Annotated in this window: 50 protein-coding genes (1 of these 50 running past the window's edge); 21 read left to right on the forward strand and 29 right to left on the reverse strand. The window is 65.6% G+C overall.

Going from position 1 to position 57,335, the window contains the following annotated elements:
* Positions 1-1,518, forward strand: partial view of a penicillin acylase family protein gene (locus K8U54_RS08975; protein WP_249909802.1) — the 3' portion only. The gene continues 861 nt to the left of window position 1, outside the view; only the last 1,518 of its 2,379 coding nucleotides appear in the window; its start codon lies off the left edge, out of view; it ends in the stop codon at positions 1,516-1,518.
* 74 nt (positions 1,519-1,592) lie between these two features.
* On the opposite strand, the gene rpmG is transcribed toward K8U54_RS08975, so the two are convergent.
* Positions 1,593-1,748, reverse strand: coding sequence for a 50S ribosomal protein L33 (gene rpmG, locus K8U54_RS08980; RefSeq protein WP_013793373.1), 156 nt, complete (start codon positions 1,746-1,748; stop codon positions 1,593-1,595).
* Between the two features lie 10 nt (positions 1,749-1,758).
* Positions 1,759-1,995: a 50S ribosomal protein L28 gene (gene rpmB, locus K8U54_RS08985; protein WP_013793374.1), complete on the reverse strand. Its 237-nt coding sequence runs from the start codon at positions 1,993-1,995 to the stop codon at positions 1,759-1,761.
* Between the two features lie 383 nt (positions 1,996-2,378).
* Between rpmB and K8U54_RS08990 the strand changes: the two genes are divergently transcribed.
* Both K8U54_RS08990 and K8U54_RS08995 read left to right on the forward strand, forming a co-directional pair.
* Complete coding sequence (locus tag K8U54_RS08990) at positions 2,379-3,956, forward strand: ABC transporter substrate-binding protein (protein ID WP_249909803.1); 1,578 nt, start codon at positions 2,379-2,381, stop codon at positions 3,954-3,956.
* Positions 3,957-4,083: 127 nt separating this feature from the next.
* A complete protein-coding gene (locus K8U54_RS08995; RefSeq protein WP_249909804.1) occupies positions 4,084-5,445 on the forward strand; it encodes an esterase-like activity of phytase family protein in 1,362 nt (453 codons plus the stop codon).
* A gap of 18 nt (positions 5,446-5,463) precedes the next feature.
* Here K8U54_RS08995 and radC read toward each other — a convergent pair whose 3' ends face one another.
* Entirely contained in the window at positions 5,464-6,138 is a 675-nt protein-coding gene (gene radC / locus K8U54_RS09000) for a RadC family protein (protein ID WP_070885004.1), read from the reverse strand.
* 165 nt (positions 6,139-6,303) lie between these two features.
* Here radC and coaBC point away from each other — a divergent pair, with 165 nt between their 5' ends.
* From coaBC to argB, 4 genes are all read left to right on the forward strand, one after another.
* The gene (coaBC, locus tag K8U54_RS09005) at positions 6,304-7,512 is read left to right on the forward strand and encodes a bifunctional phosphopantothenoylcysteine decarboxylase/phosphopantothenate--cysteine ligase CoaBC (protein ID WP_249909805.1); all 1,209 of its coding nucleotides are present in this window, start codon (positions 6,304-6,306) and stop codon (positions 7,510-7,512) included.
* 31 nt (positions 7,513-7,543) lie between these two features.
* Positions 7,544-7,999, forward strand: a complete 456-nt coding sequence (dut, locus tag K8U54_RS09010; protein WP_249909806.1) for a dUTP diphosphatase — start codon at positions 7,544-7,546, stop codon at positions 7,997-7,999.
* 1,211 nt (positions 8,000-9,210) lie between these two features.
* Entirely contained in the window at positions 9,211-10,602 is a 1,392-nt protein-coding gene (algC, locus tag K8U54_RS09015) for a phosphomannomutase/phosphoglucomutase (RefSeq protein ID WP_205881593.1), read from the forward strand.
* Between the two features lie 23 nt (positions 10,603-10,625).
* Positions 10,626-11,531, forward strand: a complete 906-nt coding sequence (gene argB / locus K8U54_RS09020; RefSeq protein WP_249909807.1) for an acetylglutamate kinase — start codon at positions 10,626-10,628, stop codon at positions 11,529-11,531.
* A gap of 345 nt (positions 11,532-11,876) precedes the next feature.
* Here argB and K8U54_RS09025 read toward each other — a convergent pair whose 3' ends face one another.
* Positions 11,877-12,974 (reverse strand): TRAP transporter substrate-binding protein, encoded by a 1,098-nt coding sequence (locus tag K8U54_RS09025; RefSeq protein WP_249909808.1) that lies wholly within the window; start codon positions 12,972-12,974, stop codon positions 11,877-11,879.
* A 313-nt stretch (positions 12,975-13,287) separates the two neighbouring features.
* Between K8U54_RS09025 and K8U54_RS09030 the strand changes: the two genes are divergently transcribed.
* The 4 genes from K8U54_RS09030 to yihA all read left to right on the forward strand — a co-directional run bounded on the left by K8U54_RS09030 (position 13,288) and on the right by yihA (position 17,107).
* Positions 13,288-13,833, forward strand: coding sequence for a TRAP transporter small permease subunit (locus K8U54_RS09030; protein WP_249909809.1), 546 nt, complete (start codon positions 13,288-13,290; stop codon positions 13,831-13,833).
* Entirely contained in the window at positions 13,826-15,202 is a 1,377-nt protein-coding gene (locus K8U54_RS09035; RefSeq protein ID WP_249909810.1) for a TRAP transporter large permease, read from the forward strand. The genes K8U54_RS09030 and K8U54_RS09035 overlap by 8 nt, the downstream gene beginning before the upstream one ends.
* A 110-nt stretch (positions 15,203-15,312) precedes the next feature.
* Positions 15,313-16,209 carry a D-hexose-6-phosphate mutarotase gene (locus tag K8U54_RS09040; protein ID WP_249909811.1) on the forward strand — a complete coding sequence of 299 codons (897 nt, stop codon included), beginning with the start codon at positions 15,313-15,315 and terminating at the stop codon, positions 16,207-16,209.
* Positions 16,210-16,459: 250 nt separating this feature from the next.
* Entirely contained in the window at positions 16,460-17,107 is a 648-nt protein-coding gene (yihA, locus tag K8U54_RS09045; RefSeq protein ID WP_249909812.1) for a ribosome biogenesis GTP-binding protein YihA/YsxC, read from the forward strand.
* Between the two features lie 406 nt (positions 17,108-17,513).
* On the opposite strand, the gene polA is transcribed toward yihA, so the two are convergent.
* Positions 17,514-20,366 (reverse strand): DNA polymerase I, encoded by a 2,853-nt coding sequence (gene polA, locus K8U54_RS09050; RefSeq protein ID WP_249909813.1) that lies wholly within the window; start codon positions 20,364-20,366, stop codon positions 17,514-17,516.
* Between the two features lie 74 nt (positions 20,367-20,440).
* Between polA and K8U54_RS09055 the strand changes: the two genes are divergently transcribed.
* From K8U54_RS09055 to K8U54_RS09065, 3 genes are all read left to right on the forward strand, one after another.
* Entirely contained in the window at positions 20,441-20,725 is a 285-nt protein-coding gene (locus K8U54_RS09055) for a DUF2782 domain-containing protein (RefSeq protein ID WP_013793388.1), read from the forward strand.
* A 12-nt stretch (positions 20,726-20,737) separates the two neighbouring features.
* The gene (locus tag K8U54_RS09060) at positions 20,738-21,688 is read left to right on the forward strand and encodes a homoserine kinase (RefSeq protein WP_249909814.1); all 951 of its coding nucleotides are present in this window, start codon (positions 20,738-20,740) and stop codon (positions 21,686-21,688) included.
* A gap of 176 nt (positions 21,689-21,864) precedes the next feature.
* On the forward strand, positions 21,865-22,533 hold the full coding sequence (locus K8U54_RS09065; RefSeq protein WP_249909815.1) for a TVP38/TMEM64 family protein: 669 nt from the start codon (positions 21,865-21,867) through the stop codon (positions 22,531-22,533).
* A gap of 70 nt (positions 22,534-22,603) precedes the next feature.
* Here the strand turns inward: K8U54_RS09065 and znuA are convergent, their stop codons facing one another.
* Complete coding sequence (gene znuA, locus K8U54_RS09070) at positions 22,604-23,623, reverse strand: zinc ABC transporter substrate-binding protein ZnuA (protein ID WP_249909816.1); 1,020 nt, start codon at positions 23,621-23,623, stop codon at positions 22,604-22,606.
* Positions 23,624-23,775: 152 nt separating this feature from the next.
* Between znuA and K8U54_RS09075 the strand changes: the two genes are divergently transcribed.
* The 7 genes from K8U54_RS09075 to K8U54_RS09105 all read left to right on the forward strand — a co-directional run bounded on the left by K8U54_RS09075 (position 23,776) and on the right by K8U54_RS09105 (position 29,415).
* Positions 23,776-24,276, forward strand: a complete 501-nt coding sequence (locus tag K8U54_RS09075) for a Fur family transcriptional regulator (protein ID WP_249909817.1) — start codon at positions 23,776-23,778, stop codon at positions 24,274-24,276.
* Positions 24,273-25,076 (forward strand): zinc ABC transporter ATP-binding protein ZnuC, encoded by an 804-nt coding sequence (znuC, locus tag K8U54_RS09080; protein ID WP_249909818.1) that lies wholly within the window; start codon positions 24,273-24,275, stop codon positions 25,074-25,076. Before K8U54_RS09075 ends, znuC begins: the two co-directional genes overlap by 4 nt.
* Positions 25,069-25,857, forward strand: coding sequence for a zinc ABC transporter permease subunit ZnuB (gene znuB / locus K8U54_RS09085; protein ID WP_249909819.1), 789 nt, complete (start codon positions 25,069-25,071; stop codon positions 25,855-25,857). Before znuC ends, znuB begins: the two co-directional genes overlap by 8 nt.
* Positions 25,858-25,940: 83 nt before the next feature.
* Entirely contained in the window at positions 25,941-26,762 is an 822-nt protein-coding gene (locus K8U54_RS09090) for a hypothetical protein (RefSeq protein ID WP_249909820.1), read from the forward strand.
* A 146-nt stretch (positions 26,763-26,908) separates the two neighbouring features.
* A complete protein-coding gene (locus tag K8U54_RS09095) occupies positions 26,909-27,913 on the forward strand; it encodes a methionine ABC transporter ATP-binding protein (RefSeq protein WP_249909821.1) in 1,005 nt (334 codons plus the stop codon).
* Complete coding sequence (locus K8U54_RS09100) at positions 27,913-28,578, forward strand: methionine ABC transporter permease (RefSeq protein ID WP_249909822.1); 666 nt, start codon at positions 27,913-27,915, stop codon at positions 28,576-28,578. The genes K8U54_RS09095 and K8U54_RS09100 overlap by 1 nt, the downstream gene beginning before the upstream one ends.
* Positions 28,579-28,638: 60 nt before the next feature.
* Positions 28,639-29,415 (forward strand): MetQ/NlpA family ABC transporter substrate-binding protein, encoded by a 777-nt coding sequence (locus tag K8U54_RS09105; protein ID WP_249909823.1) that lies wholly within the window; start codon positions 28,639-28,641, stop codon positions 29,413-29,415.
* A 78-nt stretch (positions 29,416-29,493) separates the two neighbouring features.
* Here the strand turns inward: K8U54_RS09105 and K8U54_RS09110 are convergent, their stop codons facing one another.
* From K8U54_RS09110 to K8U54_RS09220, 23 genes are all read right to left on the reverse strand, one after another.
* A complete protein-coding gene (locus tag K8U54_RS09110; RefSeq protein ID WP_249909824.1) occupies positions 29,494-29,925 on the reverse strand; it encodes a GFA family protein in 432 nt (143 codons plus the stop codon).
* A 140-nt stretch (positions 29,926-30,065) separates the two neighbouring features.
* On the reverse strand, positions 30,066-30,479 hold the full coding sequence (locus K8U54_RS09115) for a YbaN family protein (protein ID WP_249909825.1): 414 nt from the start codon (positions 30,477-30,479) through the stop codon (positions 30,066-30,068).
* Complete coding sequence (locus K8U54_RS09120; protein WP_249909826.1) at positions 30,472-31,065, reverse strand: biliverdin-producing heme oxygenase; 594 nt, start codon at positions 31,063-31,065, stop codon at positions 30,472-30,474. The genes K8U54_RS09115 and K8U54_RS09120 overlap by 8 nt, the downstream gene beginning before the upstream one ends.
* 100 nt (positions 31,066-31,165) lie before the next feature.
* Positions 31,166-32,503 carry a TolC family outer membrane protein gene (locus tag K8U54_RS09125; protein WP_249909827.1) on the reverse strand — a complete coding sequence of 446 codons (1,338 nt, stop codon included), beginning with the start codon at positions 32,501-32,503 and terminating at the stop codon, positions 31,166-31,168.
* Positions 32,500-33,828 (reverse strand): HlyD family type I secretion periplasmic adaptor subunit, encoded by a 1,329-nt coding sequence (locus K8U54_RS09130; protein WP_283939405.1) that lies wholly within the window; start codon positions 33,826-33,828, stop codon positions 32,500-32,502. Before K8U54_RS09130 ends, K8U54_RS09125 begins: the two co-directional genes overlap by 4 nt.
* Complete coding sequence (locus tag K8U54_RS09135) at positions 33,825-35,585, reverse strand: type I secretion system permease/ATPase (RefSeq protein WP_249909829.1); 1,761 nt, start codon at positions 35,583-35,585, stop codon at positions 33,825-33,827. Before K8U54_RS09135 ends, K8U54_RS09130 begins: the two co-directional genes overlap by 4 nt.
* Positions 35,586-35,773: 188 nt before the next feature.
* Entirely contained in the window at positions 35,774-36,337 is a 564-nt protein-coding gene (locus tag K8U54_RS09140; protein WP_249909830.1) for a heme acquisition protein HasA, read from the reverse strand.
* A 118-nt stretch (positions 36,338-36,455) separates the two neighbouring features.
* Positions 36,456-39,452, reverse strand: coding sequence for a TonB-dependent receptor (locus K8U54_RS09145; protein ID WP_249909831.1), 2,997 nt, complete (start codon positions 39,450-39,452; stop codon positions 36,456-36,458).
* 192 nt (positions 39,453-39,644) lie between these two features.
* Entirely contained in the window at positions 39,645-40,622 is a 978-nt protein-coding gene (locus tag K8U54_RS09150) for a FecR family protein (protein WP_249909832.1), read from the reverse strand.
* Positions 40,623-40,711: 89 nt separating this feature from the next.
* Positions 40,712-41,215, reverse strand: a complete 504-nt coding sequence (locus K8U54_RS09155; RefSeq protein ID WP_249909833.1) for an RNA polymerase sigma factor — start codon at positions 41,213-41,215, stop codon at positions 40,712-40,714.
* A 207-nt stretch (positions 41,216-41,422) separates the two neighbouring features.
* Complete coding sequence (locus K8U54_RS09160; protein WP_249909834.1) at positions 41,423-42,052, reverse strand: SCO family protein; 630 nt, start codon at positions 42,050-42,052, stop codon at positions 41,423-41,425.
* Between the two features lie 198 nt (positions 42,053-42,250).
* On the reverse strand, positions 42,251-43,780 hold the full coding sequence (locus tag K8U54_RS09165; RefSeq protein ID WP_249909835.1) for a SulP family inorganic anion transporter: 1,530 nt from the start codon (positions 43,778-43,780) through the stop codon (positions 42,251-42,253).
* Positions 43,781-43,982: 202 nt separating this feature from the next.
* Positions 43,983-44,714 (reverse strand): carbonic anhydrase, encoded by a 732-nt coding sequence (locus tag K8U54_RS09170; RefSeq protein ID WP_249909836.1) that lies wholly within the window; start codon positions 44,712-44,714, stop codon positions 43,983-43,985.
* 361 nt (positions 44,715-45,075) lie between these two features.
* The gene (gene pgi, locus K8U54_RS09175; protein ID WP_249909837.1) at positions 45,076-46,740 is read right to left on the reverse strand and encodes a glucose-6-phosphate isomerase; all 1,665 of its coding nucleotides are present in this window, start codon (positions 46,738-46,740) and stop codon (positions 45,076-45,078) included.
* 123 nt (positions 46,741-46,863) lie between these two features.
* On the reverse strand, positions 46,864-47,799 hold the full coding sequence (locus K8U54_RS09180; protein ID WP_249909838.1) for a carbohydrate kinase family protein: 936 nt from the start codon (positions 47,797-47,799) through the stop codon (positions 46,864-46,866).
* 70 nt (positions 47,800-47,869) lie between these two features.
* Positions 47,870-49,354, reverse strand: coding sequence for a xylulokinase (gene xylB / locus K8U54_RS09185; RefSeq protein WP_249909839.1), 1,485 nt, complete (start codon positions 49,352-49,354; stop codon positions 47,870-47,872).
* Between the two features lie 3 nt (positions 49,355-49,357).
* Positions 49,358-50,833, reverse strand: coding sequence for a mannitol dehydrogenase family protein (locus K8U54_RS09190; RefSeq protein WP_249909840.1), 1,476 nt, complete (start codon positions 50,831-50,833; stop codon positions 49,358-49,360).
* A gap of 17 nt (positions 50,834-50,850) precedes the next feature.
* Positions 50,851-51,957 (reverse strand): ABC transporter ATP-binding protein, encoded by a 1,107-nt coding sequence (locus tag K8U54_RS09195; RefSeq protein ID WP_249909841.1) that lies wholly within the window; start codon positions 51,955-51,957, stop codon positions 50,851-50,853.
* 18 nt (positions 51,958-51,975) lie between these two features.
* Positions 51,976-52,809, reverse strand: coding sequence for a carbohydrate ABC transporter permease (locus K8U54_RS09200; RefSeq protein WP_027904257.1), 834 nt, complete (start codon positions 52,807-52,809; stop codon positions 51,976-51,978).
* 10 nt (positions 52,810-52,819) lie between these two features.
* Complete coding sequence (locus K8U54_RS09205; protein ID WP_027908523.1) at positions 52,820-53,752, reverse strand: carbohydrate ABC transporter permease; 933 nt, start codon at positions 53,750-53,752, stop codon at positions 52,820-52,822.
* Between the two features lie 106 nt (positions 53,753-53,858).
* Positions 53,859-55,169 (reverse strand): ABC transporter substrate-binding protein, encoded by a 1,311-nt coding sequence (locus K8U54_RS09210; RefSeq protein WP_249909842.1) that lies wholly within the window; start codon positions 55,167-55,169, stop codon positions 53,859-53,861.
* 221 nt (positions 55,170-55,390) lie between these two features.
* A complete protein-coding gene (locus K8U54_RS09215) occupies positions 55,391-56,296 on the reverse strand; it encodes a helix-turn-helix domain-containing protein (RefSeq protein WP_249909843.1) in 906 nt (301 codons plus the stop codon).
* Positions 56,297-56,571: 275 nt separating this feature from the next.
* Positions 56,572-57,294, reverse strand: coding sequence for a carbonic anhydrase (locus K8U54_RS09220; protein ID WP_075928864.1), 723 nt, complete (start codon positions 57,292-57,294; stop codon positions 56,572-56,574).
* Positions 57,295-57,335 lie beyond the last annotated feature (41 nt).

Here is a 57,335-nt window from a genome sequence, read left to right on the forward strand (position 1 = left end):
GAACTCTACGGCCATCACCAGCCAGCGACCCCGGTGGCCTTTCTCGGTCACAACCGGGATTTCGCCTGGACCCTGACCATGTTCCAGAACGACGACATGGACCTGATCGCCGAACGCAGCAACCCGGACAACCCCGAGCAGGTCTGGTATCAGGGCGGCTGGGTCGATCTGCAGCAGCGCGAGGAGGTCATCCGGGTCAAGGACGGCGCACCGGTGACCCTGCAGCTGCGCCGCTCGCCCCACGGTCCGATCATCAACGATGCCCTGGGTGACAGCGCCGGCACCACGCCCATCGCCATGTGGTGGACCTTTCTGGAAAGCGAGAACCCGCTGCTCGAGGCCTTTTACCGCCTGAACCGTGCCGACACCCTGGAAAAGGGCCGCGCCGCCGCCGAGCGCATCCATGCACCGGGCCTCAACCTGGTGTGGGCCAACGCCCGCGGCGACATCGCCTGGTGGGCCGCGGCCAGGCTGCCGATACGCCCGGTCGGGGTGAATCCCGCGTTTATCCTCGATGGCGGCACGAGCGCTGCCGACAAACCGGGCTTCCATCCCTTCAGCGCCAACCCGCAGGAAGAGAACCCAACCCGCGGCTACATCGTCTCGGCCAACTTCCAGCCGCTGCCGGCCAGCGGCATCGAGATTCCCGGCTACTACAACCCGCCGGAGCGCGGCCAACGCCTCAATCAGCACCTGGCTGACCCGGACGTGCGCTGGGACCTGCACAACAGTCAGGCCCTGCAGCTGGAAACCGCCACCGCCTACGGCCCCAAGCTGCTGGCGCCGATTCTCGATGATCTGCGTGCCGCAGCAGCAGACGAGCAGGAGCGGCAACTGGTCGAATCGCTGGCGACCTGGAGCGGCGATCACCCGCTGCAATCGCTGCCGGCGACCCTGTTCAACCAGCTCACCTATGAACTGGGCCGCGCCACCCTGGCGCCACGCCTGGGCGCCGAGGCCTTCGAGCAATTGCTGTCGACCCGGATGATCGACAGCGCACTGCCGCGCCTGAGCGCCGATGCGAACTCGCCCTGGTGGGCGCGCGCCGATGGCAGGCCACTCAGCCGCGCCGAAGCGGTGGCCGAGGCCTGGCGCGCCACCCTGCAGCACCTGCGCGCTACCCTGGGCGACGACCCGGCGCAATGGCGCTGGGGCCAGGCCCACACCCTCACCCACCAGCACCCGTTGGGCGTGCAGCGGCCCCTGGATGCGCTGCTCAACGTCGGCCCGCTGCCAGCGCCGGGTGGCCACGAGACGCCCAACAACCTGTCGCACCGCATTGGCGCCGCGCCCTGGTCGGTGGGCTACGGGCCCTCGACGCGCCGGCTGATCGACCTGGCCGATGCCGACCACAGCCTGGGCATCAACCCGCTGGGCCAGAGCGGCGTGCCGTTCGACCGCCACTACAGCGACCAGGCCCAGCGCTTCATAAACGGCGAGTACGTGCCGCAACACCTGAGTGCCGACGACGTAACTGCCAACACGCGCAGCACGCTGACACTGCGACCGGCGCCCTGAACGATCAGCGGCGCCGCAAATCGCGGGCATGAAAAAGCCCGCCATGGGGCGGGCTTTTCGAGTCAGCCGATCAATTACTTGATCTTGGCTTCCTTGTACGCAACGTGCTTGCGGACGACCGGATCGTATTTCTTGATCTCGATCTTGTCCGGAGTGGTGCGCTTGTTCTTGTCGGTGGTGTAGAAGTGGCCGGTACCGGCGCTGGACACCAAACGGATCAGTTCACGCATGACAGTCTCCTTAAACCTTTTCGCCGCGAGCACGAAGCTCGGCCAGCACTACGTCAATACCACGCTTGTCGATGATGCGCATGCCTTTGGTGGACAGACGCAGACGGACGAAGCGGTTTTCAGACTCGACCCAGAAGCGGTGATGCTGCAGGTTCGGCAGGAAACGACGACGGGTTTTGTTGTTCGCGTGGGAAATGTTATTCCCGGTTACCGGACCCTTACCGGTAACTTGACAGACTCTCGACATACCTCAGCCCTCTAAAACCACATGCCCAACCCGGCATGGGTTGGCCGCTTAATCTCTGTTTTTCGGCGCTGGGCGCCGCGTTTCTTCAGGGTCTTACCGGTGATAGATCGCGATCAAGCAACCGGGCCCCTAGAAAAGAGCGCTGCTTTATACCAGAAAGCCCCCACAGCAACAAGCGCGAACGCACTTAAAAATACCGGCCGTTCGGGCGCTGAGCCCCAGGCGGCGGGCATGGGCGCGAACGACCGCTCGTCGCCGTATTGCGTTGTTAGCCTGCATCTTATCGTTTAGGGTCTGTCCACGCGTTAACGCGACCCTCTCTCCCCCTCAGCCTTGTCACCAGCGGCCCGCCGGATGCGCGCCGTTTCGTTCAGGAGATCACCATGCGCCTTGCCCTGTTGCCGCTGCTCGTCGCCCCGCTGTTCGCCCAGGCCGCGACCCTGAGCGTCTGTACCGAAGCCAGCCCCGATGGTTTCGATGTGGTGCAGTACAACTCCCTGACCACCACCAACGCCTCGGCCGACGTGCTGATGAACCGCCTGGTCGAATTCGACGCCGCCAACGGCAAGCTGGTGCCCAGCCTGGCCAGCAGCTGGACGATCTCCGACGACGGCCTGACCTATACCTTCACCCTGCGCCCTGACGTCTTGTTCCACCGCACCGACTACTTCAAGCCCAGCCGCCCGACGCTGGAAGCCGATGACGTGCTGTTCAGCTTCCAGCGCATGCTCGATGCCAACCACCCCTGGCACAAGACGGCCACCAGTGGCTATCCCCATGCCCAGTCCATGCAGTGGCCCGCGCTGATCAAGGCGGTGGAGAAGGTCGACGCCCATACCGTGCGTGTCACCCTGAACAAACCGGACGCGACCTTTCTCGCCACCCTGAGCATGGGCTTCGCCTCCATCTATTCCGCCGAGTACGCCGACCAGCTGCTCAAGGCCGGCACGCCGGAAAAGCTCAACAGCCAGCCGATCGGTACCGGCCCCTTCGTGTTCCGGCGCTTCCAGAAGGATGCCGCGGTGCGCTACACGGCCAACGCCGACTACTTCGCTGGCAAGCCAGAGGTCGACAACCTGGTCTTCGCCATCACCCCGGATGCCAATGTGCGCCTGCAGCGCCTGCGCCGCGGCGAATGCCAGATCGCCCTGTCGCCCAAACCGGTCGACGTCGAAGCGGCGAGCCAGGATGCGGGCCTCGGCACCGTGAAGACCGCCGCCTTCATGACCGCCTTCGTGGCCCTCAACAGCCAGCACCCGCCGCTGGACAAACCCGCCGTGCGCCAGGCGATCAACCTGGCGTTCGACAAGCGCAGCTACCTCAAGGCCGTGTTCGAAAACAGCGCCGAGCCGGCCGACGGCCCCTATCCGCCCAACACCTGGAGCTACGCCAGCGACCTGCCGGGCTACGCCCATGACCCGCAGAAGGCCCGCGAGCTGCTCAAGGAGGCCGGGCTGGCCGATGGTTTCAGCACCACCATCTGGACGCGCCCCTCGGGCAGCCTGCTCAACCCCAACCCCAGCCTCGGTGCACAGCTGCTGCAGGCCGACCTGGCCGAGGTCGGCATCAAGGCGCAGATCCGGGTGATCGAGTGGGGCGAGCTGATCCGCCGCGCCAAGGCCGGTGAGCATGACCTGCTGTTCATGGGCTGGGCCGGCGACAACGGCGACCCGGACAACTTCCTGACCCCACAATTTTCCTGCGCCTCGGTGGAGTCCGGGCTGAACTTCGCGCGTTTCTGCGATGCCAAGCTCGACAAGCTGATCGCCGACGGCAAGGCCGTCAGCGACCAGGCCAAGCGCAGCGCGCTGTATCAGGACGCCCAGGCGATCATCCAGCAACAGGCGCTGTGGCTGCCGCTGGCCCACCCGACCGCCTACGCACTGACCCGCAAGGGCGTCGAGGGCTACAGCGTGAGCCCCTTCGGCCGGCAGGATTTCTCCCGGGTCAGCGTGCCGTGACCGCTGCGGGCTGCCCCTCCCTGGCGCAGGGCAGTCCGCTGTCGATAAAGCATGCCGGTGGCTGTCACCGGCATGACATACGGCTGCCGCACCCTGTTGGCTTTTCAACCGCAGGGAATCATCCGGCATGCGTCGCACTCTTCGTCTTCACACCCTTCTCGCCGGTACGGCCTGCTGGGCCTCGTTCGCCATCGCCCAGGACAGCGTCACCGCCTATCCCGCCACACTGGCCGGCCATGCAGTGATGCCGGCGGCGAGCTTCATTCAGCCGCCCGCCGATGCGCCGGCGGATTTTGCCATCAGCGGCAAATTCTCCAACGGCCAGCGCAACGAGCAGGTCGGCAGCGTGCAAGGCCTGTCGGCCAACCGTCCTACCGGTATGTCGCTGCCTTTCCACGGCCAGCCGCTGCAGGGCCACTCCGGCATCAAGCACATGCCGGACGGCAGTTTCTGGGTGCTCACCGACAACGGCTTCGGCACCCAGGCCAACTCCGCCGATGCCATGCTCCACCTCAGCCATTACGCCATCGACTTCAAGCGCGGCGAGTTCAAACGCTTGGCCACGGTGTTTCTCAGCGACCCCGACAAGAAGGTGCCGTTTCGCATCGTTCACGAGGGCACGCCGGCGCGCTACCTGAGCGGCGCGGATTTCGACCCGGAAAGCTTCCAGCTGATCGGCGACTCCATCTGGATCGGCGACGAATTCGGCCCCTACCTGATCAAGACCGATCTGCAGGGCCGCGTGCAGGCGGTGTTCGACGTCGAGGCCGACGGCAAGCCGGTGCGCTCGCCCGACAATCCCGCCGTCACCACCCCAGCCTGGCCAGCCGACGCGATGAACTTCCAGGTGCGCCGCTCCAAGGGCCTGGAAGGCATGGCCGCCGCCAAGGACGGCAGCAAGCTCTATGCGCTACTGGAAGGCCCGCTGTGGGAGGCGGCCAGCCAGGGTGCCGAGCAGCGCGACGGCAAGAACGTGCTGCGGGTGCTCGAGTTCGACGTTGCCAGCGAAGCCTGGACGGGGCGCCACTGGTTCTACCCGCTGGAGCAACCCGGCCACGCCATCGGCGACTTCAACATGATCGATGTGGCGAGCGGCCTGGTGATCGAGCGCGACAACGGCGAAGGCACGGCGGACAAGGCCTGCCCGCCGGGCGAAAAGGGCACCACCTGCTTCTCGGATATCGCCCGCTTCAAGCGCGTCTACAAGGTCGCCTTCGACGACAGCAACGTCGGCCAGGCCGTGCGCAAGGTCGGTTACATCGATCTGCTCGCCATCCAGGACCCGCACGGTATCGCCCGCAAGCCGCTGAACGGTGGCGTGCTGACCTTTCCGTTCTTCACCATCGAGAACGTCGACATCGTCGATGAGCGCCATATCGTGGTCGGCAACGACAACAACCTGCCGTTCTCCAGCAGCCGCGAACCGAACAGGGCTGACGACAACGAACTGGTGCTGCTGGAAGTCGGCGAATTGCTGCAAGCCCGCTGACGGCTTCCGAGCTGCCGTCTACATCCAGCCATGCTCGACCATCGACAGCGGCTCGCCGTCACCGACGATGAAATGATCGAGGATGCGCACTTCGACCAGCGCCAGCGCCTCCTTCAGGCGCTGGGTCAGCACCTTGTCGGCCTGGCTCGGCTCGGCGACGCCCGATGGATGGTTGTGGGTGAGAATCAGCGCCGCAGCGTTATGGGCCAGGGCGCGCTTGACCACCTGCCGCGGGTAGACGCTGGCGCTGTCGATGGAGCCGTGGAACAGCGCCTCGAAGGCCAGCACGCGGTGCTTGGCATCGAGAAACAGGCAAGCGAACACCTCGTGGGGCTCGTGGCGCAGTTGTGCCTTGAGGTAGTCACGCACCGCCTGGGGGCTTTCCAGGGCCGAGTCGCGGCGCAGTTGCTCGGCCAGGTGGCGACGGCCCATTTCCAGTACCGCCTGCAGCTGGGCGAACTTGGCCGGGCCGAGCCCCAGGTGTTGGCTGAAGGACGGCAGGTCGGCCTGCAACAGGGCGCGCAGGCTGCCGAAATCGGCGAGCAGGTGGCGCGCCAGGTCCACCGCACTCTGCCCGGCCACGCCGGTACGCAGGAAGATCGCCAGCAGCTCGGCGTCGGTCAGGCTGGCCGCCCCCTGGGCCAGCAGCTTTTCCCGCGGGCGCTCTGCCGCGGGCCACTCACGAATGCTCATCAGACATGCCCTGCCCAGCCAATTCCCACCGCCGTTGCGCTCGCCCGGCGTGCCGCTGCTCCCCTGCTGCCGCTGTGCTATCGTAGCCCGGTTTTTCGCAGAGCGCCGGGCCTGGGGAGGTCTCGGGCATCTGCGTCTGTAACTACACACGACAAAGGCGGAGTTATGCAGCGGCTGTATCGCAAACGCATCATCCTCGGCGTGGGTGGCGGCATCGCGGCGTACAAGAGCGCCGAGCTGGTCCGCCGCCTCAAGGATCAGGGTGCCGAAGTGCGCGTGGTCATGACCCAGGGTGGTCGCGAATTCATCACCCCGCTGACCCTGCAGGCGCTGTCCGGCCACCCGGTGCATCTGGACCTGCTCGACCCGGCGGCCGAAGCCGCCATGGGCCATATCGAGCTGGCACGCTGGGCCGACCTGGTGCTGATCGCCCCGGCCACCGCCGACCTGATGGCGCGCCTGGCCCAGGGCGTGGCCGATGACCTGCTGACCACCCTGGTGCTGGCCACCGATGCCCCGGTGGCCCTGGCGCCGGCGATGAACCAGGCGATGTGGCGCGACCCGGCGACCCTGGCCAACGTCGAGCTGCTGCGCAGCCGCGGCCTGAAACTGTTCGGCCCGGCCTCCGGCAGCCAGGCCTGTGGCGACGTCGGCCTGGGCCGCATGCTCGAAGCCGATGACCTGGCGCAGCTGGCCGCCGACTGCTTCGAACACCGGGCACTGAGCGGCAAGCACGTGCTGATCACCGCCGGCCCGACCCAGGAAAACATCGACCCGGTGCGTTACATCACCAACCACAGCTCCGGCAAGATGGGCTTCGCCCTCGCCGAAGCGGCCGTGGAAGCCGGCGCCAAGGTCACCCTGATCAGCGGCCCGGTGCACCTGGCCACACCGGATCGGGTCAATCGCATCGACGTGGTCAGCGCCCGCGACATGCTCGCCGCCTGCGAAGCGGCGATGCCCTGCGACATCCTCATCGCCGCCGCCGCCGTGGCCGACTACCGCCCGGAAGTTGTCGCCCAGCACAAATTGAAGAAAGACCCCAACAGCGGTGATGGTCTGCTGTTGCAGATGGTGCGCAACCCGGACATCCTCGCCACCCTGGCGCACCGTGACGACCGGCCGTTCAGCGTCGGCTTCGCCGCCGAGACCGAGAATTTGCTCGAATACGCCTCGCGCAAGCTCAAGGACAAGAACCTCGACCTGATCGTCGCCAACGACGTGGCCAACCCGAGCATCGGTTTCAACAGCGAGGACAACGCGATCACCATCATCGATCGCGGGCTGCAGCAGACCAGCTTCGCGCAGACCAGCAAGGGCAAGATCGCCCGCCAGCTGGTGAGCTTCATCGCCGCGCAGCAACCCAAACACTGACCTTCATTCCCACGGAAGCCCTGATCGCCCCATGCACGCCCTACAAGCCAAGATCCTCGACCCCCGCCTCGGCAGCGAATTCCCCATGCCCGCCTACGCCACGCCCGGTTCGGCCGGCCTGGACCTGCGCGCCATGCTCAAGGAAGACCTGACCCTGGAGCCGGGCCAGACCGTGCTGATCCCCACCGGCCTGGCCATCCACGTCGCCGACCCGGGCCTGGCCGCACTGATCCTGCCGCGCTCGGGCCTGGGCCACAAACACGGCATCGTGCTCGGCAACCTGGTCGGCCTGATCGATTCGGATTACCAGGGCGAGCTGATGGTGTCGTGCTGGAACCGCGGCAATACCGTGTTCAAGATGGCCATCGGCGAGCGCATCGCCCAACTGGTGCTGGTGCCGGTCATCCAGGCACGCTTCGAGGTGGTCGAGGAATTCGGCGACAGCGAACGCGGTGCCGGCGGATTCGGCCACTCGGGTACCAAGTGATCCCCTTCTAGTTCGCCAGGAGACGTCGGATGAAAGGCTTCAAACGCGCGCCCAAGGAAGAACGCCCCGGCGATTCGCACTCCAGCACCCGCGGCCGGTCCATGGCTGCTGCCGACCTGCTGCCCGGCGCACTAGTCGCCACCCTTGGCGTGGCCCTGGCCGGCGCCATCCTCTGGTTCGCCGCGGTGAGCCCGGCGCAGCAGCTGCAGCAGCAACAGCTCAGCCAGGCCTGGGGCAGCAGCCAGGCGGCCAGCCTGCAGCAGGCCCTCAGGCAACTCAGCGCCGACACCCTGGCCGCCGCGGGTAACCCGGTGCTCTCGCAAGCGCTGCAGAGTGGCGACGACGCCCAGGTGCGCAATGCCGAGAACGGCCTGCGCTACTGGAACGGCGTGGTCGATGCCCAGCTCAACCTGCCCGGCCAGGCGGTACCGGACAGCTCACGCAGCGCGCCGATGAACTTCGCCGCGCTGGACCTGCTGCGCCGCCTGGAGGCCGGTCAGGCGCCAGCCGTGGAAGCCTATCGGGTCGGTGAGCGCTGGCTGGCCTACAGCGTGGCGCCGGTGCGCCAGGACGACAAGCAGCCCATGGTCGGCACCCTGCTGCTGGCCGTCGACCTCAACCGCCTGCTCGGCAACCTGCCGCCGCTGCCGGCCGATGTCGGGCAGATCCAGCTGGTGCAGCGCTTCGATGCCGGCGCCGCCCAGGTGCTGGCCCAGCGCGGCCAGGCCGACGGCACCGCCCAGCCGTTCGCCACCGGCAATCCGCACTGGACGCTGAACTTCACGCCGGCTGCCGGGCTTGGCGCCACGAGCCTGTCACCCGCACTGCTGGGGCTTGCCCTGCTGGTCGCACTGATCGGCGCACTGGCCGGGCTCTATCTGGCCAACCGCCGCCTGCAGCAGCGCCTGGCAGGTGATGTCGCGCAACTGACCGAATTGGTAAAAGAACTCTCCGCGGGCAAAGCCGTCAAAGCCTTCAGCTTGAGCCTGCCCGCCCTTAACGACCTGGCGCAGAACCTGAGCCGACTGCCCCGTCGCGCCCAGGAACCCGTGGCGACCCGCCCGGATCTCGTGGCCAGTGAAACACCCAGTAGTCGCGTCGCAGCCAAGCCGGCGGATTTCGTGAATCCGCTGTTTCAAGACACCGATATTCTCGATATCGACATCCTCGACGACGACCAGGATCTCCTGGGACTGGAGCAGACACCGATCATGACCGCGCCGCAAGCCCCGAAACTCCCAGCAGACATCTTCCGAGCCTATGACATCCGCGGTGTGGTGGGCGCCGGCCTGACCCCGGAAACCGCCTACTGGATCGGCCGCGCCATCGGCTCCCAGAGCCTGGCCGAGGGCGAGCCCAACGTTGCCGTGGGCCGCGACGGCCGGCTGTCCGGCCCGAGCCTGGTCGAGCAGCTGATTCAGGGCGTGGCCGACAGCGGCTGCCAGGTCAGCGACGTCGGCATGGTGCCGACCCCGGTGGTCTACTTCGCTGCCCACGTGCTGGCCGGCAAGACCGCGGTGATGCTCACCGGCAGCCACAACCCGCCGGACTACAACGGCTTCAAGATCGTCATCGCCGGTGACACCCTGGCCAACGAGCAGATTCAGGCGCTGAAAACCCGCATCGACACCAACGACCTGAGCAGCGGTGAAGGCAGCGTCGAACGCGTCGACCTGCTGCCGCGCTACCTGGAGCAGATCCGCAGCGACATCGCCATGGCCAAGCCGCTGCGCGTGGTGGTCGATTGCGGCAACGGCGCCGCCGGGGTGATTGCCCCGCAGCTGATCGAAGCCCTGGGCTGCAAGGTGATTCCGTTGTACTGCGAGGTCGACGGCAACTTCCCCAACCACCACCCGGATCCGGGCAAGCCCGAGAACCTGGTCGACCTGATCGCCAAGGTCAAGGAAGAGAACGCCGACGTCGGCCTGGCCTTCGACGGCGATGGCGACCGCGTGGGCGTGGTCACCAACACCGGCACCATCGTCTACCCGGACCGCCTGCTGATGCTGTTCGCCAAGGACGTGGTTTCCCGCAACCCGGGCGCCGACATCATCTTCGACGTCAAATGCACCCGTCGCCTGACCCCGCTGATCAGCGGCTACGGCGGCCGCCCGGTGATGTGGAAGACCGGTCACTCGCTGATCAAGAAGAAGATGAAGGAAACCGGCGCGCTGCTGGCCGGCGAGATGAGCGGCCACGTGTTCTTCAAGGAACGCTGGTTCGGCTTCGACGACGGCATCTACGCCGCCGCACGCCTGCTGGAGATTCTCAGCCAGGACAAGCGCACCGCCGAGCAGGTGTTCGCCGCCTTCCCCAACGACGTGTCGACCCCGGAAATCAACGTGCAGGTCACCGAGCAGACCAAGTTCCCGATCATCGAGCGCCTGCAGCGTGAAGGTCAGTGGGGCGAAGGCAGTGTGACCAACCTCGACGGTGTGCGCGTCGATTACCCGAAAGGCTGGGGCCTGGTGCGCGCCTCCAACACCACGCCGGTGCTGGTGCTGCGCTTCGAAGCGGAAAGCCAGGCCGAGCTGGAGCGGATCCAGGAACTGTTCCGCTCGCAGATGCACCGCGTCGCCCCTGACGTCCAACTACCGTTCTGACCCGTCCAGCACTGGAGCCCCGCATGACCCTAGAGCGTGAAGCCGCCACCAACGTCGCCAAGGTGCTGTCCGAAGCACTGCCGTACATCCGTCGCTTCGTTGGCAAGACCCTGGTGATCAAGTACGGCGGCAACGCCATGGAAAGTGATGACCTGAAGGAAGGCTTCGCCCGCGACATCGTGTTGATGAAGGCGGTGGGCATCAACCCGGTGGTGGTTCACGGCGGCGGCCCGCAGATCGGTGATCTGCTCAAGCGCCTCTCCATCGAAAGCCACTTCATTGATGGCATGCGGGTGACCGACGCGGCGACCATGGATGTGGTGGAAATGGTGCTCGGCGGCCAGGTCAACAAGGACATCGTCAACCTGATCAACCGTCATGGCGGCAGCGCCATCGGCCTGACCGGCAAGGATGCCGAGCTGATCCGTGCGCGCAAGCTCACCGTCAGCCGGCAGACGCCGGAAATGACCCAGCCGGAAATCATCGACATCGGCCATGTCGGCGAGGTCACCGGGGTCAATACCGACCTGCTGAACATGCTGGCCAAGGGCGACTTCATCCCGGTGATCGCGCCGATCGGCGTGGGCCCGAAAGGTGAGTCCTACAACATCAACGCCGACCTGGTGGCTGGCAAGGTCGCCGAAGCGCTGAAAGCCGAGAAGCTGATGCTGCTGACCAACATCGCCGGCCTGATGGACAAGCAGGGCGAAGTACTCACCGGCCTGAGCACCGAACAGGTCAACGAACTGATCGCCGACGGCACCATCTACGGCGGCATGCTGCCGAAGATCAAGTGCGCCCTGGAAGCGGTACAGGGTGGCGTGACCAGCTCGCACATCATCGACGGCCGCGTGCCGAACGCGGTGCTGCTGGAGATCTTCACCGACGTGGGTAACGGCACCATGATCAGCAACCGCAAGCGTGCTTAAAAAAGCGACCAGCTGAGCGTCGGCCCTGCTGCGTTAAAAACAGACTCGAAATGCTCATGTACAAAAGTACACTCCGCTTTCTCGGCTGTTTTTGCCTTGCATGGCTCTAGCTCGCTTGGTCTGGATCTGCTGAAAACAACAACGCCGGCTATCGCCGGCGTTGTTGTTTTTGCAGCATCAGCTTCGCAGCGGTTTTATTGACTCTGACTGCTAGGTGGCGCAAGTGGCCTTTCGTAGGGTGGACGACGCTTTACCCGTCCACCGCTCTGCGATCGCAATGGTGGACAAAAAGAGCGTTGTCCACCCTACGCTGGGAGCGGCCGCTTCCGCCTTCAATCAGCCCCATCAACGAATCGCGTAGATATCCTTCTCGTTCGCTTCGGCGTACTCGTACAGCCGCGCCAGGTAGGCCTTCTGCTGCTCCCAGACCTTCTGTGCGGCCGGGTCGGCGGCGGCGGTAGCGTCGACCACCTCGGCCGAGACTTCCTTGAGCCTGGCGAGCACGTCGTCCGGCAGGCGGCGTACGTCCACACCGTCCTTTTTCAGCTGTTCCATGGCTTCCATGTTCTTGGCGTTGTAGTCGTCGAGCATGTCGCCGTTGACATCGCGGGCCGCGGCGCGAACGATGGCCTGCAGGTCGGCCGGCAGGGTTTCCCAGGCCTTGAGGTTGACGTCCAGCTCGAAGGTGACGTTCGGCTCCTGCCAGCCCGGCGTGTAGTAGTACTTGGCCGCCTTGTGCAGACCCAGCGCCTGGTCGTTGTAGGGGCCGATCCATTCGGTGGCGTCGATGGCGCCGGTCTGCAGGGCGGTGAAGATCTCCCCGGCAGGCATGTTCACCACGGTGCCGCCGACCTTGCTCAGCACTTCACCGCCCAGGCCCGGGGTGCGCATCTTCAGGCCCTTGAGGTCGTCGACCGAATTGATTTCCTTGTTGAACCAGCCGGCGGTCTGCACGCCGGTGGCGCCGCAGGCCATCGGCAATACGCCATAGGGCTTGTAAACCTCTTCCCAGAGCTGGATGCCGCCGCCGTAGTGCAACCAGGCGTTCATTTCCTGGGCGTTGGGGCCGAACGGCAGGGCGCAGAAGAACTGTGCGGCGGGCACCTTGCCCTTCCAGTAGTAGGGCGCACCGTGGCCCATTTCCGCGGTGCCGCGCGATACCGCATCGAACACTTCCAGGGCCGGCACCAGCTCACCGGCGGCATAGACCTTGATCTTCAGGCGACCGTTGCTCATCTGCTCGACCAGCTTGGCGAAGCGCTCGGCACCGACGCCGACTCCGGGGAAGTTCTTAGGCCAGGAGGTGACCATTTTCCAGTTGAAGGTCCTGGCTTCGGCTGCCGGCTTGGAAGCATCGGCGGCGCCGGCTTCCTCCTTGCATCCGACCAATGCGCCTGCGGCGATGCCGACGCCTGCAGCAGCCAGTATTTGGCGACGTTTCATAGGGAGCTCCTTGTTATTGTAATAATGACCTCTGGGCCGTATCGGCCTCGGTGCAACAATGGCGATCCGCCACTGCCCCAGCGCCTTATCCTATTCCCCACCGCCGAGCGACCAGGATCGGCAAATGTTTCAGCCCATGTCTGGCCCATGGCCAGCACCCCCATGCCACCGCTCAAGACAGCGGCTTTCAGGGCTTCTGCCGCACCCCACCCGGCCGCGCAGCCAGGTGCTGGCGCCATTGCCGGATGCGCGAAGCGCCGCCTAAAATCCCTCGCTTTTCGCTCTTTTCCGATAACTATAAGAAGGACGCATCATGTCCAACATGCCTTCACTTCCCCTGGGGATCGCACGGGTCATCGACGCCGTGAACTTCCGCTTCGGCCAGGCCTGCTCCTGGTTGACCCTGTTTCTGGTACTCGGCACGGCCCTGGTGGTGATCCTGCGCTATGGCATGAACCTGGGCGCCACCGCGCTGCAGGAAGCCGTGCTCTACGCCCACGCGCTGGTGTTCATGGGCGCCTCGGCCTGGGCGCTGCAGCGCAACGCCCACGTGCGGGTGGATATCTTCTATCAGCAGTTCAGTGGCCGCCGTCAGGCACTGGTCGAGGTGCTCGGCACCCTGTTCCTGCTGCTGCCGGTCTGCCTGTTTCTCGGTTGGGCGAGCTGGGACTACGTGGCCAACTCCTGGTCGACCCGCGAAGGCTCCAGCGAGTCGGGCGGTCTGAAGTTCGTCTACCTGCAGAAGAGCATCATCCTGGTGCTGGTGGTCAGCCTGACCCTGCAAGGCATCTCCAACCTGATCAAGGCGATCTACCTGCTGTGCGGCGTGCTGCCGGAGCAGGAGGTGAAACATGGCTGAAGTCATGTCGATCCTGCTGTTCGTCAGCATCTGCCTGGTGCTGATGGGCGGCTACCCGGTGGCCTTCACCCTGGCTGGGGTTTCGCTGCTGTTCGCCGGTATCGGCGTGCTCACCGGCACCTTCGACGCCGGGTACCTGAACGCCCTGCCCAACCGCCTGTTCGGCATCATGAACAACCAGACCATGCTGGCGGTGCCGCTGTTCGTGTTCATGGGCGTGATGCTGGAGAAGTCCAAGGTCGCCGAGGACCTGCTCGAGTCGATGTCACGCCTGTTCGGCGGCATTCGTGGCGGCCTGGCGATCTCGGTGTGCCTGGTGGGGGCGCTACTCGCGGCCAGCACCGGCATCGTCGGCGCCACGGTGGTGACCATGGGCCTGCTGGCCCTGCCGACCCTGCTCAAGCGCGGCTTCGACCCGGCGGTGGCGACCGGCACCCTGGCCGCCACCGGCACCCTGGGTCAGATCATCCCGCCGTCGATCGTGCTGGTGCTGCTCGGGGATGTGATGTCCAGCGCCTACCAGCAGGCGCAGCTGCGCATGGGCATCTTCTCGCCGAAGACCGTTTCCGTTGGCGACCTGTTCATGGGCGCTCTGGTGCCCGGTCTGCTGCTGGTGGTGCTGTACGTCGTCTACCTGATCCTGGTGGCGATCTTCCAGCCGAAGAAGATGCCGGTGGTGCCCAAGGAAGAACTCGGCGAGGTGCAATGGGGCAAGCTGCTCGGCTCCCTGGTACCGCCACTGGCGCTGATCGTCGCGGTACTCGGCTCGATTCTCGCCGGCTACGCGACGCCCACCGAGGCCGCCGCCATCGGCGCCGTGGGCGCCACCCTGCTGGCACTGTTCAAGGGCCAGCTCAGCCTGCCGCAGCTGCGCAGCGTGGCCCAGGGCACCACGGAAATTTCCAGCATGGTGTTTCTGATCCTCATCGGCGCCTCGCTGTTTTCCCTGGTGTTCCGCGGCTTCGGCGGTGAAGCGCTGATCGAGGACGTGTTCAAGCAGTTGCCCGGCGGCGTGCTCGGCGCCTTCTTCCTGGTCATGCTGGTGATCTTCCTGCTCGGCTTCATCCTCGACTTCATCGAGATCATCTTCGTGGTGGTGCCGATCGTCGGCCCCGTGCTGCTGGCCATGGGCCTGGACCCGGTGTGGCTGGGGGTGATGATCGCCCTCAACCTGCAGACCTCGTTCCTCACCCCGCCACTGGGCTTCTCGCTGTTCTACCTGCGCGGCGTGACGCCGCGCTCGGTGAGTACCGCGACCATGTACCGCGGGGTGATTCCGTTCATCATCATCCAGTTGATGATGCTGGTCATCGCCTACCAGTTCCCGGCGCTGATCACCTGGCTTCCGAATCAGGTCTACGGTTCGTAAACTCAACGGCAAAGCAAAACGCCCGCCCCGACGGGCGTTTTTCATGGCACTGGCGAACCACGTCGCCGCGTCGTGGCCCAACAGCCAATCTCTCCAGGAGCAGTACATCCATGAGCACCACCAACGAACGCATCCAGCTGGGCGACCTGGTCTGCTGGCGCATCCAGCATGCCGGCGCCGAGCTGCTGGTCAGCGAACAGGGCGCGCAGATCCTGCGCTACCAGCCGGCCAAGGGCGAGCCGCTGATCTGGCTCAGCGACGAGGCGGCCTATGAAAGCGCAAAGAGCGTGCGCGGCGGCGTGCCGGTGTGCTGGCCCTGGTTCGGTGACCTGCAGCGCAACCCCGAGGCCATCCGCGACGCGTATTCCCGCCCGACCGATGCGCCGGCCCACGGCCTGGTGCGTGACCGCGACTGGCAACTGATCGGCCTGAACACCGAAGAAGATGGCGTGACCCTGTCGTTCGCCTTCGACACCGCCGCCCAACCGATTGCCGAGTGGCCGCACGCCGCCGAGCTGCAGCTCGATATCCACCTCGGCGAGCGCCTGAAACTGAGCCTGACCACCCGCAACCTGGGCGACAGCGAACTGCCGATCAGCCAGGCGCTGCACACCTATTTCGCGGTCAGCGACATTCGCAAGGTACAGATCGAAGGCCTGGACGCCTGCCGCTACGTCGACACCCTGCAGGACTGGAAGAAAGTCCGCCAGAAAGGCGCGGTGACCTTCGCCGGCGAAACCGACCGCATCTACCTCGACACGCCGCCACAATTGAGCATCGTCGACCCGCTCTGGAAGCGCCGTATCTTCATGCGCAGCGAAGGCTCGGCCTCGGCGGTGGTGTGGAACCCGTGGATCGACAAGGCCAAACGCCTGTCGCAATTCGCCGATGACGCCTGGCAGGGCATGCTCTGCATCGAGCACGCCAACGTGCTGGACGACTCGCTGATTCTCGCCCCGGGCGCCGAATACCGCCTCGACGTGACGCTGTGGGCACAGCCACTTTGAGATGACCGTTTCACGCGCGGCCGCGCCGGAGACCGTTTTGCAGCGAGGCAAGGGCCGCGCCCTCCCCCTGCGGACCTGCGGCATTTCCCACATCCGTGTGGGACACACAGCCGCGAAGTTTAGTGAGCTAAATGAGCCGGCGAGAAACGCAGCATCGCGGTAAAACGGGCCCGGCCATGCGGGCGGCGCGGGTCAGCGCGTCGCCAGCCTGATAGACTGCCGCGATGCAGCCCCTTCACCGGAAACTCCGATGCACGCAAAGAACCCCGCAATCGGCTTGTGTCAGCAAGCCACCTTTCTGATCAGTGCCGCCAAGGTCGACCAGTGCCCGGACGACCAGGGCTACGAAGTCGCCTTCGCCGGGCGTTCCAACGCCGGCAAGTCCAGCGCGTTGAACACCCTGACCCACGCCAGCCTGGCGCGTACCTCGAAGACGCCGGGACGTACCCAGTTGCTGAACTTCTTCCGCCTGGACGACGAGCGCCGCCTGGTCGACCTGCCTGGCTACGGCTACGCCAAGGTGCCGATTCCGCTCAAGCAGCACTGGCAGAAGCACCTCGAGGCATACCTGGGCAGTCGCGAAAGCCTGCGCGGGCTGATCCTGATGATGGACATCCGTCACCCGCTGACCGAGTTCGACCGCATGATGCTCGACTGGTCCGGTGCCAGCGGCATGCCCATGCACATCCTGCTGACCAAGGCCGACAAGCTGGCCTTCGGCGCGGCCAAGAACGCGCTGCTCAAGGTGCAGCAGGAGATCCGCAAGACCTGGGGCGATCACGTCAGCATCCAGCTGTTTTCGGCGCCCAAGCGCATCGGCGTGGAAGAAGCACAGGCCGTGCTGGGCCACTGGCTGGGCCTGATCGGCGGGGAACAGGAAGACGACGTGGCCGAGTGATCTCGCGCTCAACGCCAGGTTGCCGAACGAAACGCCCCGCCCATGCGGGGCGTTTTTGCATCCGCTGGCGTTGCGCTGGGCGCTGAGGGGCTAGCCTGCTGGTAGGTAGGGTGCGGGAGGTGGCCCGGCACTTTCCTGCGGGCAAAAAAAACCCCGAACTTCGTATGGGGAGGGAGAAGATCGGGGTTTAAGGGTCTGAACCGCTAGGGCGGGGCTCAGATGTCTGCCAACACTTAACACAACAAAGGAGCATCGAAGGGCTTTATGGGCCATTCACAAACTCTGACCGGGTGGACAGAAGTAAAGTTCAGCGGTGCTTAGATCCCTTTGTTTGGTCGTCATTCCTATTAAGACCGCACGGTACTAACTGATAACGGGACGCAGCTGCGTCCCATTTCGTGGTCGGTCAGTGGGCTTCATCCCAGTTGTTGCCGACGCCGACCTCGACCAGCAGCGGTACGTCGAGCTTCACGGTTTCGCCCATCAAGGGGCGAATCTGCGCGCTGACCTGCTCGACCAGATCCTCGCGCACCTCCAGCACCAGTTCATCGTGCACCTGCAGGATCACCCGGGCATCGAGGCCGGACTCGGTCAGCCACTCATCCACCGCCACCATGGCCTTCTTGATGATGTCCGCTGCAGTGCCCTGCATTGGCGCGTTGATCGCCGTGCGTTCGGCACCGGCGCGCTCCTGCGGGCGACTGGACTTGATCGCCGGCAGGTACAGGCGCCGGCCGAACAGGGTTTCCACGTAGCCTTGCTCGGCGGCCTGGCGGCGGGTGCGATCCATGTACTCGCGCACGCCCGGGTAGCGGGTGAAGTAGGTCTCGATATAGGCCTTGGCGGTCTTGCCGTCGACGCCGATGTCCTTGGCCAGCTTCTGCGCGCCCATGCCGTAGATCAGCCCGAAGTTGATCGCCTTGGCGCTGCGCCGCTGGTCGTTGCTGACCTGATCGAGTTCGACCTTGAAGACTTCCGCGGCCGTGGCGGTGTGCACGTCGAGGTTGTCGCGAAAGGCGTTCATCAGTCCCTCGTCGCGGGACAGGTGCGCCATGATGCGCAGCTCGATCTGCGAGTAGTCCGCCGACACCAGCTTGTAGCCCGCCGGCGCCACGAAGGCCTGGCGAATGCGCCGGCCCTCGGCGCTGCGCACCGGGATGTTCTGCAGGTTGGGGTCGCTGGACGATAACCGTCCGGTGGACGCCACCGCCTGTTGATAACTGGTGTGGATGCGCCCGGTGCGCGGGTTGATCTGCTCCGGCAGGCGGTCGGTGTAGGTACTCTTGAGCTTGCTCAGGCTGCGGTACTGCATCAATACCTTGGGCAGTTCGTAGTCCTGCTCGGCCAGCTCGGCGAGCACCGCTTCGGCGGTGGAGGCCTGGCCCTTGGCGGTCTTGCTGAGGATCGGCAAGCCGAGCTTTTCGTACAGGATGGCGCCGAGCTGCTTGGGCGAGCCGAGGTTGAACTCCTCGCCGGCGACCTCGAAGGCCTGGCGTTCCAGCGCCACCAGCTTTTCGCCCAGCTCCTGGCTGTGCTCGCCGAGCAGCTTGGCGTCGACCAGCGCACCGTTGCGCTCGATGCGCGCCAGCACCGGCACCAGGGGGATCTCGATATCGCGCAGCACGCTCGCCACGCTCGGCACCTGCTCCAGGCGGCCCCACAGGTTCTGGTGCAGGCGCAGGGTCACGTCGGCGTCTTCGGCGGCGTAGGGGCCGGCCTGCTCGAGGGCGATCTGGTCGAAGGTCAGCTGCTTGGCGCCCTTGCCGGCGATGTCCTCGAAACGGATGGTGCTGTGGCCCAGGTACTTGAGCGACAGGCTGTCCATGTCGTGGCGGGTGGCGGTGGAGTCCAGCACGTAGGACTCGAGCATGGTGTCGAAGGCCACGCCCTGCACGTTGATCGGCGTGCTGGCATTGGCCAGTACGTTGATGTCGTACTTGGCGTGCTGGCCGACCTTGGCTTTGTTGACGTCTTCGAGAATCGGCTTGAGCGCACGCAGCACAGCGTCGCGATCCAGCTGCTGCGGCACGCCCATGTAGCTGTGCGCCACCGGCACGTACACCGCCTCGCCAGCCTTGACCGCGAAGGACAGGCCGACCAGTTGCGCCTGCTGGGCGTCGATGCTGGTGGTTTCGGTGTCGAAGGCGATCAGCTCGGCCTGTTGGAGTTCTTCCAGCAGGGTGTCGAACTCGCCCTGGTCGAGAATGGTGCGGTACTCGCCCGCCACCACCGACGGCTGGTCTTCGGCAACCGCAGGCGTTGCGGCGGCCTGAACCGCCGGCACCTCGCCCGCCGCCGCACTGGCCGCCGCACTGAACAGGTCATCCGAGGGCGGCGTCAGTTCGGAGCGGGCCGCCTTGGCCTTGGGCGGCGCGCCCTTGTTCTGGCGCAGCAATTCGTCCAGCCAGCCCTTGAACTCCAGCTGCTCGTAGAGGGCGGAGAGGGTGTCGACATCCGGCTCGCCGGGGTGCAGCCTGGCGTAATCCAGATCCAGGGGCACATCCAGCTTGATGGTCGCCAACTGGTAGGAGAGGTAGGCCATCTCGCGATGCTCCTCGAGCTTGGCCGGCAGGCTCTTGGCGCCGCGGATCGGCAGGCCCGGCACCTTGTCGAGGTTGGCGTAGATCACGTCGAGGCCGCCGCCGACGCCGACCAGCAGGCCCAGGGCGGTTTTCTCGCCGACGCCCGGCACGCCGGGGATGTTGTCGATCTTGTCGCCCATCAGCGCCAGGTAATCGATGATCAGCTCGGGGCCGACGCCGAACTTCTCCCTTACGCCTTCGATGTCGTAGACGCTGCCGGTCATGGTGTTGACCAGGGTGACGTGCTTGCACACCAACTGCGCCATGTCCTTGTCGCCGGTGGAGATCACCACGTCGCAGCCTTCGGCGGCGGCCTGCCGGGCCAGGGTGCCGATCACGTCGTCGGCCTCCACGCCCTCCACACACAGCAGCGGCAAGCCCAGCGCCCGCACACTGGCATGCAGCGGCTCGACCTGCAGACGCAGCTCGTCGGGCATGGGCGGGCGGTTGGCCTTGTAGTCGGCGAACAGCTCATCACGGAAGGTGCCGCCCTTGGCATCGAAGACCACCGCGAAGGGGCTGTCCGGGTACTGCCGGCGCAGGCTGCGCAGCATGTTCAGCACCCCCTTCACGGCGCCGGTGGGCAGGCCTTTGGAGTTGGTCAGGGGCGGCAGGGCATGGAAGGCGCGGTACAGATAAGAAGAACCGTCGACCAGGACGAGGGGAGCTTGGCTCATGAGGGCAATCAACCTTTTCGGCGGGCGTGGCGCTAGAATACAAGCACCGTTGATATCAAAGGGACAAGGTTACCATGGGACCATTCAATCGCCTGATCCTGCTTGCCGTGCTGGCAGCAGTGCCGTTCGCCGCGCAGGCCAGCGATGCGCCCTCGGCCGAGCCCGACGTAACCATTCGCCAGGACGGCGACCGCACCGTGGAGGAATACCGGGTCAACGGCTTTCTCTACGCCATCAAGGTCACCCCTAAGGGTGGCAAACCCTATTTCCTGGTACGGGCCGACGGCAGCGACGGCAATTTCGTGCGTTCCGATTCGCCGGATATGTTGATCCCGGCCTGGGAAATCTTCAGCTGGTAAGGCAGTCAATTCATGTCGGTGTTCACCCCGCTGCAACGTCCGCAACTGGAAACCTTTCTCGCGCCCTACGGGCTCGGCCGCCTGCTCGATTTCCAGGGCATCGAGGCCGGTAGCGAGAACAGCAATTTCTTCGTCAGCCTGGAACAGGGCGAGTTCGTGCTGACGCTGGTCGAGCGCGGGCCCAGCGAGGATCTGCCGTTCTTTATCGAGCTGCTCGACATTCTCCATGACGCCGGGCTGCCGGTGCCCTACGCGCTGCGTACCGACAACGACGAAGCACTGCGCACCCTGGCCGGCAAACCGGCGCTGCTGCAACCGCGGCTCAGCGGCAAGCACGTGCGCGACGTCAATGCCCAGCATTGCCACGAGGTGGGCGAGCTGCTGGCGCGCATTCACCTGGCGACCCGCGACCACCCGCTGCAGCGCAAGAGCGACCGTGGCCTGGAGTGGATGCTGCGTGAGGGCAAGGTGCTGGCCACCCATCAGGCGCCGGACGCGACGACGCTGCTCAATGACGCCCTGGCCGAAATCGCTGCCCGGCAGGATCAGGTGCGCGAGCTGCCACGCGCCAATCTGCATGCCGACCTGTTTCGCGACAACTGCATGTTCGAAGGCAGCCACCTGAGCGGGGTTATCGACTTCTACAACGCCTGCTCGGGGCCGATGCTCTATGACCTGGCAATCACCGTGAACGACTGGTGCTCGGACGAGCAGGGCCGCCTGGATGAAGGGCGCGCCCGCGCCCTGCTGGGCGCCTATGCCGCCCTGCGCCCGTTCACCGCCGCGGAAGCCGAGATCTGGCCAGCCATGTTGCGTATCGCCTGCGTGCGTTTCTGGCTGTCACGGCTGATCGCTGCCGAGGCTTTCGCCGGCCAGGACGTGCTGATCCACGATCCGGGTGAGTTCCAGCGCCGCCTGGCGGCACGCCAGCAGGTCAGCCTGGCCCTGCCGTTCGCGCTGTAGACGCAGGATGTGACGAAATGGTGGCGCCTTGCTCGGCGTCACCCTTGTCCCCTTCGAACCCTTGCCCCTATGCTGCGGCTCTCAATCGCCCCTCGCAGGGGCGTGCATCGCGCCTGCGAGAGGCCGTCATCATCGGCTCGTCCAGAGGTCGGGTCAGTTGCACGACAAGGGCCGCCATGCCATCACCCTCGCCCAAGCACACTCGGCGCTCGACGCCCGCCACCTGGGCACGACGCGCACTGGGCGCGGTCACCTTGCTGGTGCTCGCCGTGCTGATCTGGAATGCCTGGGATTACCAGGCATTCATCGCCTGGCGCGAAGAGGCCGGGGTGGTGCCCTTCTTTCTGGCCATGGCGCTGCTGCCTGCCCTGGGCGTGCCGATCACCCCGTTCTTCATCGTTGCCGGGGCGACCTTCGGCACCTACGTGGGCCTTGCCGGCAGCGCCGTCGCCCTGTCCACCAACCTGGTGCTCTGCTACTGGATCGCCCGCAGCGGCCTGCGCCCCTGGCTCGCCCGGCTGCTGGCGCGCACGCGCTACGACATTCCGGATTTCGAAAAGGAGCAGGGCGCGCTGCGTTTCGCGCTGCTGGTCAAGCTGGCCCCAGGGGTGCCGATCTTCATCAAGCACTACCTGCTGGGCATGGCCGGCGTACCCTTCTGGATCTACTTCGGGGTCTCGGGGCTGATCACCGGGATCTACGCCGTGGCCTTCGTGGTGCTCGGCGAATCGCTGCTCGATCATGACCTGGGCAGTGGCGCCGTAGCCCTCGCCGTGCTGGCCGCGGCCGGCGTGGCGATCTACCTGTGGCGCCGACGCATGGCGGGCCGGCAAGCGGCTCGATGAGCACCGCGACCCGGCAATGGGCAAGGCCGTTGACCCGGGCCTGGCTGATCGATTCGCTCAGGGGCAGGCCCTAGAGCTTGCCAAGGCAGCCGCTGAAACCATCGGCCAGGGTCTGCAGCATGGTCGGGTAACCCTCGGCATCGACCGGCGCGGTGCTGCCCATGGCATCCAGCTCGGCCAGCGTCGCCGGAAGCCCCGCGGTCAGCGTTTCGGCCAGCCGCGGGCGCAGCGGCGGCTCGCTGAACACGCAACTCGGGCCGACTTCCTGCAAGCGCTCGCGCATGGCCGCCACGTGACGGGCGCCCGGCTGCACTTCGCTGGCGACGCTGAACACGCCGACATGCTTGAGGCCGTACGCGGCTTCGAAATAATCGAAGCCTTCGTGGAACACGAAGTACGGCTTGCCCCTCAGCGGCGCGAGCTGCGCCTGCAGGCGCGGCTCCAGGGCATCCAGGCGCTTGCCGAAGGATGCCAGGTTGGCCTGGTAACGCGCCGCGTTGGCCGGGTCGGCCTTGGCGAGATCCGCCGCCATGCGCGCGGCGATCACCCGGGCATTGGCCGACGACAGCCACAGGTGGGCGTCCAGGCTGCCGGGGCGATGGTCATGGTCGTGTTCGTCAGGCGCTGCCTGTGTCTGCCCAGCCCCATGGTCGTGGTGGTCGTGGTCGTGGTCGTCGTGGTCGTCGTGGTCGTGGTCGTGGTCGTGGTCGTGGTCGTGGTCGTGGTCGTGAACATGCTCCTCGCCGAAGTGCCGTAGCGTCATGTCCGGCAGGCTCTGCACGGCCACGCTGGGCTTCTCGCGGGTCGCCAGCACGCGGGGCATGAAGCTCTCCATGTCCGGGCCGATCCAGTACAGCAGGTCCACCTCCTGCACCCGACGCATGTCGGAGGGGCGCAGCGCGTAGTGGTGCGGCGACGCACCCGGCGGCAGCAGCACTTGCGGCTCACCCACACCGTCCTGCACCGCGGCGGCGATCAGTTGCAGGGGCTTGATGCTGGTCAGCACGCGCACCTCGGCCTGGGCGGCGCCCGCAGCGAACAGCAGGAAGGACAGCAGCAACGAAAACGGGGAAAGCAGGCGCGGCAACATAGGCGGGAAGATCGATCACGAGCGAATGGAAGTAATACAATAACATCTCTTTCCGCCTCCCGTCGAAGCGCGCTGATGGCAGGCGGGCCGATGCGTGGCGCCGGGCGGTCAATGCGTAATAGAATAACGTCCTACGTTTCGAGGCCCACGCCATGTACAAACCCGCCAGCGTCGTGCCGCCACTGGCATCGCGTCCCCATGATCACTCCCATTGCGTCAGCCAGGCGCTGGCCGAAGCCGAGGCCATCTGCGCACGCCAGGGCCTGCGCCTGACCGCCCTGCGCAAGCGCGTGCTGGAGTTGGTCTGGGCCAGCCACAAGCCGCTGGGTGCCTACGACATCCTTGGCGTGCTCAGCGAAGAAGACGGCCGCCGCGCCGCGCCGCCCACGGTCTACCGGGCCCTGGATTTCCTGCTGGAAAACGGCCTGGTGCACCGCATCGCCTCGCTCAATGCCTTCGTCGGCTGCAGCCACCCGGCCCACGCGCACCACAGCCAGTTCCTGATCTGCCGCAGTTGCAACGCCGCCGTCGAACTGGAGCAGACCGCCATCAGTGACGCCATCGTGCGCGGCGCCAAGGGCGTCGGCTTCGCGGTGGAAAGCCAGACCGTGGAAGTCGTCGGCCTGTGCGCTGGCTGCCAAGGCAAGCAATGAGCGACGCGCTGATACGCCTCGATGGCGTGACCGTCGGCTTCACCGGACAGACCGTGCTCGACAAGGTCGAGCTGACCATCCAGCCCGGCGAGATCGTTACCCTGATCGGCCCCAACGGCGCCGGCAAGACCACCCTGGTACGCGCCGTGCTCGGCCTGCTCACCCCGGACAGCGGCACGGTGTGGCGCAAGCCGAAGCTGCGCATCGGCTATATGCCGCAGAAGCTGCACGTCGACCCGACCCTGCCGCTCAGCGTGCTGCGTTTCCTGCGTCTGGTGCCGGGTGTCGATCGCGCTCGTGCCCAGGCCGCGCTGGCCGAAGTGGGCGCCAGCCAGGTGCTCGACAGCCCGCTGCAGGGCATTTCCGGCGGGGAGATGCAGCGTGTGCTGCTGGCCCGTGCGCTGCTGCGTGAGCCCCAGTTGCTGGTGCTCGACGAGCCGGTGCAGGGCGTCGACGTGGCCGGCCAGGCCGAGCTGTACCGGCTGATCACCCGCCTGCGCGACCGCCATGGCTGCGGCGTGCTGATGGTGTCCCACGACCTGCACCTGGTGATGAGCACCACCGACCAGGTGGTCTGCCTGAACCGCCACGTATGCTGCTCGGGCCATCCGGAGCAGGTCAGCTTCGACCCGGCCTTCGTCGAGCTGTTCGGGCGCGACGCCCAGAGCCTGGCCGTCTATCACCACCACCATGACCACGAACATGACCTGCACGGCAGCGTGGTCAGCGACAGACCGGGCCTGACCATTCATGGCCCGGTCCGCCCTCACATCCATGGAGACGGCTGCAAGCATGGCTGATTTTCTGCTCAACGCCCTGCTCGCCGGCCTCGCCCTGGCCCTGGTCGCCGGCCCTCTGGGTTCCTTCGTGGTCTGGCGGCGCATGGCCTACTTCGGCGACACCCTGTCCCATGCCGCCCTGCTCGGCGTGGCGCTGGGCCTGATGCTGGACGTCAACCCGACCTTCGCGGTGACCGTCGGCTGCGTGCTGCTGGCGATCCTGCTGGTCACCCTGCAGACCCGCCAGCCCCTGGCCAGCGATACCCTGCTCGGCATCCTCGCCCACAGCACCCTGTCCCTGGGCCTGGTGGTGCTGAGTTTCATGCGTGACGTGCGCATCGACCTGATGGGTTACCTGTTCGGCGACCTGCTGGCGGTGAGCCCCACGGATCTGGCCTGGATCCTTGCCGGCAGCGCCCTGGTGCTGGTGCTGCTGGTGCTGATGTGGCGCCCGCTGCTGGCGATCACCGTGCACGAGGAACTGGCGCGCGTGGAAGGCCTGCCGGTGGCGACGATCCGCCTGGGCCTGATGCTGCTGATCGCCATCGTCATCGCCGTGGCCATGAAGATCGTCGGCGTGCTGCTGATCACCTCGTTGCTGATCATTCCCGCCGCCGCGGCCCAGCGGCACGCCCGCACGCCCGAGCAGATGGCCTTTGGCGCCAGCCTGCTGGGCACCGTGGCGGTGTGTTGTGGTCTGAGCCTGTCGTGGTTCAAGGACACGCCGGCCGGCCCGTCGATCGTGGTGTCGGCCGCCAGCCTGTTCCTGCTGAGCTTCCTGCTGCCGCGCCGCAAGGCCTGACACCCGCCGTGATGGCACATTTGGTGGCCCGCCGGCCGCCGTGTAGAATTGCGTATTTTTTGCACAAACCGAGACCCGCAGTCATGACATCGTTCCCTTTACGCTGCGCTGCCCTGGCCGCGTTGGCCCTGCTGATCGTGGGCTGCCAGAGCCAGCAGGCAGCCGAGCCAGCGCCGGCTGTCGTCGCAGTGGCGCCGGGCGCCCAGGAGCAGTTCGACGCGCACCTGGCCGCCGGCCAATTGGCTGAAGCCGAAGCCCAGCTTCAGGTTCTGCACGCGGACGGCGAGCCCGCTGCCTTGCTGCAGGCCCAGCGGCAACTCTCCGAAGCCTACCTGCAGGCAGGCCAGAAGGCCCTGGAAGCCGGCGACCTGGACCAGGCCGCCAAATCCCTGGCCCACGCGCGCACCCTGATGCCCAAGGCACCAGCCCTGACCACCGGGCTGGATGGCGCCATCGGCAAGGCCCGCCAAGCCGAACTGAGCGCCGTCGAACAGGCCCGCCAGGCCGGTGAGCAGGCCCAGGCGGCGCGCCAGGAGCAACTGCGCCTGCTGCGCCAGGCCGCCGAAGCGCAAGCTGCCGCCAGCCGTGCAGCCGACGGCGCGACGGCGCAGGTGCCGGCGCAACTGATCGACCCTGCAGCCAAGCGCAGCGAAATCAGCCTGGCGATGCTCGACAGCCGTGACGAGGCGGCGCTGTTCGAGCGCCTCGATGCCGTGGCCGCGGATGTGGTGGCCTTCGACCGCAGCGTGCATGTCCAGGTGCGCAGCGTCGAGGACCTGCGCCGCGTGACGGCCCTGCTCGAAGCGCGGGTGATGAAACTCGACCCGACCTTCAAACTTGCGCTCAGCCACGCCGTCAAACCGGTTCAGGTGCCGCGCCTGATCTTGCGCGCCCGGGGCCAGTGAGGTTTCGAGCCAGGCTGAAATTCAGCATTTTAGATATAAACATAGGCCTACAAAGATTTTTGAGGTCTAAGCAGCGCCGGGTAAACTGGCAAGCCCTTTATGCTCATGCCTACCCGGCAAAACGAAGAACCCAAAAGGTTTAACGCGTGATCGACTTTCATCAGGTTCACAAGGCGTACCGCGTCAGTGGCCGCGATATTCCCGCCCTGCAACCCTGCGACCTGCATATCGAACGTGGCGAAGTGTTCGGCATCATCGGCCACTCCGGCGCGGGCAAGAGCACCCTGCTGCGCCTGATCAACCGCCTCGAAGAACCCTCTGGCGGACGCATCGATATCGATGGCGTGGACGTTACCGCCCTGGGCGCCGACGGCCTGCGCAAATTCCGCCAGCAAGCGGGCATGATCTTCCAGCACTTCAATCTGCTGTCCTCCAAGACCGTTGCCGCCAACGTCGGTATGCCCCTGAAACTGGCGGGTGTACCGGCCCGGGAAATCGACCAGCGCGTCACCGCCTTGCTCGAGCGCGTAGGCCTTCAGGACCATGCCAACAAGTACCCGGCGCAGCTCTCCGGCGGCCAGAAGCAGCGCGTCGGCATTGCCCGCGCCCTGGCCACCCGGCCGAAGATTCTCCTGTGCGACGAGGCCACCAGTGCCCTCGACCCGCAAACCACCGCCGCGGTGCTGCAACTGCTGGCCGAGATCAATCGCGAGCTGGGCCTGACCATCGTGCTGATCACCCACGAGATGGACGTGATCCGCCGGGTCTGCGACCGCGTGGCGGTCATGGATGCCGGGGTGATCGTCGAACAGGGCCCGGTCGCCGAGGTGTTTCTGCATCCGCAACATGCCACCACCAAGCGTTTCGTGCAGGAAGCCGAGCATGTCGACGAGAACGACCAGCGCGACGACTTCGCTCATGTGCAGGGGCGCATCCTGCGCCTGACCTTTATCGGCGAGTCCACCTACTCGCCCGTTCTCGGCCAGGTCGCCCGGGAAACCGGCATTGACTACAGCATCCTTGCCGGGCGCATCGACCGCATCAAGGACACGCCCTACGGCCAGTTGACCCTGGCGCTGACCGGCGGCGACATCGACGCCGCCCTCGCCCGCTTCGAAGCGGCTGACGTGCACCTGGAGGTCCTGCGCTGATGGAAGCCTTATTGCCCAACGTCGACTGGCTGGAAATCTGGCAGGCCAGCCTCGATACCCTGAACATGCTCGGCGGCTCCATGCTGTTCACCGTGCTGTTCGGCCTGCCCCTCGGTGTGCTGCTGTTTCTCACCGGCCCGCGGCAGATGTTCGAACAGAAAGGCCTCTACGCGGTGATCTCGCTGGTGGTCAACGTGTTGCGCTCGGTGCCGTTCGTGATCCTGTTGATCCTGCTGATCCCGGTCACGGTGGTGATTACCGGCACCTCACTGGGCGTCGCCGGAGCCATCCCGCCGCTGGTGGTCGGTGCCACGCCGTTCTTCGCGCGCCTGGTGGAAACCGCCCTGCGCGAGGTCGATCGCGGCATCATCGAGGCGACCCAGGCGATGGGTGCCAGCACCCGGCAGATCATCTTCAACGCCCTGCTGCCCGAGGCCCTGCCGGGTATCCTGGCGGCCATCACCGTCACCGCCATCACTCTGGTGTCCTACACCGCGATGAGCGGCCTGATCGGCGGCGGCGGCCTGGGCGACCTGGCGGTGCGTTACGGCTACCAGCGTTATCAGCCGGACGTGATGTTCGTGACCGTAGCGCTGCTGGTGGTGCTCGTACAGATTCTGCAAACCATCGGCGACCGTCTGGTGGTGCATTTTTCCCGTAAATAAAACAGCTGGAAGGGCCAGCGGCAGTTAGCCGCCACGCCACCTCACTTCAAGGAGTCAACGATGAAAAAACTGCTCACTGCCCTGGCTGTCGTCGCAGCCTTCTCCAGCGCCGCCCAGGCTGAAACCCTGCGCGTCGCCGCCTCGGCCGTCCCGCACGCCGAGATCCTGAATTTCGTCAAACCGGCCCTGGCCAAGGAAGGCGTGGAGCTGGACGTCAAGGTCTTCACCGACTACGTGCAACCCAACGTACAGGTCGCCGAGAAGCGCCTGGACGCCAACTTCTTCCAGCACCAGCCGTACCTGGACGAGTTCAACAAGAGCCGTGGCACCAGCCTGGTCAGCGTCGGTGGCGTGCACGTCGAGCCGTTCGGCGCCTACTCCAGCAAGATCAAGGACCTCAAAGAGCTGCCGCAAGGCGCCAACGTGGTCATCCCCAACGACGCCACCAACGGCGGCCGCGCCCTGCTGCTGCTGCAGAAGGCTGGCGTGATCACCTTGAAGGATCCGAGCAACATCCTCTCCACGCCGAAGGACATCGCCGAGAATCCGAAAGGTATCAAGGTGCGTGAGCTGGAAGCCGCGACCCTGCCGCGCGTGCTGACCCAGGTCGACCTGGCGCTGATCAACACCAACTACGCCTTGGAAGCCAAGCTGAACCCGACCGAGGACGCCCTGGCCATCGAAGGCAGCGACTCGCCGTACGTCAACATCCTGGTGACCCGCGAAGACAACAAGGACAGCCCGGCCGTGCAGAAGCTGGTCAAGGCCCTGCACAGCGATGAGGTGAAAGCCTTCATCCTGGAGAAATACAAAGGCGCGGTGGTTCCGGCGTTCTGATTGCCGCTACCGCTGCTGCAGCCGATGCCGCGTAGCCCTCAAGCTACGCGGCATTTTCATTTCTGCGGCCGGGGTTTCTCACTCAGCGCGGATAAACCGCAGCACGCCGGCCAGCCTGGAACCCGGGCCGCCGGGATTGTCCTTGGGATGGGCGATGCCGTCGCTGACCGGCACCTCGGCGAAATCGAACGGGCTGATGCCTTCGAGGCAGGCGGCGTTGACGCCGTACTGGTCCGGGTTGGAACGGCGCTGATGGTGGGTGTAGATACCGCAGCGCGAGCAGAAGAAGTGCTGGGCGCTCATGGTATTGAAGCGATAGACCGTCAGCAGGTCTTCACCCTGCAGGATACGCAAGTCGGCCAGCTCGGCCGAAACCGCCACCGCACCTCGCATGCGGCAATAAGAGCAGTTGCAGCGCCGTGCGCTGTGCAGGCCATCGCTGAGCATCACCTGAAAGCGCACCCCGCCGCAGTGGCAGGCACCTTTGATCTCGCCGATATCCTTGTTCATCGCCAGGCCCTCGTTCGCACAAGCGCACAGCATAGGCTAAATACCGAACAAGTAGCCTGGCGTTGGGCGTCGCGATACCCAGGAACAGTTGCCCCAACTACTTCCGATCTACCCCGGGTATCGCTGCGCTCAACCACGGGCTACGAGACGTGATGGTCTTTGCGGGGGCGCTCTGGCCGTGACCAGATCCACAGTGCGCCGCAACTCATGCCCAGCCCAGCGAAGATCACTGACGGTGTATGCGCCACCGTCACAATCATGATGGCGAACGCCACCAGCATGCTCAGGCTGGCCGCCAGCTTGGTACGCCGGGTGATCACACCACCGTCTCGCCAGTTGCGCAGCAGCGGGCCGAACAGCCGGTGGTTCTCCAGCCAGGCGCTGAGCCGCGGCGAACTGCGCGACGCGGCCCAGGCGGCCAGCAGCACGAACTCGGTGGTCGGCAGGCCAGGCACCAGTAAACCGACTGCCGCCATGCCAATGCTCAGGTAGGCGAGCGCCAGCCACAGCCAGCGCGTCCAGCCGCTGGCCAGCTCCCCAGGCGTATCAGGCAAAGCAGCGCTCCAGGTGCTCGGTGAAACGCTCGAAGGCGGCGATGGCGGCAGCTTCGGCCTCGCGTTCCTGGTGCTCGTCCAGCTCGACGCCGTCGAGGGTTGCCACGAAGCTTTTCCAGCCTTGCGCCCGGCCGCCCTCGGGCTCGCCCAGATGCCGCGCCCCGAACGTTTCGCTCAAGCCCAGAGCGGGCATGCGCTTGAGCAGGAAGGCCGCGCCCAGCTTGGAGCCTTCGGACACGAACAACCAGGCCAGGGCGGCACCGAGCCCGAGCGAACGACTGCGGATGGCCTCGTCACCCTCGGGAATCGGCAAGCCGAGATCAGCCAGATCCAGACGCGCCTGCTGGAGACGGCAACGAGCGGGCAGGTCCGGTATTAGCGCGACCAGCGCAGGATCGTTGTAGAGCGTCTCCAGGTCGTACTGGAACAGGTACTGCGCGGCGACGAAACGCGCGAAACGCTCCGGGTTGGCAAAGGGATCATGGCTTTTCACCAGCGCATCGAGCCGGCTGTGCGGCTGGTGGGTCAACTGGTTGAGGCGTTGCGAACGCAGGGGGTGGGCAAGCTGTGCCGGTTGGGCGGTCATTGGTCTCTCCTTGGACGGGACTTGCCGAGCACTGCTCGGCATCATCTAGATAACTGACGAACCAGCGAGGAAAAGTCGGTAACCGAGGGCGGACTGAGTGTCACGCGCGGCCGGGGAAATAACGGCTCAAGTGGCGCAGATCCGCTTCCCCCAGCACCCCTGCCAGGTAGCGCAATTGCAACCAGGCGCGCAGGTAGCCATAACGTGCCTCGGCCAAATCCCGCCGAGCGCTGTAGAGCTGCTGTTCGGCATCGAGCACGTCGCGGTTGACCCGTTCGCCACCGGTCACGCTCTTGCGGGTCGCGTCGATCAGCGCACTTGCCGACTCCACCGCCAGCTCATAGGCGCGCACCTTGGCCGTGCTGCTGGTGCACAGGTTGAACTGCCGGCGCAGGTCGACGAGCACTTCGTCGCGCCGGGCATCGAGTTCATAGCGAGCCTGCTCGTAGGACGCCGAAGCCTGACGCCTGGCCGCCGATACACCGCCGCCAGCGAACAGCGGCATGCTGAGCTGGATACCGATGCTGTCGGTGTCGTATTTCTGGTTGTAGGTGCTTTCCGAATCGGAGCGGGTCTTGCGCGAGGTGGCGTACAAGCCGAGGGTTGGCAGGTGTCCGGCGCGCTGACGCTCGACCTCCTGCTCAGCCACGGTCAGGCCGTGGCGCTGGCCGGCGAGGTCGGCATTGTGCACCAGGGCCATATCGCGCCAACCGTCGAAGCGCGCGGGCGCCAAGGGCTCGGCGCTGAACGTGCCGCTCAGTGGTGCCAATTGCTGCAGCTCCACCGGCTCGCCGATGATCGCCTGCAGCTCGCGCAGCGCGGCGTCCAGCGCATCCTGCGCCTCGATCTCCTGCGCGCGAGACAGATCATGGCGGGCGCGGGTTTCCAGCAGATCGGTATGGGTACCCTCGCCGGCTTTGAAGGTGCGCTGGTTGAGCTCGAGCTGCTCGGCATAAGCGCGCCGCTGGGCCGCCGCCAGCTCGATCTGCTCGCCGGCCAACAAGGCCTGGCTGTAGGCCGCGAACACGCGCACCACCAGTTCCTGACCACGGCCGCGCAAGCGCTCGTCGGCCAATGCCGCTTTGGCGACGCCCTGGCGGTATTCGGCCCAGGCAGCGTAGTCGAACAAGGGCTGCTGCAAGGTCAGCGCCGAGGAGTAACTGTCGTAGTCGCGGTCGAGGGTTACCTCGCCAGAGGTCACCTCTGATTCGTTACGAGCCTTGCGATAGTTGTAGGAAAGGCTCGGCAAAAGCCCGGCACGACCGATGGCCAGGTTTTCCGCACCGGCATCCCGCTCGTGGGTGGCGGCGCGGAAGGTCGGGTCGTTGCGCAGGGCCAGGGCGTAGACGTCCATCACACCGAATGCGAAGCTCGGCGCAGTCAGCAACGCACCAATCAGCAAAACCAAGAGCCTGACGGCGACGTTCGAAGGCTTCATTCTTCCACCAGCGCCATGTGGGTACGATCGGTCAGCGGCTTGAACAGGTAGTTGAGCAACGAGCGCTCACCCGTGCGCACGAAGGCCTGCACCGGCATGCCGGGACGAATCGTCTGGCCCTGCAACTGCCGCAAGCCATCGTCATCCACCTGCACACGCAGCCGGTAGTAGGGCTGATCGGTCTTCTCGTCGAGCAGGCGATCGGCGGAAACCAGCGTCACCTTGCCGTTGACCCGTGGCGTGCGGCTCTGGTTGAAGGCGACGAACAGCAGCTCCACGTCCAGGCCGGGCTGCAGCTTGTCGACCAGCTCCACCGGCGCCCGGGCGTCGACCAGCAAGGGCGCGTCCTGGGGGACAATTTCCATCAGCACCTGCCCCGGTGCGATCACCCCGCCTTCGGTGAACACATCGAGCCCGACCACCGTACCGCCAGCGGGGGCACGGACCTCGGTATGGGCCAGTTCGAAGTCGGCGGCGCTCAGGCGACTGCCCAGTTCCTCGACCTTGAGGCGGGCGTCGGCGAGTTGCTGACGCACGTCCTGCTGGTACTCCTCCTTACGCTGGGCGGCACGCAGGCGCAGCTCGAGAATCTGCCGCTGGGTGCGGCCGATGGTGCCGAGATCCTCGGAGATATCACCATTGAGCTGGGCATACAGTCGCTCGTTCTCGAGCAGACGATTGCGCGCCACGTAGCCATCACGCGCCAGCTCGCGCAGCCCCTGCAACTGGGTCTGCATGCTGAGGCGTTGCTCGTCCTTGTGCGCCCTGGCGGCCTGCAAGCCTTGGAGCACGGCCTGGCTGCCGGCAATGCTCTCCTGCAAGCCTTCGAGTTCCAGGCGCAGTGCGGCCCGGCGGCTGGCGAGCAACTGGCGCTGCAGGGCGACGGTCGCCTCGACGCGCGGATCCGCCATGGCACTGACGCCAGCAGGCAGGGCGATTTCCGGCAGGCCATCACGCTCGGCTTCCAGCCGGGCGGTGCTGATCAGCGCGCCGAGGTGCTGGACGAATAGAGCCTCGCGCTGAGCGCGGATCTGCGTGGCATCCATGCGCAGCAGTACCTGGCCGGCCTTGACCTGATCACCATCACGGACCAGCAGGCGCTGCACCACGCCGCCGGAAGGGTGCTGCACCGCCTGGCGATTGCCGGCGACCACCACATTGCCGCTGATCGCCACACCCTTGTCGAGCGGAGCCAGGCCGGCCCAGAGCAGAAAGCCGCCAAACCCGAGGGCCAGCAGCCAGCTGCCCATGCGCGAATAACGCCGCTCGTCGAGGGGCAGTACATCGGCCAACTGGCCTTCCTTGCGAAGCGATTCGCCCATCACGAGGCTACTCCCTGGCTGCCGTAGCTCATGCTGAACGTTGACGTGCTACGCACCGCAGCCGCGACTGGCGGCGCCTTGGGCTGCAGTTCCTGGAGCACTCGCTCGGCGGGCCCGAATGCCTGCATCTGCCCGGCGCGCAGCACCAGCAGCTTGTCGGTACTGGCCAGTAACGACGGCTTGTGGGCAATCAGCACCAGGGTGCGGCCTTGCCGCTTGGCCTCGGCGATGGCAGCCAGCAAGGCCTGTTCCCCTGGCTCGTCGAGATTCGAATTCGGCTCGTCGAGCACGATCAGCGCCGGCAACCCATACAGCGCCCGGGCCAGGCCGATACGCTGCCGCTGCCCGCCGGACAACCCGGCTCCACCCTCGCCGAGAAGCGTGTCGTAGCCGTCGGCCAGTTGCAGGATCAGGTCATGCACCCCGGCCATGCGTGCCGCGGCGACCACCTTGTCCGGGTCCACCTCGGTAAAACGAGCGATATTCTCGGCCACGCTGCCGGCGAACAGCTGCACGTCCTGCGGCAGGTAGCCGATATGGGCACCGAGGGCGGTGCGGTCCCACTGTTGCAGGTCTGCGCCGTCCAGCCGAACCTTGCCGGTCTGTGCTGTGCCTACGCCTACCAGCAGGCGCGCCAGGGACGACTTGCCCGAGCCCGAAGGGCCGATCACACCGAGTACTTCCCCGGCCTCCAGCGCGAAGCCGAGATTCACCAGGCATGGCGTGCGGGTTCCCGGGGCGAAGGCACTGAGTTGCTCGACACGCAGCGCGCCACGCGGCGTCGGCAGTGGCATCCCCGCCTGACGTCGCGGGTTGGCCGCAAGCAACGCCGACAGCCGCTCGTAGGCCAGCCGTGCATTGCTCCATTGCCGCCAGACACCGAGCACCTGGTCGATGGGTGCCAGCACCCGCCCCATGAGGATGGAGCCGGCGATCATCATGCCGGGCGTGATCAGCCCATCCAGCGCCAGCCAGGCACCCAGGCCCAGCACCAGTGACTGAAGTGCCAGGCGCACGTACTTGGACCAGGCACTGAAGGCGGCGGTCTTCTCGCTGGCCAGGTTCTGCTGGCCCAGAAAAACGGCATGCAGGGCGAACCAGCGCTGGCGCAGGGCAGTGAGCATGCCCATCGACTCGATGGCTTCGGCCTGGCGCAGGTGGCCGGCAGCCTGCTGATTCGACGCGATGGACAGGCGCGCCGCCTCGCCGAGCGGCACCCGGGTCACGCTCTGGTTGAGCCAGGCCAACGTCACCAACACCAGCGCACCAACCAGGGCCAGCAGGCCGAGCCACGGGCTGAACAGAAAGATCACGCCCAGATACACCGGAAACCAGGGGGCATCGAAGAACGCGAACAGCGCATTGCCGGTCGCGAACTGGCGCAGGCTGGTGAGATCGCTCAGCGCTTGGGTCGAGGTCTGCCGGGTGTTACCCAGGTTGGCGTCGAAGGTGGCATCGAACACCCGCGCATTGAGGTGCATGTCCAACTGTGTACCGAGGCGGATCACCAACAGGCTGCGAACCCACTCCAACGCGCCGGCGAACGCGAACAGGCCAACCACGATGAGGGTCAGCATCAGCAGGGTCATGGCGTTGCCCGAGGCGAGCACGCGGTCGTAGACCTGCAGCATGTACAGCGCAGGTGCCAGCATCAACATATTGATCGCCGCCGAGAACAGGCCAACGTGCAGCAGCCCCGAGCGGCAGGCACGCAGGGCCTGAAGTATCTCGTTGCCAGCCGTGGGGACGGGCGCGCGCATGCAGGAACTCCTTGGCGCAGTGCCAGGCGCAGCACGCCTGGCGGTATCCCCCGGAGCCATTGACGGGCGCCCGGGCGACACCCAGAATTGATGACCGTCACAGCCTGGGCCTTGGAAAACACGGGCCGTGACGGCGTTACCAGAGCGAACGGGATGACACATCCGTTCGCTTTTTCATTGCCCGGTGATTAGGCAGCCAGCAGCAGCTCGGACTCGCTGAGCGAAGAACCCGCTGCGGTGATGATGTCGTCGGTCAGCCCGGCTGCTTCCAGCACGGCCAGCAGGCCGCCGTCGTTCGGGGTGCCGGCGCTGTCGGAAGCGCCTTCGACCGAACCGTTCATCAGCCCCCAGATCACATCGTGCACGGCATTGTCACGACCTTCCGCGGCGGTTGCGGTGAGCGGCGTGTTGCCGAAGTCGAAGGTGATCAGCGGGCTGGAAACGGTACCGTTGGCGTTCAGGCCGCCACCCAGGGTCACCTGCTGCAGGGTGCCGTACAGCGAGTGGCTGCTGAAGTTGTAGGACAGGTTGCCAACCGCCGAGAACGCGAACGAGCCGTTGTTGAGCGACATCGCGTAGGTATCACCGGACAAGCCAGACGCGACGCCATTGGTGTAGAAGCCGCCGGTGTTGGCCGGGTGCTGACCGGCAACGCCATTGGTTTCGTAAGCGCCCAACAATTCTGCAAGCGTGCCACCCGAAGTGAAGCTGGTCGGGAAGTGGTCGGCATCGTAGCTATAGGAAATTGCCATCTTTGTTTCTCCTTGCTTGGCGATCGTTCGCCGGTTGATTGGCACCTCGCGGTACCGATTCGCACACCGTCACCGGTGTGCATCGAACAGGGCGGGCCATCACGGGCGACGACCCTACTCAGAACTGCAGTTCGAAGCCCCCCATCACGGTACGGCCGGGCCCGTAGGATTTGACGAAAATGTCCGAGTAGCCCATGACGTAGCTGCGGTCGCGGAGGTTCTCCACGGTGGCGCGCAGCTGCAGGTTGCGGTTGATGCGATAGCTGGCGAACAGGTCCCAGGTGGTGTAGCTCGGCCACAGGTCGGTGCTCCAGCCCTTGGGCCGGCCGGCAGCGCTGTAGTTGAGGCGGGTGCCCAATTCCAGGCTTTCATTCAGCCAGCGGGTACCGAACACCCAACTGCCGCGATCCATCGGAGAGTTACGGGCGCTGTTCATGCCGAACACGTCTCCCCCGCAATAGGTCTGCGCGTCCAGAAAGGCCTGATAGGAGGGATATCCGGCGGCCAGGGCCTGGTTGCGAAGATCCGAATAGCTGCCGTCTTCCCGGGGCATGTCTTCGCGGATGTAGTCGCTGCCGAGCGGGAAGGTCTTCTGGCAGATATCGTTGTGGCCACCGATGACATGGGTGTAATTGACGCCGCTGTACCAACGCCGGGCGTCGTAGTCCAGTTCCAGCTCGACCCCGCGAAACTGCATGCGGGCCTGGTTATTGACGAACATGGTGTTGCCCAAGCCGCCGGTCCTACCCGGCAGGGTATTGTTCATCGAGGTGATCAGGTAATTGTCGACGCGCGTGTCGTAGTAGGTGACCTTGGCGTTGAACTGGTCGCCCAGCGTGACCAGGTCCAGCTTGCTGACGTTGAAGCCCAGGTCCCAACTGCGTGATGTCTCGGGTTCGGCGTAAGGGTTGGGGTACATGGTGGCGAAGGGATCGCCGGGATGGGAGCCCTCCATCAGCGACTCGGTCAGCGCCGGCGGTCGCCAGGACTTGCCCCAACTGGCGAAGACTTCCAGCCAGTCCGTAGGGCGGTAGGCGGCGGCGAGGGTGGGCAGGAATTTGTCCAGGCTCTCATCGACCTTGTACTCGCGCATGCCGGTGTTGGATGACCAGCTACCATCGTAGAGTCTCGCGTAGTAGCTGGGATCGGAAGTGGGATTGGCCAGTCTGGCCTGCAGCCCCGGGATGGTGGCGCAGGCACTCGCTCTGGTACGTGCCTGACGGGCCAGGCGTGCCTCTTCGCTCTGGCCGCGGATTACAGGCGCCACGTAGCTGGTGCAGCGTAGCTCGCTGCTAGCGATGGATTGCGTGAGCAAACGGTTGTAAACCTGGGCACGGTCTTCGTAGCTCCAGTCCGTAACGGGCACGCGAGTCTTGCCCTTGAGCCTGTAATAGTCATAACGCAGCCCACCCGCCAGCGTGACCTGCTCGGTTTCGAAGGTGAGGCTGCCAAAGGCGCTGGTGATGCTGCGCTTGCCGTTGGGGTTGAGGGTATTGGTGTCGCTACCCACTTCACGGCCCTGGCGGTTGTAGACGGTGTCCGAGGCGCCACGATCCTGGAAGTACTCCAGGCCATGGTTGAAGCGGAAACCCTCGACGCCAGCCAAGGCGAAGCGCGCGGTGTTGTCCAGGGTGAAGCCGATGGTGTCGATCTTGGTACGCGCATCGTTACCCAGCCCCGCCTCGCAGGCACTGGTCCAGGAGCCGGGCACCGGGCTCTGGTCGCAGAGACCCAGTCGCCAGGCGGTCTCGGTCATGTCCACGCCGTCAGTGACGACCGGTCGCCCGGCGGCGGTGTCGCGCTGGTTTCGGGTGGTGACGTAGTAGAGCTTGGTCTTGAGATCAATCAACGACGAGTCGGGATTGAAGCTGTAGTCCAGCCCGAACGATTGCGAGCGGGCACTGGCATCGCCGTATTTCTGCCAGGCCTCCTCACCGTCCCGTGCGGCGCCGTCGACCGGGTTGATCACCCGGCGGTCGGACACGTTGGCATAGCTGAGGTCGGTATTGAGGTAGGTGAACTGCAGCGCCTGCTCAGGGTTGAGGGCAAAGCGCGCCTTGAACAGCTCCGAATCCTGCTCCTGACCGGAGAACTTGATGCGATCGACGACCTGCGTGATCGGGCGGTCGGAATCCTGAACGCCACCGAGCAGGAAATCGAAGTTCTCGCGGCGCGAACCCGGCGCGTAATCGCCAAAGCTGCGTCGGCTACGGGCAGCGAGCAGTTCCCAGCGATCACCGAAACGCCCGGCCACCGCTGCACTGCCGATGAAATTGACGCCATTGCCGTGGCCGCCCAGGCCGGTCATGCCGCGCAGGCGCGCTCCCTGGTCCTGGCCCGGCAGAATGATGTCGTCGACATTCAGGGTGCCGAAATTGGCGCTGCCGGCAATCGACGCGGCACCGGTGACGTCGGAGCGCGGGCCCTTCTCGATCACTACGCTGCTGATCAGCTCGGAATCCACGTAGAGCTGGCCATTGCGCTGCTGGTGGCCGTTCTCGTTGAAGTTCTGGCGCATGCCATCAATCATCGTGTTGACCCGGCCAAAGTCCTGCATGCCGCGGATGTTCACCGACAGGCCGGGATCCTGAGCGCTCACCGCGCTGTACACGCCTGGCGTTTCGACCAGCATGTCGGCGGCATGCCGTGGCGGATTGCGGTCGAGCTGCTCGCGGGTGATCACGCTCACCGAGCGGGGCGTCTGGTAGATCCACTCGTTGCTGACGTCGCGGGTCGACTCGATCAGGGTCGTGTCGATCTGCAGGGTGCCGGCGACTTCGGCCAGGCGCTCCAGACTGACTCGCCGTTCACCGGTGAAACTGTAGCTTACCGGCGACCCGCCAAGCAGTATGCGCAAGCCCTGCTCTGGCGCGTAAGGCCCTTTCAGCTCGTGGCTTTGCAGGCCAGACAACTTACCGCTGTCGAAGAACACCTGGATCCCCGCCTGCTCGGCGAAGGCGATCACGGCACTGCGCAGTGGCTGCGCCGGAATGTCGAACTCGACCTGCTTGGCTGCTGAACCGCTGCCCACATCGACTTCGGCAGCCGCAGGCTGTTGAGCCCAGACGCTGCCGCCAGACGCCAGCACCATGCTGACCAGCAGGCTACCAGCCAACCCTCGCCAGCGCTGTATGCCGGGCGCTATGCGGCTTGAATGACACGTTCCCTTGATGCCCATCGACCCTGCTCTTTTCTTGTGTTGATGTGTAATGAAAATCACTATCAACAAGCAAGACGATGCAGCCGGGCAAACTCAGTAAGCGTTTTTGAAAATTATTCGATCAGAGCCAAGTGCCAAGGCGCCTGTTCAGTAGATCAGGCTCAGGCCGGGCAGATCGGCATGGCGGGCCTTCAGCTCGCCAGTGAGGGTAGCGACTGCGCCGCCCAGCGAATCGAGGCGAAACACGCCACTGACCCGGCGCTGCGCCAGCCCGTCGCCAGCGACGAAGATGTGCCCGTCCCGGTACCGGTTGAGCTGAGTCACCACCTGCTGCAACGGCACCTGATCGAAAATCAGCAGGCCGCGCTGCCAACTGCTGGCCCGCGATAGCTCCAGACTCAGGCGTTCGAGGCGCCCGTCAGCCTCGACCCGCGCACTCTGCCCCTGCTCGAGAACCAGGCTCTGGCCGTGTTTGCTGACTGCGACCCGGTGCTGCATGACGCCGACGAGCATCTGCCCGCCCTCCTCGCGACTGACCAGAAAGCGTGTGCCCAGCGCCTGGGCCTTGCCCCCGTTACTGTCGACGATGAAGGGTCGCGTTTCCTGTGGCCCAACGGGCGCCGTCTGGAATACCGCCGAGCCGGCGAGCAACTCGATACGCCGGGCCTGGGGTGTGTAGTCGAGGCGTATGGCGCTGCGTGCATCGAGTGTCGCCAGGCTGCCGTCAGGCAATTCGACGGTGCGCACCTCACCGGTAGCGGTTCGGTGATCGGCGACCAACGGCAGGTACACCGCAGGCGCCTGGTTCCAGCCGATCAGGGTGACGACCACAGCCAGCGAGGCGCTGCTCAACCAGCGCAGCACACGGCGAGAGCGGCGCTTGGGCGCCGCTCCCGGTCGGGCCGGCGAGCGACGCGGCACCTCGGCAAGCGGCTCTTGCAGGCTGGCCAGGTCGCCCCAGGTATGCCGGGCGAACTGCAGGGCGGCGCCGTGGCGCGGATCAAGGGCGAGCCACGCCTGCAGCGCCTGCTGCTCGTGCTCGTCGAGCGGCGAGTCGCTCATGCGCACCGCCCATTCGGCAGCAGCCTGGCGAATCCCGCGATCCTGCAGGTCTGGGCTATTCACGTGTGCTCTCGGCTTTCTCTTGTAAGACTGAAGACGCTCAGGCGGCTCTTTTACCGTAAAAGTTTCCGGCCATGCCGGTATTTTTGCCATCACGAGCCTTCGCCGAGGCGTTCCATGACATGGGCCAACGCCTTGGACAGGTGCTTTTGCACCGAGCTGTCGCTGATTTCCAGGCGCCTGGCGACCTCGGCATGGGTCAGCCCTTCTATGCGATTGAGGTGAAAGATTTCGCGGGTTCGCGGTGGCAGCTCGGCCACCGCACGCTGCAACAGCTCCATACGTTGCTGCCTCTCGGTGGTGTCTTCCAGGCTATCGACGTCATCCTCGACAGCATTGAGCACATCGTCGCCGACCAGGTCGGTCTTGCGCCGTTCCTGCTGGCGGCGGTGGTCGATCAGCAGATTGCGCGCGGTGCGATAGAGATAGGCTGGCGTATTGTCGATATGGTCGTGCCGCGCCTGCTCGCTAAGGCGCAGGAAGCTCTCCTGGAGCAGATCGGCAGCCAGGTGCGGGTCACGGCTCTTGCGCAGCAGGAAGCTCTGCAAGGCACGGGCGTGCTGCTGAAAGAGGCCTTTGATATCCAGATCCGACACTCGTCATACCTGACCTGAGCGGAAAGAGGCGGCATATTACCGACAGATGAGAATAGTTTTCAATTGTCATTTTTAGCCAGGCATTGCCCTCGCCCGTGCTGCTCGTGAAAGAGCGCCAGGCATCGTTCGCAAAAAAGGGGGCCAGAATTTCAGCCCGGCTGATGCCGAGCAGTGAAAATGAAAATGGGACCCGATGGGTCCCATTGCTTATTCGCTGCCAACCAGCCCCGGCAACTGCGCCGCCAGCTTGTCGATGTTGATCGGCGCGCGGATAAAGCCGCGCTGGGTGCCGTCCGGGCCGATGACGGCCAGGTTGCCGCTGTGGTCGACGGTGTAGTTTTCCTTGCTGGTATCGGCCGGAATGTAGGGAATGCTCACCGCGCTGGAGAGTTTCTGGATGGTGTCCGGCTCGCCGGTCAGGCCCATGAAGCCGGCATCGAAGTAGCCCAGGTACTTCTTCATCTGTTCCGGCGTGTCACGGGCCGGGTCGACGCTCACCAGCACGATGCGCAGGTTGTTCCATGCGTCTTCCGGAATCTGCGTACGCAGTTGGCGCAGCTGCGCCAGGGTCGCCGGGCAGATGTCCGGGCAGAAGGTGTAGCCGAAGAACAACAGACTCCACTGGTCCCTGAGCTGGCCGGTGGAAAAGGTCTGGCCATCCTGGTCGAGGAAATCCAGGGCGGGGACCTGACGCTGCTGGGGCAGCATGACGATGCCGGCGTCGAGCAGCGCCGCGGCGTCGTTGGACTTGCCGCGCAGCGCCTGGCTGGCGATCAGGCCGAGCGCCAGGGCCACGGCGGCGATGAGGACGAATACGATGAGGTGCTTGCGAGTCATGGCGGCCACGCTGGTCAGGGTGAAGGGTATCGCCCTGTATGACCCGACTCCCCGACTTGGCGGGAGAGCTGTGCCTGGGCGGCACGGGAATCGGCCATCTGGCGATGCGCAGCGGGAAAAGGTACCAGATACGCAGCGCCAGGTGGGCCGTTAACGCCTGCGGCGGGCTGTCACGCCGACAGCCGCCGCAGGCCTGCCTCAAGCCGCCGCGCGGCGCATGCTCAGCGCCCGGCCCTCGAGGCGACGGGTCAGGCCGTGGCGTTCGATCAACAGCGCCCCACCCTGCTGCTCGGCGGCGCGGCCCCAGTCGTCGAGCAGTTCCATGCAGGCATGGTCGACGTAGCTGAGGTTGTCGAGGGGCACGTGCAGGCGGGTGGTCGGCGCGATGCCCTCCAGCACGCTGGCCAGGTGCGGCACCTTGAGGAAGGTGGCCGAGCCGGTCAGGCGCAGCTCCGCTTCGTCGGGGCCGATCTCGCTGAGGCTGACCTTCAGGCGCGAGGCCTTGCCGGCCAGCTTGACCAGGGTCAGGGCGAAACCGATCAGCACGCCGGTCAGCAGGTCGACGGCGACGATGCCCAGGGCGGTGGCCGCATAGATGAATACCGGGGCCCGACCATAACGGCCCAGGCTGCGGATGGCCTTGATGTCGACCAGTTTGAAGCCGGTGTACACCAGCACGCCGCCCAGGCAGGCGACCGGAATGCTCTGCAGCACCGCCGGCAGCAGCATGACGAAGGCCAGCAGCCAGGCGCCATGGAAGATGGTCGACAGGCGGGTGCGGGCGCCGGCCTGCACGTTGGCCGAGCTGCGCACGATCACCCCGGTCATCGGCAGCGCGCCGAGCACGCCGCAAAGCATGTTGCCGATGCCCTGGGCGGACAGCTCACGGTCCAGGTTGGACCGCGGGCCGTTGTGCATGCGGTCCACCGCCGCGGCCGACAGCAGGGTTTCGGCACTGGCGATAAAGGCCACCACCACCGCGGCCAGGATGATCTGCGGGTTGGCCAGGTTGAACAGGTCAGCCGGCTGTATCCAGTCGATGGCATCGCTCAGGTTCGCCGGCACCTCGACCCGCGCCACACCCAGGCCCAGCCACAGGCTGATGCCGGTCATCAACGTCACGCCGATCAGCGCGCCAGGCAGAAAGCGCAGGCCCTGGGGGCGCAGCTTGTCCCACAGGAACATGCAGCTGATGGTGCCGAAGCCCAGCAACGCCGCCGCCAGGGCACTGCCGCTACCGAGGCCGGGAATGGCCTGACGCAGGGTGTCGGGGAATGCCAGCAGGTTGTCCAGCCCGGACGCCTGGGGCTTGACGTCGAACATTACGTGGAACTGGGAAAGCACGATAAGGATGCCGATACCGGCGAGCATGCCGTATACCACCGCCGGTGCGGTGACGCGAAACCAGCAGCCCAGGCGCAGGCGCCCGGCAACCAGTTGCAGCAGGCCGGCGAGCAGCAGGATCGGCCCGAGCATGGCGATGCCGTGGGTGCGTACCAGTTCGAACACCAGTACGGCCAGGCCGGCCGCCGGGCCGCTGACCTGCAGCGGCGAGCCGGCCAGCCAGCCGACCACCAGGCCACCGATGATGCCGGTGATCAGGCCCTTGGCCGGCGGCATGCCGGAGGCGATGGCGATGCCCATGCACAGCGGCAGGGCGACGAGAAAGACCACGATGGATGCCAGGGCATCGCGTGGCAGAGCGGATTTGAATGAAGCGAGGGTCATGGTGCGGTCTCCTGCAGATCCAGCGCACGTAAGGTCATGACGATGAGCCACGGCTCACCATCAGCAGGTGTAAGGCAGTCAGAACCCAAGAAGCCGTTGCCCTGACGAGTCAGGGCAGCAGGCCCGAAAACGGCTGTCGATTGTGGGCGGTTAATCCGCGGGTCGATTCATGGCCACCGGGTGACGTCCTGTCGTAAGTGTTTTACGAGGCCAGGTAACGGGCTCGTGGGCTGGCACTGGGGGTGGTTTCGCCATCGAGCGGCAGGAACTCGCCACGCTCGGCGTCGTACGCCTTGATGGTGCAGTTCTCGATGTCGTAGACCCAGCCATGAATGAACAGCTGGCCGCTGGCCAGGCGTGCAGCGACGGAGGGGTGGGTGCGCAGGTGATCGAGCTGGGCGACTACGTTCTCTTCGGTCAACACCCCGAGTTCCTGGTGCTCGGCGCAGCCGCAGCTCTGCTGGGTAACGGTCTTGGCGACCTCGGCGTGACGCAGCCAGGCCTTGACCGTCGGCATGCGTTCGATGCTCTGCGGGTTGAGGACCGCCTTCATGGCGCCGCAGTCGGAATGACCGCAGATGATGATGTGCTGTACGCCCAGACCCATCACCGCATATTCGATGGCGGTGGAGACGCCGCCGTTCATCTGGCCATAAGGCGGCACCACGTTGCCGACGTTACGGGTCACGAACAGCGAGCCGGGGTCGCTCTGGGTGATCAGCTCGGGGACGATGCGCGAATCCGCGCAGGTGATGAACATGGCCCGGGGGCTTTGCTGGCGGGCCAGTTTGCTGAACAGCTCGCGCTGCTCGGGGAAGACATCGTTGCGAAAACGCTGGAAGCCATCAAGCAGGGTCTGCAGCGCCTCGTCTGCGCTCTGCTTGCCGGCTGCGGTGGGTGTGGCGGATCGGATGGAACGAATGCGCTCGCTCATGGTGCCTCCTGGTCTTCGGTCGTGATATTGACTTGCCATCTAGTGGCAGTTTGCTTCGTGACCATTCGGTCACTTCGCAGACGAACTTACCCATAAAGGCTTAAACCAACCTTAATCGCAAGAAATGCGGTTGCCGTCGGAAGCGCATTTGTAACCGCATGCCACGCCGGCCAGATTCGGCCACGCAGCACGCAACTGCTCTAGACTGGGCTCGATGACGGCCCATCTAAAAACGCGCAGATGTCCCGCGTGTTACAGCGCCGTGCCGTCCATCAGGAATCAGACACGAGGTGAAGGTCACCGAAGGGAGGATCGATAGCCCGCACAGGCCGGTGCGAGCTATCCAGGGGCCTTGCAGCGCTCAGCCGCGGTGGCGTCCGCGGAAGAAGTCGATCAGGCCCTGGGTGGAGCCGTCCTCGGCCGGCGGCTCGTCACTGCCGACCATGCGCGAGTAGACGCCCTTGCCCAGTTCCTTGCCGAGTTCCACGCCCCACTGGTCGAAGGCATTGTTGCCCCAGATGACGCTCTGCACGAACACCTTGTGCTCGTACATGGCGATCAGCGCACCCAGGCGACGGGGGCTGACGCGCTCCATCACCAGGGTGTTGCTCGGCCGGTTGCCGGGGATCACCTTGTGCGGCGCCAGGCGCTGCACGTCGTCTTCGCCCATGCCCTTGGCACGCAGTTCGGCTTCCGCCTCCTCGCGGGACTTGCCGAGCATCAATGCCTGGCTCTGCGACAGGCAGTTGGCGTACAGCCACTGGTGGTGGTCGGCCACCGGGTTGTAGCTGCTCACCGGTACGATGAAGTCCGCCGGGATCAGCTGGGTGCCCTGGTGCAGCAACTGGTGGTAGGCGTGCTGGCCGTTGCAACCCACGCCACCCCAGATCACCGGGCCGGTGGCCACGCTGACCGGCTGGCCATCGCCACGCACGCTCTTGCCGTTGGACTCCATGTCCAGCTGCTGCAGGTGCTTGGTGATGTTGCGCAGGTAGTGGTCGTACGGCAGGATGGCGTGGCTCTGGGCGTTCCAGAAGTTGCCGTACCACACGCCCAGCAGGGCCAGCAGCACCGGCATGTTCTCCTCGAACGGCGCGGTCTTGAAGTGCTCGTCCATGCGGTAGGCACCGGACAGCAGCTCCTTGAAGTTGGACATGCCGATGGACAGCGCAATCGGCAGGCCGATGGCCGACCACAGCGAATAACGGCCGCCGACCCAATCCCACATCGGGAAGATGTTTTCCTCGCGGATGCCGAAGCTCACCGCCGCCTCGCGGTTGCTCGACACGGCGATGAAGTGGCGATACAGCTCGGACTCCGAACCACCCTGGGCCAGGTACCAGCCGCGTGCGGCCTGGGCGTTCTTCAGGGTCTCCAGGGTGCCGAAGGATTTCGACGAGACGATGAACAGGGTGGTCTCGGCGCGCAGCTTGGCGGCCAGTTCGTGGAACTCGCTGCCGTCGATATTGGCCAGGTAGTGGCAACGCACGCCACGCTGGGCGAACGGCAGCAGCGCTTCGGAGACCAGCTGCGGGCCGAGGAAGGAGCCGCCGATGCCGATGTTCACCACGTCGGTGATCGGCTTCTCGGTATAGCCGCGCCACAGGCCGTTGTGGATGCGCCCGACCAGCTCGGTCATCTGCTGCAGCACGCGCTGCACCTCGGGGATGATATCCACGCCATCGACTTCCACCTTGTCGCCCAGCGGGCGGCGCAGGGCGGTGTGCAGGGCCGGTCGTTTCTCGGTGTTGTTGAGCAGCTCGCCATCGAACAGCGCGCGGATGCCCTTCTCCAGCCCCACTTCACGGGCCAGGTTGACCAGCAGCTCGCGGGTCTCGGTGTTGATCAGGTTCTTCGAGTAATCCAGGAACAGCCCGCAGCCGCTCAGGCTGAAGGTCTCGAAGCGCTTGGGGTCGGCGGCGAAGGCCTGGCGCATGCTGAAGCTGGCGAGGCGCTCGCGGTGCGCGACCAGGGCCTGCCAGCTTGGCAGTTGGGTGACATCCAGCGATGAAGAAAGATACGGCATGAAGACTCCTTGGTTCGGGCCAGCCTCCTGGCCTCGCGAATTCGATTGCATGCCGTGGGACGCGTGCGTTGGCAAGTACGGCGTTGAAAATTGCCTACTACGCCTCGCGCCCCTGAACGGCCTTTACTGCCCCAGCTCATGCCGATACGGCAGTTGCGGGCCAACCCGTGAACAGGTAAGCGCCGCCGCCTGCACGGCGAAATCGAGCATCGCAACGAGCGCCTCACGCGACAATGCCGCCAGGCCAGCCGGGCTGTCCAGCCCGTGCTGCACCAGGTAGGCGATGATCGCCGCCTGGAAGGTATCGCCAGCGCCCACGGTGTCACGGGTGACCACCTGGCGGGCCGGCACCGACCAGTGCCCATGCTGCCGGCTGAACACGCTCGCGCCGGCGCTGCCGCGGGTCAGAAACACCACCTGGCAGCGCTGGGCCAGCCAGCGCTCGATGCTCGTCGACGGGGGAACGCCGGGATACAGCAACTCCAGGTCCTCCTCGCTGACCTTGATCAGATGCGCGTGGGCGGCAAAAGATTCAATTCGCTGCCGCCAGCGCTCGATATCGGGTGCCGGATTGAGGCGCACGTTGGGGTCCAGGCTGATCAGCCGCCGCTCGCTTTCACGCTCCACCAGCGCCAGCAGGCTGTCGCCAACCGGCGCCACCACCAGGGAATAGGAGCCGACGTGCAGGCCGCTGACGGTCTCGTCGAGCACCGGTAAATGCTCGGCCAGCACCTGACGATCGGCGCAGCCCTCGCCGCGGAACATGTACTGCGGCGAACCCTGGGCATCCAGGGCGACCATGGCCATGGTGGTCGGCGCGTCGCTGGCGACCAGGTAGCGATCGCTGACGCCCTCCTCGGCCAGCACCTGGCGCAGGCGCTGGCCAAGGTAATCGCTGGAGATACCGCCCAGCAGCGCCGAGTCGACGCCGAGGCGGCGCAGGCCGACCGCCACGTTGAACGGCGAGCCACCGGCGAGGGCCTTGAAATTCAGCTCGCTGCTGCGCTCGCCGGGGTTGCAGAAGAAATCGAACAGGGCTTCGCCGCATACCAGGTACATGGGATCTCCGCGTCACGAAACAGGCGTATTCGCCCAGGGAAAAGGCCGGCGGCAGCGCCACCGGCGTGGATTATTGCAGCGCGCGCACCTGTTCGCGGTAACGCTGGTAAACGCCTTCGTAGGCGCGGCTGCGCAGCTCGTCGGGCTCGGCGCTGCGAGCGTCATCGAGGCTCACGCAGCGCTCGCAAAGGCTTTGCAGGCTCAACGCCTCGCCGTGCTGACGGCTCACGCACCAGGCCGCCTGGATCGCCGCGCCGAGCGCCGCCGCCTCGGTGTGCTGGGGGCAGACCACCGGCGCGCCCATGATGTCGGCGACGATCTGCCGCCAGGTCGCGCTCTTCGCGCCGCCACCGATCAGGCGGATGCCGTCGCTACGAATGCCGCTGTCGCGCAGCAGGTCGAGACCGTAGCGCAGGCCGAAGGTGGTGCCCTCCACCACAGCGCGGCAGAGGTTGGCGCGGGTCAGGTTGTCCGCCGTCAGCCCATGCAGGCTGGCGGTCGCCAGCGGCAGCGCCGGTACCCGCTCGCCATTGAGGAACGGCAGCATCAGCACGCCTGCGGCGCCGATGGGCGCCTCGCCGACCAGGGCGCCGAAGGTGTCGACATCCAGCCCCAGCAGGTCGCGGATCGCGCCGCTGGCGTTGGTCAGGTTCATGGTGCAGATCAGCGGCAGCCAGCCGCCGGACGACGAACAGAAGGTCGCCACCTGCGGGTGCGGGCTGACGCGCGGCTGCTCGGCGTAGGCGTACACCGTGCCCGAGGTGCCAAGGCTCATGGTGATCGCGCCCGGGGCGATGTTGCCGGTGCCGATGGCGCCCATCATGTTGTCGCCACCGCCGCTGGCAACCAGCGCCCAGGGGCTCAGGCCCAGACGCTCGGCGATCTGCGGGCGAATCGATCCGACGCACCGGTCGGATTCGATCAGCTCCGGCAGGGCGCGCACCAGGCCGCCTTCCGGGTCGATCAGCTCCAGCAGCTCGGTGTCCCAGGTGCGCCTACGCACGTTGAAATAACCGCTGCCGGAGGCATCACCGTACTCGGCGCAGGCGCGCCCGGTCAGCCAGTAGTTGAGGTAGTCGTGGGGCAGCAGGATGTGGGCGATACGGGCGAACACCTCGGGATGATGATCGCGGGTCCACAGCAGTTTCGACACCGTGTAGCCCGGCGCGATGGCCACGCCCAGGCGTTCCAGGGAGCCGCTGTCGCCACCGAGAAAATCCAGCAGGTGGGCGTTCTCGGCGGTCGATTCGGTGTCGCACCACAGCTTGGCCGGGCGCAGCACCTCGCCCTGGGCATCGAGCAGCACCAGGCCGTGCTGCTGGCCGGACACGCCGATACCGAGAATCTCGCTGCCCGCCACCCCGGCGTTCTGTAGAGCCTGGGCGGTGGCCTGCTCGAAGGCCAGCAGCCAGTCGGCCGGGTCCTGTTCGCGGCGGCCATTGGGGCCGCTGATCAGCTGGTGCGCCGCGCTGCCCTCGCCGAGCACCTTGCCGCTGTGGATATCGAGGATCAGCGCCTTGGTGCCCTGGGTGCCGCAATCGATGCCGAGGTACATGGCTCACTCACCCAGCAGGGTCTGCAGGGTGCGCGTCACGCCCAGCTTGCGCAGGCTGTCGTAGCACAGCTCGAAGGCGGTGACGAAGGCCGCCGATTGCGGGATGGCGGTGCCGAAGATCACCTCGACGCCGAGCACCCGCTCGCGCACCTTGTCGTCATCGGTCACCAGCGCCTGGCAGAACGCGGCGCGCGGATCGGGGATGCGGTAGGTGGTGCCGGTCTCGTCGACGCCCTTGAGGTACAGCGCCCAGGCTGCGACCACTAACGCTGCGCGCTCCAGCGGGCGGCCGTCTTCGATCAACCGGTTGAGGGTCGGCACGATGAACTTGGGAAATTTCGACGAGCCGTCCGAGCAGACGCGCTCGAGCTGGTCGGCGATGGCCTGGTTGGAGAAGCGCTCGATCAGGGTGTCCTTGTAGTCGTCCAGGTCGATGCCCGGCACCGGCGCCAGCTGCGGGGTCACGTCCTGGTCCATGAAGGTGCGCACGTAGCGGCGCAGCAGCGGGTCGTTCATGGCTTCGTGAACGGTGCGGTAGCCCTTGAGAAAGCCCAGGTAGGTCAGCGCCAGGTGGCTGCCGTTGAGCAGCTTGATCTTCATCTCTTCGTAGGGCGTGACGTCGTCGGTGAACTGCACGCCGACCTTTTCCCAGGCTGGCCGGCCGTTGACGAACTTGTCTTCCAGCACCCACTGCAAAAATGGCTCGCAGACCACCGGCCAGGCGTCCTCGACGCCATGGCGCTCGGCCAGCTGGGCGCGGTGGGCATCGCTGGTCATCGGCGTGATGCGGTCGACCATGGCATTGGGAAAGCTCACATGGCTGTCGATCCAGCCAGCCAGCTCATGGTCGGCCAGGTGGGCGAAGGCCAGCAGCGCCTTGCGGGTCACCGCGCCGTTGTGAGGCAGGTTATCGCAGGACATCAGGGTGAATGCCGGGATACCGGCGGCGCGGCGTTTGGCCAGGGCCGCGCAGAGGAAGCCGAATACGCTGCGCGGCGCCTCCGGGTGCGCCAGGTCGTGCTGGATGTCCGGCAGGTGGGCCATGAAATCGCCCGTGCTGTCGTCGATGCAGTAGCCACCTTCGGTGATGGTCAGCGAGACGATGCGGATCGCCGGGTCGGCCAGCTTGTCGATCAGCGCGGCGGGCGAATCCTCGGCCAGTAGCATGCCGTTGATGGCACCGACCACGCGCACTTCGAGGCCCGGCTGGTCGCCCAGCACCAGCATGGTGTAGAGGTGATCCTGCGCGGCCAGGGCCTGCTGCATGGCGCGGTCTTCGCGGCGCAGGCCGACGCCGCAGATGCCCCACTCGCGGGCTTCGCCGCGGTTGAGCAGGGCTTCGGTGTAGATCGCCTGGTGGGCGCGGTGGAAGCCGCCGACGCCGATATGGGCGATGCCCTGTCGCACGGTCGAGGGATCGTAAACCGGCACTTCGACTTCCGGGGCCAGTGCAGCGAGGTTCTTGCGATTCAGTTTCATGGGGCGATTCCTGCGCGTCAGGCGGCCTGGCCGGCCTGGATGCGTTTGTCGATGGCCAGGCCATCGGCGTTGAAGACGTGGCAGTGGGCCGGGTCGAAATCCAGCGCCAGGGCTTCGCCGTAGGCCGGCGAGAAGTCGCCGCGCACCCGCACGGTGAGGTCCTCCTCGCCAACCCGCACATGGCAGAAGGTGTCGCTGCCCAAACGTTCGCTGACATCGGCGGTGGCCTGCAGACGGCCCTGCCCGGCCGGCACCACGTTGAGGTGCTCGGGGCGGATGCCGAGGGTGATCTGGTCGCCGTTGCGCAGGCCGGTGGCGGCCAGCGGCAGGTCCAGTGCGGCGCCGCAGCTCAGGCGCAACTGGCAGCGGCCGCCGTCGACGCCTTCCACCTGGCCACGCAGGAAGCCCATCTTTGGCGTGCCGAGAAAGCCGGCGACGAACAGGTTGACCGGGTGGTTGTAGAGCTCCAGCGGCGAGCCGACCTGCTCGACGCGGCCACCATTGAGCACCACCACCTTGTCGGCCAGGGTCATGGCCTCGACCTGGTCGTGGGTCACGTAGATCATCGTCGCCTTGAGCTCCTTGTGCAGGCGCGCCAGTTCCAGGCGGGTCTGCACGCGCAGGGCGGCGTCGAGGTTGGACAGCGGCTCGTCGAACAGAAAGATCTTCGGGTTGCGCACGATGGCGCGGCCGATGGCCACGCGCTGGCGCTGGCCGCCGGAGAGCTGCTTGGGCTTGCGCTCCAGCAAGGCCCCCAGCTCGAGGATGCGTGCGGCATTGGCGACCTTCTCCTCGACCTCCGCCTTGCCGACCCGAGCCAGATCGAGGGCGAAGGACAGGTTCTTGCGCACCGTCATGTGCGGGTACAGGGCGTAGGTCTGGAACACCATCGCCAGGTCGCGCTTGGCCGGCGCGGTGTCGGTGATGTCGGTGCCATCGAGGGTGATGGTGCCGCTGGAGACCTCCTCCAGCCCGGCGATCAGGCGCAGCAGCGTGGACTTGCCACAGCCGGACGGGCCGACGAACACCACGAACTCACGGTTCTCGATATCCAGGTCGATGCCCTTGATGATCGCCGTGCCGTCGAAGCCTTTCTTCAGGTTGCGGATTTTCAAATCAGCCATGGCTCTTGATCCTTCTTGTTATTTCACAGCGCCGAACGACAGACCACGCACCAGCTGCTTCTGGCTGATCCAGCCGAAGATCAGGATGGGCGCGCAGGCCAGGGTCGAAACGGCGGAAAGCTTGGCCCAGAACAGGCCTTCGGGACTGGAGTAGGACGCCACCAGGGCGGTCAGCGGCGCGGCGGCGGAGCTGGTCAGGTTGAGCGACCAGAACGCCTCGTTCCAGCACAGGATCAGCGACAGCAGCATGGTCGAGGCCAGGCCACCACGGGCGATGGGCAGCAGCACGCGAGCGATCTCCTGCCAGGTGGTGGCGCCATCCAGGCGCGCCGCCTCGAGGATCTCGCCGGGGATGTCCTTGAAGTAGGTGTACACCATCCACACCACGATCGGCAGGTTGATCAGGGTGTAGATGACGATCAGCGCGATGCGCGAGTCGAGCAGGCCGAACTGCTTGGCCAGCAGGTAGATCGGCACCAGCACGCCCACCGGCGGCAGCATCTTGGTGGACAGCATCCACAGCAGCGTGCCCTTTGTGCGTTTGGTCTCGAAGAACGCCATCGAATAGGCCGCCGGCACCGCGATAAGCATGCACAGCAGGGTGGCGGCAAAGGAGATCAGCACCGAGTTCCAGGCGTAGGCGAAGTAGTCGCTGCGCTCGTTGATGTGCAGGTAGTTCTCCAGGGTCGGCGTGAAGATGAACTGCGGCGGCGTGGCGAAGGCATCCAGCTCGGTCTTCAGGCTGGTCAGCACCATCCAGAAGATCGGGAAGAAGATCAGCGCGGCCACGGCCCAGGCCAGCGTGCCGACCAGCACGCTCTGCAGGCGACGGGATTGCTTCAGGGTCAGCATCTCGGAGCCCTCACTGTTTGTCGGTCAGGTTCTTGCCGATCATGCGGATCAGCACGATGGCGGCGATGTTGGCGATCACCACGGCGATCAGCCCGCCGGCGGAGGCCATGCCCACGTCGAACTGCAAGAGCGCCTGGGTGTAGATCAGGTAGGCCAGGTTGGTCGACTCGTAACCCGGGCCGCCGCTGGTGGTGGTGTAGATCTCGGCGAACACCGAGAGCAGGAAGATGGTTTCGATCATCACCACCACGGCGATCGGCCGCGCCAGGTGCGGCAGGGTCAGGTGCCAGAAGATGGCCAGCGGGCCGGCACCGTCGAGGCGCGCGGCCTCCTTCTGCTCCTGGTCCAGGGACTGCATGGCGGTCATCAGGATGAGGATGGCGAACGGCAGCCACTGCCACGACACGATGAGAATGATCGAGAACAGCGGGTGGTGCGCCAGCCAGTCCACCGGCTGGGCGCCGAAGAACTGCCAGACGGCGGCGAGAATCCCCGAGACCGGATGGAAGATCAGGTTCTTCCACAACAGCGCGCTGACCGTCGGCATGATGAAGAACGGCGAGATCAGCAGCACCCGCACGATGCCGCGGCCAAAGAACTCGCTGGCCTCCAGCAACGCGGAGATCAGCACGCCGAACACCACGCTGATCAACAGCACGCTGCCGACCAGCAGCAGGGTGTTGCCGGCGCCGGACAGGAAGGCGGCGTCGGTGACGAAGTATTCGAAGTTTTCCAGGCCGACGAAATCGTTCTCGCCGGGATACAGCAGGTTGTAGCGGATCAGCGAGAAGTAGATGGTCATGCCCAGGGGCACGATCATCCAGATCAGCAGCAGAACCACCGAAGGGCTGACCAGGAACCAGCCGGGCGCCAGGCGCTTGCGCCGCGTAGCGACGGCTTCGCCTGCCGCTGGCGAGCGGGAGTCGAGGGTTGTGTTATCCATGGGGGCTCCGCAATGAGCGGTTGGGTATGACGGATCGGGCCGAGTGACCCAGGCGTTGTCTGATCACCCGCGGTGGGCCGCTGCACGGCGGCCCACCGCGAGGTGCTTACTTCGGATACCCGGCGCGTTTCATTTCCCGCTCGGTGCTCTGCTGCGCGGCCTGCAGCGCCTGCTCGGGCTGCATCTGCCCGGTCAGCGCGGCGGCGAACAGCTTGCCGACGGCGGTGCCGATGGCCTGGAACTCGGGAATGGTCACCAGCTGGATGCCCACGTACGGCACCGGCTTGGCGCTCGGGTCGGCCGGGTTGGCCTTCTTCAGCGAGTCGAGGGTCACCTTGGCGAACGGCGCAGCCTTCATGTAGGCATCGCTGTAGGTCGAGGCGCGGGTGCCTGGCGGCACGTTGGCGACGCCATCCTTCTCGGCGACCAGCTCGGCGTAGGCCTTGGACGTGGCCCAGGCGCTGAAGGTCTTGGCGGCATCCTTGGATTTGGAGCTGGTGGGGATCGCCAGCGCCCAGGAGTACAGCCACGAAGCGCCCTTGTCGGTGACCTGGGTCGGCGCGAAGGTGAAGCCCACCGAGTCGGCCACCTTGCTCTGGGACTTGTCGGTGACGAACGAGCCGGCCACGCTGGCATCGACCCACATGGCGCACTTGCCGCTGTTGAACAGCGCCAGGTTCTCGTTGAAGCCGTTGCTCGAGGCGCCCGGCGGCCCATATTTCTTCATGGTGTCGACGTAGAAGTTCAGCGCGTTCTTCCACTCGTTGCCGGTGAATTCCGGCTTCCACTGCTCATCGAACCAGCGTGCGCCGTAGGCGTTGGCCACGGTGGTGATCAGCGCCATGTTCTCGCCCCAGCCGGCCTTGCCGCGCAGGCAGATGCCGTACTGGCCCTTGTCGGGCTGGTGCAGCTTGCCGGCGAACTCGGCCATCTGCTCCCAGGTCGGCTGCTCGGGCATCTCCAACCCGGCCTGCTCGAACAGGTCCTTGCGGTAGTAGGTGATCGAGGCTTCGGCGTAGAACGGCAGCGCATAGAGCTGGCCCTTGGCCGACAGACCTTCACGCACGGAGGGGAACACGTCATCGAGGGCGTAATCGGCGGGCAGGTCCTTCATCGGCTCCAGCCAGCCCTTCTCGCCCCACAGCGCCGCCTCGTACATGCCGATGGTCAGCACGTCGAACTGGCCGCCCTGGGTGGCGATATCGGTGGTCAGGCGCTGGCGCAGCACGTTCTCTTCGAGCACCACCCACTTGAGCTTGATGTCCGGGTGCTGTTCTTCGAAGGTCTTGGCCAGGCGCTGCATGCGAATCATGTCGCTGTTGTTGACCGTGGCGATGGTCACGGTCTCGGCAGCCTGGGCGCCGACGGTGAGGGAAAGGCATGAAGCGGCTACGAATACTTTGAGCGTATGGTTCATGGTCTTGAACTCCTCTCCCTCGGTGGACCTCGGGAGACATTATTGTTTTTGTGGGCCGACCCGGATTACACCCCTAGCGCCGAACGCGAACAACGCCTCGACTGCACTGCAACCGATACTTTTTTGCACTGATCGGCCAAGGCACTGCCGCTTCAGCGGAAGCACTCGACGCGTCAAGCACGCCGTTTTCGGCTATTTCCCGACGGATCGAGGTGGCGGAATCAGTACAGATTTTGCGCGGTGATGCGCTGGGTAACCAGCCGTCGGTAGCCGCTGGGCGTCATGCCCTTGAGCTGCTGGAAGCGCCGGTTGAAGTTGGAAATGTTGTTGAAGCCGGACTCGAAACACACCTCGGTCACCGGCTTGTCGCTCTGGGTCAGCAGCTCGCAGGATTTGCTCACCCGCAGGCGATTGACGAACTCGACGAAGCCGCGCCCGGTGGCCTGCTTGAAGAAGCGCGAGAAATAGGTGGGCGTCATGCCCAGGTATTCGGCCACCTCTTCCTGGCTCAGCTCTTGGGCGTAGCGCTGGAAGATGTAGTCCACGGCGCGGTTGATGCGGTCGACGTGGTGCTCGTCGGCCAGCTGCGCAGCGGTACGGTCCGAGAGCAGCTGGTACGCCTCGCAGCCGGCCAGCAGCTCCATGAGGATGAAGAAATGCCCCAGGCGGGTCATGCCCTGGGAATGGGCGATGCGCTGCAGCAGCTGGCGTGCCTCGGCGATGGTGTGCGGGCAGCGGAACTCGATGCCGTACTGGGCGCGGGCCAGCAGCGGCTGCAGGTCCTTGAGTTCGGCGAACACCGCGGTGCCGCTTTCCAGCACCTCGTCGGTGAAGTTGACCAGCATGTCGCGCTCGGCCACCGCCTCGCCCGGCGCCATCTGGCTGATCCAATTGTGCGGCAGGTTGGGGCCGGTGAGAAACAGGGTATCGGGGGAGAAATTGCCGATGTAGTCGCCGATGAAGACCTTGCCGGCACTGGCGACGATCAGGTGCAGCTCGTATTCCTTGTGGAAATGCCAGCGCACCAGCGGGCTGGGAAAGCCGTGCTGGCGATAGATCAGCGAATGACCCTCGTGGTCATCCATCAGCTCATAGGACGGGTCGAGCGTTCTCTGCGATCGGGACATGGCGGGCCGGCATCGTCTTGTTCTTGTCGGTGATTGCCGGTGGGCCGCGCCTGTTGCGCAAACCCACCGACCGACTAAAGACCCTAGCACAACCCGTCGGGTTCGCTGTTTTGACTCGGATTGTAAGATGGGTCGGGCCGCGTAGGTGAAACCCATCTTACGGATCTACATTCTGTGGGAGCGCGCCATGCGCGCGATTCGCGGGCATGGCCCGCTCCCACAGGCGTGGGGTGGACGACGCCTCACCTACGCGGCTCGCACTATCCTACGAGCCCTCAGCCCTGCGGATAACGCGGGCGTGGCGTCGCCATCGGCAGCGGGCCGTCGCCGATCTGGCGGAACTCGCCGGTTTCGGCATCGTAGGCCTTGATCTCGCTGCTTTCGATGTCATACACCCAGCCGTGGATGAACAGCTGACCAGCGGCCAGGCGCGACGCCACCGAAGGATGGGTGCGCAGGTGGTCGAGCTGGGCCACCACGTTTTCCTCGGTGAGCACGCCCAGGGTGGTGTGGTCGGCGCAGCCGCAGTTGTCGGCGACCACCGTCTTGGCCACTTCGGCATGGCGCAGCCAGGCCTTGACCGTCGGCATGCGCTCCAGGGTTTCCGGGTCGAGCACGGCCTTCATCGCGCCGCAGTCGGAGTGGCCGCACACGATGATGTGCTGCACGCCCAGGGCGGCGACCGCGTACTCGATAGCGGTGGACACGCCGCCGTTCATCTGGCCGTACGGCGGCACCACGTTGCCGACGTTGCGGGTCACGAACAGGTCGCCAGGCTCGCTCTGGGTGATCAGCTCGGGCACGATGCGCGAGTCGGCGCAGGTGATGAACATGGCACGTGGCGACTGGGCATGGGCCAGCTTCTTGAACAGCGCCTGCTGCTGCGGGAACACATCCTGACGAAAGCGCAGAAAGCCTTCGACCAGATGATCAAGCGCCTCGGCGGCCGAAGCGGCGTTCTTGGGGGTGCTCTCGGCAGGACGACGATTACCAGGCATTAGCGTTACCTCGCTTACGGATGGGAGACGAAGCGTGCGAC

The organism is Pseudomonas fulva (assembly GCF_023517795.1).
In the GTDB taxonomy this organism is placed as follows: Bacteria; Pseudomonadota; Gammaproteobacteria; order Pseudomonadales; family Pseudomonadaceae; genus Aquipseudomonas; species Aquipseudomonas fulva_D.

What these genes read in the sequence shown, in the direction of transcription:
- rpmG (WP_013793373.1), bottom strand. Translation starts at nt 1,748, where the DNA reads ATGCGTGAACTGATCCGTTTGGTGTCCAGCGCCGGTACCGGCCACTTC.
- rpmB (WP_013793374.1), bottom strand. Translation starts at nt 1,995, where the DNA reads ATGTCGAGAGTCTGTCAAGTTACCGGTAAGGGTCCGGTAACCGGGAAT.
- K8U54_RS08990 (WP_249909803.1), top strand. Translation starts at nt 2,379, where the DNA reads ATGCGCCTTGCCCTGTTGCCGCTGCTCGTCGCCCCGCTGTTCGCCCAG.
- K8U54_RS08995 (WP_249909804.1), top strand. Translation starts at nt 4,084, where the DNA reads ATGCGTCGCACTCTTCGTCTTCACACCCTTCTCGCCGGTACGGCCTGC.
- radC (WP_070885004.1), bottom strand. Translation starts at nt 6,138, where the DNA reads ATGAGCATTCGTGAGTGGCCCGCGGCAGAGCGCCCGCGGGAAAAGCTG.
- coaBC (WP_249909805.1), top strand. Translation starts at nt 6,304, where the DNA reads ATGCAGCGGCTGTATCGCAAACGCATCATCCTCGGCGTGGGTGGCGGC.
- dut (WP_249909806.1), top strand. Translation starts at nt 7,544, where the DNA reads ATGCACGCCCTACAAGCCAAGATCCTCGACCCCCGCCTCGGCAGCGAA.
- algC (WP_205881593.1), top strand. Translation starts at nt 9,211, where the DNA reads ATGACCGCGCCGCAAGCCCCGAAACTCCCAGCAGACATCTTCCGAGCC.
- argB (WP_249909807.1), top strand. Translation starts at nt 10,626, where the DNA reads ATGACCCTAGAGCGTGAAGCCGCCACCAACGTCGCCAAGGTGCTGTCC.
- K8U54_RS09025 (WP_249909808.1), bottom strand. Translation starts at nt 12,974, where the DNA reads ATGAAACGTCGCCAAATACTGGCTGCTGCAGGCGTCGGCATCGCCGCA.
- K8U54_RS09030 (WP_249909809.1), top strand. Translation starts at nt 13,288, where the DNA reads ATGTCCAACATGCCTTCACTTCCCCTGGGGATCGCACGGGTCATCGAC.
- K8U54_RS09035 (WP_249909810.1), top strand. Translation starts at nt 13,826, where the DNA reads ATGGCTGAAGTCATGTCGATCCTGCTGTTCGTCAGCATCTGCCTGGTG.
- K8U54_RS09040 (WP_249909811.1), top strand. Translation starts at nt 15,313, where the DNA reads ATGAGCACCACCAACGAACGCATCCAGCTGGGCGACCTGGTCTGCTGG.
- yihA (WP_249909812.1), top strand. Translation starts at nt 16,460, where the DNA reads ATGCACGCAAAGAACCCCGCAATCGGCTTGTGTCAGCAAGCCACCTTT.
- polA (WP_249909813.1), bottom strand. Translation starts at nt 20,366, where the DNA reads ATGAGCCAAGCTCCCCTCGTCCTGGTCGACGGTTCTTCTTATCTGTAC.
- K8U54_RS09055 (WP_013793388.1), top strand. Translation starts at nt 20,441, where the DNA reads ATGGGACCATTCAATCGCCTGATCCTGCTTGCCGTGCTGGCAGCAGTG.
- K8U54_RS09060 (WP_249909814.1), top strand. Translation starts at nt 20,738, where the DNA reads ATGTCGGTGTTCACCCCGCTGCAACGTCCGCAACTGGAAACCTTTCTC.
- K8U54_RS09065 (WP_249909815.1), top strand. Translation starts at nt 21,865, where the DNA reads ATGCCATCACCCTCGCCCAAGCACACTCGGCGCTCGACGCCCGCCACC.
- znuA (WP_249909816.1), bottom strand. Translation starts at nt 23,623, where the DNA reads ATGTTGCCGCGCCTGCTTTCCCCGTTTTCGTTGCTGCTGTCCTTCCTG.
- K8U54_RS09075 (WP_249909817.1), top strand. Translation starts at nt 23,776, where the DNA reads ATGTACAAACCCGCCAGCGTCGTGCCGCCACTGGCATCGCGTCCCCAT.
- znuC (WP_249909818.1), top strand. Translation starts at nt 24,273, where the DNA reads ATGAGCGACGCGCTGATACGCCTCGATGGCGTGACCGTCGGCTTCACC.
- znuB (WP_249909819.1), top strand. Translation starts at nt 25,069, where the DNA reads ATGGCTGATTTTCTGCTCAACGCCCTGCTCGCCGGCCTCGCCCTGGCC.
- K8U54_RS09090 (WP_249909820.1), top strand. Translation starts at nt 25,941, where the DNA reads ATGACATCGTTCCCTTTACGCTGCGCTGCCCTGGCCGCGTTGGCCCTG.
- K8U54_RS09100 (WP_249909822.1), top strand. Translation starts at nt 27,913, where the DNA reads ATGGAAGCCTTATTGCCCAACGTCGACTGGCTGGAAATCTGGCAGGCC.
- K8U54_RS09105 (WP_249909823.1), top strand. Translation starts at nt 28,639, where the DNA reads ATGAAAAAACTGCTCACTGCCCTGGCTGTCGTCGCAGCCTTCTCCAGC.
- K8U54_RS09110 (WP_249909824.1), bottom strand. Translation starts at nt 29,925, where the DNA reads ATGAACAAGGATATCGGCGAGATCAAAGGTGCCTGCCACTGCGGCGGG.
- K8U54_RS09120 (WP_249909826.1), bottom strand. Translation starts at nt 31,065, where the DNA reads ATGACCGCCCAACCGGCACAGCTTGCCCACCCCCTGCGTTCGCAACGC.
- K8U54_RS09125 (WP_249909827.1), bottom strand. Translation starts at nt 32,503, where the DNA reads ATGAAGCCTTCGAACGTCGCCGTCAGGCTCTTGGTTTTGCTGATTGGT.
- K8U54_RS09135 (WP_249909829.1), bottom strand. Translation starts at nt 35,585, where the DNA reads ATGCGCGCGCCCGTCCCCACGGCTGGCAACGAGATACTTCAGGCCCTG.
- K8U54_RS09140 (WP_249909830.1), bottom strand. Translation starts at nt 36,337, where the DNA reads ATGGCAATTTCCTATAGCTACGATGCCGACCACTTCCCGACCAGCTTC.
- K8U54_RS09160 (WP_249909834.1), bottom strand. Translation starts at nt 42,052, where the DNA reads ATGACTCGCAAGCACCTCATCGTATTCGTCCTCATCGCCGCCGTGGCC.
- K8U54_RS09165 (WP_249909835.1), bottom strand. Translation starts at nt 43,780, where the DNA reads ATGACCCTCGCTTCATTCAAATCCGCTCTGCCACGCGATGCCCTGGCA.
- K8U54_RS09170 (WP_249909836.1), bottom strand. Translation starts at nt 44,714, where the DNA reads ATGAGCGAGCGCATTCGTTCCATCCGATCCGCCACACCCACCGCAGCC.
- pgi (WP_249909837.1), bottom strand. Translation starts at nt 46,740, where the DNA reads ATGCCGTATCTTTCTTCATCGCTGGATGTCACCCAACTGCCAAGCTGG.
- K8U54_RS09180 (WP_249909838.1), bottom strand. Translation starts at nt 47,799, where the DNA reads ATGTACCTGGTATGCGGCGAAGCCCTGTTCGATTTCTTCTGCAACCCC.
- xylB (WP_249909839.1), bottom strand. Translation starts at nt 49,354, where the DNA reads ATGTACCTCGGCATCGATTGCGGCACCCAGGGCACCAAGGCGCTGATC.
- K8U54_RS09190 (WP_249909840.1), bottom strand. Translation starts at nt 50,833, where the DNA reads ATGAAACTGAATCGCAAGAACCTCGCTGCACTGGCCCCGGAAGTCGAA.
- K8U54_RS09195 (WP_249909841.1), bottom strand. Translation starts at nt 51,957, where the DNA reads ATGGCTGATTTGAAAATCCGCAACCTGAAGAAAGGCTTCGACGGCACG.
- K8U54_RS09200 (WP_027904257.1), bottom strand. Translation starts at nt 52,809, where the DNA reads ATGCTGACCCTGAAGCAATCCCGTCGCCTGCAGAGCGTGCTGGTCGGC.
- K8U54_RS09205 (WP_027908523.1), bottom strand. Translation starts at nt 53,752, where the DNA reads ATGGATAACACAACCCTCGACTCCCGCTCGCCAGCGGCAGGCGAAGCC.
- K8U54_RS09210 (WP_249909842.1), bottom strand. Translation starts at nt 55,169, where the DNA reads ATGAACCATACGCTCAAAGTATTCGTAGCCGCTTCATGCCTTTCCCTC.
- K8U54_RS09215 (WP_249909843.1), bottom strand. Translation starts at nt 56,296, where the DNA reads ATGTCCCGATCGCAGAGAACGCTCGACCCGTCCTATGAGCTGATGGAT.
- K8U54_RS09220 (WP_075928864.1), bottom strand. Translation starts at nt 57,294, where the DNA reads ATGCCTGGTAATCGTCGTCCTGCCGAGAGCACCCCCAAGAACGCCGCT.